This is a genomic window from Snodgrassella alvi, from assembly GCF_002777745.1.
Classification (GTDB): domain Bacteria; phylum Pseudomonadota; class Gammaproteobacteria; order Burkholderiales; family Neisseriaceae; genus Snodgrassella; species Snodgrassella alvi_D.
The window spans coordinates 1-57,671 of record NZ_MEIO01000066.1 but is presented as its reverse complement, the minus strand read 5'-3'; the positions used below and the strand labels follow the sequence as shown (position 1 = coordinate 57,671).

Genomic DNA, 57,671 nt, shown 5'->3' with positions numbered 1-57,671 from the left:
CTGGTCAAATACATTCCAGTTCCCGCGTTTACCTAACTGCTGTAACCAGATATTGCGGATGCTGGTACTCATTGCACTGGTTGGCTGCTGAACAAGAAATTGTGCCGGCAGAACATCGTCTCCATTCTTTGCTGCTTTAAGAGCGTTCTGATATTGCTGGAAACTGTCGATAATTTTATCTGGGGTTTCTGTAGCCTGAGTGCCTGGCAAAATAGTATTGCCTGTATTCTTATTAATTGGCTGTAGGGCTACTTCATGTTGATTACTGCATGCTGTTATCAGCAGTAGGGCACCTGAAATCAGATGATGCTGTTGAATAGATAATTTTGATCTCAACATCGTTAGATGTTTAATTAATTTTTTTCCTTCAATTTTTCTCATAATGTAATTTATTTTTTCCAGTAGGCTGGTGTAAAGAGGATGAAAACAGTAAATATTTCCAGACGTCCAAGTAGCATGATGATGATGCATAACCACTTTTGTATGTCTGAGAGGAAAGCAAAATTATTTGTCGGGCCAACCGTACCTAGCCCAGGGCCTGCATTGGTGATACAGCTAATTGCCGCTGTAAGTGCAGACAGAAAATCCAGCCCGCTTATCATCAGAGCAAAGCTGAATAAAATGATGGTGATCACGTAGACAAATACAAAGGCCATTACAGTGAGCGCACGCCGGTCGGGAATATTGCTGCCGTTGATTTTTACCATGCTCACTGCATTGGGGTGTAACATTAAAAGCATTTCACGCAGGCTGAATTTGAACAGTACAATGGCGCGTACGGTTTTAATACCGCCACCGGCAGACCCCCCATTAGAAAGAATGTTTGATAGAAAAAACATCCATAATGAGGCTATTAAAGGCCATTTGGCAAAATCAGTATTAGAGTAACCGTTTGCCAGACCGATTGAAATCAGATTAAAACTAGCATAGCGAAATGCTTCGGCAAATGAATAAAAGCTGTGCCACCACAAATACAAGCTAATGCCCAGAATACTGAAAAACAGTACACACAGCAATACCCTGACTTCTTCGTCGCGCCAGTAATAGCGCAGTGATCGTTTTTGTAAAGCGTTAAAGTGATTGCTGAAATTTATTGCACCCAGAAGAGTGGCAATACTGAGAATAGTTTCAATCGAAACAGAGTTGAAATAGGAAATGCTATTATCGTGAGTAGAAAAGCCACCAAGTGAGAAAGCCGACATGGCATGACATACCGCATCAAACCAGCTCATTCCAGCTAAACGAAGTGCCAATAATGTTATTGCGGTAAACAGTACATACACACTCCATAAACGTTTGGCTGTTTCTGAAATACGCGGAGCCATTTTGCTGTCTTTATTCACTCCCGGTATTTCTGCCTTGAATAACTGTGTTCCGCCCACCCCCAGCATCGGCATCACCGCCACTGCCAGTACAATAATGCCCATGCCCCCCAACCAGTTGAGCATATGGCGCCAGAAGTTTAATGATGGTGCCAGTGTATCTAAACTGGTGATGATGGTGGCGCCAGTAGTTGTCAGGCCGGATATGGATTCAAAATAGGCATTGGTAAAACCTAGGCCGGGCAAGTAAATGTAAAACGGCAGACAAGCAATCAGAGCAAAGCCAATCCATAACATGAATACCAGTGTATAGCCATCACGCGGACGCAGTTCACGGTTATAACGCATGGTCAGTAACCAAGTAACTGCGCATACACTCATGCTGATGCCTGCGGTAAAGGCGAAAGCAGGAAATACATGATCCATGTACAGTAAAGAGACCACCGTTGGCGCCAGTAGCAGCAAGGAAAACAGAAAACCGGTTTTAGCCACAATATGCGCAGTTGGCGCAATTTTGTTGATAAAACTTGATTCCTTGTGATGTAAAGCAAAACGGTTGGTAAAGTGGCTCATAATGATGCTGCCTTAAGCAAAAAAGCCCAGTTTGACCTGAATCATTTTTTCCAGATCCTGAACAGCTCTGCGCCGAGCCACAAAAAATATAACATGGTCTCCATCTTCAAGAACTGTATCATGGTGATACATAATAATTTTCTCACCTCTCACCACTGCGCCAAAGTAACAGCCACCCGGCAGGCGTAGCTGCGACATAGTACGTCCTATTAGCTTGGAAGTATGGCGATCGCCATGCAGAACTACTTCAATTGCTTCCGCTGAACCACGGCGCAATGGATAAACTGCCATAATATCGCCCAGATGAACATGCGTCAAAATTGAGCCAATGGTAATTAAATGCGGAGATATCACGATATCGATGGCACTTCCCTGTAATAAATCAACGTAACTTGAACGATTGATAATCGCCATTACCCGCTTGGCTCCAAGGTTTTTAGCCAGCATTGCAGACATAATATTATTTTCATCATCATTGGTAAGTGCGCAGAAAACATCAATTTCATCAATATATTCATTTTCCAGCAGGCTTTCATCCGAAGCATTGCCCACCAGTACAAGTGTATTGTTGAGGTTTTCTGCCAGCCATTCAGCACGGTTTTCTCTACGCTCGATAATTTTGATATCCAGACGTGTTTCCAACTGTTTAGCTACGCGATAGCCAATATTCCCGCCGCCGGCAATCATAATTCGGCGGGTGCGTTTATTAATCGGCCGCAGTTCGCGCATGATATCTTCAAGATGTATAGTAGGTGTTAGAACAAAAACTTCATCATCTTCCAGCAATACAGTACTGCCGGTGGGTACTAGCAGGCGATTATTTCGATAAATCGCACAAATTTGACAATCCACGCCTTCTTCCAGATGCTGTTTGAGGGCGCTGATGGGCTGATTAATTAACATGCCTCCATTTTGAGCACGGATTACCAGCAAACGAATTTTATCGTGCGCAAAACGCAGAATTTGCAGGGCGCTGGAATGCAGCAACAGATTGGAAATTTGCTCAGTTACCAACTGCTCGGGGCTGATAGCTTCGGTGATATTGAATAAGTCCAGACTGGTTTTGTAATCATTGTTACCAGTTTCAAACTCAACAAAATCACTGTAACGTACCCGAGCAATGCGGTTTGGGGTATTGAATAAGGCATAGGCAATGCGGCAGGCTGCCATATTGGTTTCATCGCTCTGGGTTAATGCAAGAATCATGTCTGCGTCTTGAGCGCCAGCAGCAGACAGTACAGAAGGCCAGGCGCCATTACCTACAATAGTTTGTACATCTAGACGCTGATTGATTTTCTGTAAGGCACCCTCATTGATATCAATAATGGTGACATCATTATTGGTCATTCTGGCCAAATTGCTGGCGATGGTTGAGCCTACCTGTCCACAGCCGAGAATCAATATTTTCACGTTATTTACATCACCCGAGTGATAATCACCAGCATTGTAGCCTGTGTGCCAGCTGGTGCAAATATTGGTGTAAAACCGCTACACAATTATATATTTACTATTTTATGTATATATTAAATGTTTATATAGTTTAACTAGTGTCATAATATTTAGATAGCTGAATTTCAGTTAACTGAAATATTTCTATTTTGTTAAAATTTGTGTTAATAAATTAAAATAATACAATATAATAAAATAATATTTTACATTTATACTTAAATGTAAAATAATTAAAATTGATCATTTTTTAATTTGTTGCTTAATAATGGATAAATTATGTATTCAATCAGGCGGAAACTAAAATTAATAACTCTTTCAGCACTTTATATCGCGTTGGGCGGTTGTGCTCAGGTGGCTGATGTAATGGGTTATGATACACAAACGCTGAATGCCAGTGCGGCTAAAAGCTATACTAAAATGATGGGGCAGGCTAAGGCTGAAGGTGTAATTGAAACCAATACACCTGTAGCTAAACGGGTGCGCACAGTATTTCAGCGTCTGGTACCGTATGCCAATGCTGCCAATCAGACAGGTGTGCCATTTGACTGGCAGCTTAATGTGATTCGCAGTAATGAACCCAATGCTTTTGCCATGCCGGGTGGCAAAATGGTGGTTTATACTGGTATTGTTGAGCGTCTGAATCTTAGCGATGATGAAATCGCAGCGATTGTGGGCCATGAGATGACTCATGCTCTTCAGGAACACAGTAAAAAAGCCGCAGGACAGCAAATCCTTACCAGTACTGCTCTTGAACTGGGCAGTGCTGCGTTGCAGTCAAAAACAGGTGCCAATCCTAACAATATGGGATTATATAAAGATATATTAAATCAGTATGGTCTGACCTTGCCTTTTTCACGTCATCAGGAAAATAAAGCCGATGCTGGTGGCTTGCAATTAATGGCACAGGCAGGTTATGACCCAAATGCGGCTGTTACAGTATGGCAAAAAATGAATAAGGTTTTTGGCAATAATAGTGGTACAAGCCTAATTTCCACCCATCCGAGTAACGACGCACGCATTGCGGCACTGAAAAAAATGTTACCTGAAGTGTTACCTGTTTATGAGCAAGCCAAACTGAATAATAAAACTCAGGCTGCTAAAGCCAAAAATGTTCAGGGGGCCAATAATGTTCGCAAAGGAACAGATAAAAAGAAAAACCGTTCCTAAAAAACTGAATCAGTATAAATACATGGCATGTGCTGATTAAATGTTTTAAATTCATTTTTTATATTTGTATGGCAGCCTGATACAGGCTGCTTTTATTTTATTATTTTACATTTCCTAATCCTGACTACATCAGACTACAAATTGTTTCAATCGCCCGTGTTTTCGGTTATCATTCATATCATTGCATTAGTAATGCATAACAAATTTACAAGAAAAATTTAAAAAACCATTACATTAAGGACGTTCAAGATGTTAGAAGCCTATCGCGCAGCCGCCGCTGAACGTGAAGCACTGGGTATTCCACCTTTGCCGTTGACAGCGAAGCAAACAGAAGAGTTGGTTGAATTACTGAAAAATCCTCCTAAGGGGGAAGAAGCGTTTCTGGTTGATTTACTGTCACATCGTGTTCCACCTGGCGTGGATGATGCTTCTAAGGTCAAGGCTTCTTTTCTAGGTGCCATTGCTGAAAAAACAGTTAGCAGTCCTTTAATTACACCCACATTTGCAGTAGAACTGCTTGGCACAATGTTGGGAGGCTACAACGTACAGCCGCTAATAGAGTTTCTGGACAATGAAGAGCTGGCTGCTACGGCCGCCAATGCTTTAAAACATACTTTGCTGATGTTTGATGCGTTCCATGATGTGGAAGAAAAAATGCGTGCCGGTAATAAGTATGCGCGTGAAGTGATTGAATCCTGGGCAAATGCTGAGTGGTTCACAACCCGCGAAAAAGTACCGGAAAAAATTACTGTCACTGTATTCAAAGTAACTGGTGAAACCAATACCGATGATTTATCTCCGGCACCAGATGCATGGAGTCGCCCGGATATTCCTTTACATGCTCTGGCTATGCTGAAAAATCCGCGTGAAGGTATTCATCCGGATAAATCAGGTGAAGTTGGACCAATTAAACAACTGGCTGAACTGAAAGCCAAGGGTAATCTGGTTGCGTATGTTGGTGATGTGGTTGGTACTGGTTCTTCACGTAAATCAGCTACCAATTCGGTAATCTGGCATACTGGGCAGGATATTCCTTATGTACCAAATAAACGCTTTGGTGGTGTGTGTCTTGGTGGCAAAATTGCGCCAATCTTTTTCAATACTCAGGAAGATTCAGGGGCGTTACCTATTGAAGTTGATGTATCAAAACTGGAAATGGGTGATGTGGTTGATATTTTGCCGTATGAGGGCAAAATTATTAAAAACGGCGAAACCGTTGCCGAATTTGAACTGAAATCTCAGGTCATTCTTGACGAAGTTCAGGCTGGTGGTCGTATTAATCTGATTATAGGTCGCAGCTTAACTGCGAAAGCTCGTGATGCCTTGAGTCTGGAACACTCAAAAGTCTTCCGTTTGCCACAATCTCCGGCACCGAGTACAGCAGGTTTTACTCTGGCACAGAAAATGGTTGGCCGCGCCTGTGGTTTGCCAGAAGGACAAGGTATCAGGCCGGGCACTTATTGTGAACCACGCATGACTACGGTTGGTTCACAAGACACGACAGGCCCGATGACTCGGGACGAACTTAAAGATCTTGCCTGTCTGGGTTTCAGTGCTGATCTAGTGATGCAGTCCTTCTGTCATACGGCAGCCTATCCAAAGCCTGTGGACGTAAAAACCCATAAGGAATTACCGGTATTTATGTCCTCACGCGGGGGAGTTGCCCTGCGTCCGGGTGACGGTATTATTCACTCATGGTTAAACCGTATGTTATTGCCGGATATGGTAGGTACCGGCGGTGATTCACATACCCGTTTCCCGCTGGGTATTTCATTCCCGGCTGGTTCTGGTTTGGTAGCCTTTGCAGCGGCCACTGGTGTCATGCCGCTGGATATGCCTGAATCTGTACTGGTACGCTTCTCTGGCACTATGCAACCGGGTATCACCTTGCGTGATTTAGTTAATGCTATTCCCTTGCAAGCCATTAAAGAGGGCTTGCTGACCGTAGCCAAGGCCGGTAAAAAGAATATTTTCTCCGGCCGTATTCTCGAAATCGAGGGTTTGCCGGATTTAAAAGTAGAGCAGGCATTCGAGCTTACTGATGCTTCTGCTGAGCGTTCTGCCGCTGGTTGTACTGTAAAACTGCACAAAGAACCCATTGCAGAATATTTGAAATCCAATATTGTGTTGCTGAAAAATATGATTGCTGATGGTTATGAGGATGCCCGTACCCTGCAGCGACGTATCCAGAAAATGGAGCAATGGCTTGCAGAACCGAAATTACTTGAGGCAGATGCTGATGCTGAATACGCTGCCATTATTGACATCAATATGGACGAAATCAAAGAACCTATTTTAGCTTGTCCTAACGATCCAGATGATGTGAAAACCTTGTCTGATGTTGCCGGTACGCATATTGATGAAGTATTCATTGGTTCTTGTATGACTAATATTGGCCATTACCGTGCAGCGTCTGCTTTGCTTGATGGCAAAACCGACTTACCAGTACGCCTGTGGGTAGCTCCACCTACCAAAATGGATGCCAAAGAACTTTCGGATGAAGGCTATTATGGTATTCTTGGGCGAGTGGGTGCGCGGATGGAGATGCCCGGCTGTTCTTTGTGTATGGGTAATCAGGCTCAGGCACGAGAAGGTTCAACTGTGGTTTCCACTTCCACCCGTAATTTCCCCAATCGTTTGGGAAAAAATACCAATGTATATCTAAGTTCGGCTGAACTGGCGGCAATCTGTTCTAAATTGGGACATATTCCAAACATTGATGAATATCGTGAAAATATTGCTATTATTAATGATAAAGGCATTGAAATTTATCGCTATATGAACTTCAATGAAATACAAGACTATGTAGATGTAGCGGCTAAAGTTGACGCTTAAGACAATGTATTTATAGTATTGTTGTAGAAAGACTACCGAAAGGTAGTCTTTCTTATGGGTACTTAATCTCAAAAATGATGTAATCACAGAGTTAATAAAATGATAATTGCATTAACTATCAATTGCAGCGTGAGGTTATGTGAATAAATCTTTGTATTACTGCTATAATAAGTTACTCCATTCTGGAGCAATAATCTTAATAAAATTAGGGTTTTAATACGAAGCTAAAAATCTGCTCAAAGCCTATATAAATATTAATTGTATCAACTCGCTGATAAATTATTTTGGCTGGTTCTGGTTTTAATCTATGATGATAAAAACAGTTTCTCATGACGAAGGATAAAAAATGAATATCGCCTCTAGCATTACTGACCTGATTGGTAACACTCCGCTGGTGAAACTTAATCGTTTAAGTGCTGGTTTGCCCGGCAAACTGGTGGTCAAATTGGAATTTTTTAATCCGGGCAACAGTGTTAAGGATAGAATTGCTGCCAGTATGATTGATGCGGCGGAGAAGGCGGGTAAAATTCATTCTGGTACTGTAGTTGTGGAGCCCACTAGCGGTAATACTGGTATTGGGTTGGCTATGGTGTGTGCAGCTCGGGGCTATAAGCTGATAATCACTATGCCGGAAACGATGAGTAAAGAACGGCGCATGTTATTGCGTGCATTCGGAGCCGAACTGGTTTTAACGCCTGGTGCAGAAGGAATGTCTGGTGCTATTGCCCGTGCACAAGCTTTTGTGGATTCTGACCCAGAAAAATATTTCATGCCGCAGCAGTTTGAAAATCCTGCCAATCCTAAAATTCACCGTGAGACTACTGCACAGGAAATATGGCATGATACCGATGGCAAGGTTGATATCTTTGTCGCCGGGGTAGGTACCGGTGGCACCATTACCGGCGTTGGTGAAGTTCTGAAGGAAAAGAAACCTGATGTGGAGGTTTATGCAGTAGAACCGGAAGCTTCGGCAATATTGTCTGGTGGTTGCAAGGGGCCTCATCCGATACAGGGAATCGGCGCGGGTTTCGTACCTAAAATTCTGAATACCCATATTTATGATGGAATCATTCAAGTGCCCAATGATGTATGTTTTGATACAGCACGTGCTATGGCATCGAAAGAAGGGATTTTGGTCGGTATTTCTTCTGGTGCAGCAGTGTGGGCAGGCTTGCAGTTGGCGGCAAAGCCGGAAAACCAGAACAAACTGATTGTGGTTTTGATTCCTTCCTATGGTGAACGTTATCTGTCAACACCATTATTTGCCGATTTGGCTTAGGCTTAAATTTCATTTTATGGGACAAAACCGAATCAGATAACTGGTTCGGTTTTTTCTTGGAGTCATGGTTATGGTACAATTATTACGAATATATGTACAGCCACACGCTCAAGCTAGCTGGCTTTTATTTTTGTTTTAAGCAATATACGTTGAGTAAACAAATGATGAAAAAAACATTAGCATTATGTGTCGTAGCAGCCTTTTTAGGTGGTTGTTCATCTATGAATATGCCTAAACATGGCAAGAAAGAAATAAAACCGGTACAAGTAGTGGATGGAACTGCGGTAACTGCTGAATACCATTTGGCCAGCAGTCACTGGTCTGACGTGGCCAGAATCCGTGATGAAGCTACCCGTTTAAGCTTTCAGGTTTCGCAGGGAAGTATTACTAAGGTTCAGGCTGCGCAGCTGCTGGATCAGTTTCGTGTAGCTCAGGTTGGACATAACATGGTAGACGATGATATGTATGCCATTTATTTGCGTAGTGCTGTAGAAAGCCAGCAAGGTACAATTGATACAGCCCAGTCCAAGGCTTATATTCAGAATGCGCTGGCTGGCTGGCAGCAGCGCTGGCCGGTAATGCGTAAGAAACCGGCTAATCCGGCATTTACCAACTTCCTGATGGAAGTGATGAATATGAAGCCGCTGCAATAACTATGTAGGTATAAAAATACCCTGCCTGTTAAAGTTGGCAGGGTATTTTTTGCTCAAATTCTTTCACGTCCAGAATAAGTCGCAGTATTTGCACAAAAAAACAGGCAGCCTGTAGGGCTGCCTGCTGCAAAATACCGGTTAAACGATTTCGGCTTTTTCAATAATGACATTTTCAACCGGAACGTCCTGATGGCCGCCATGATTGCCGGTTTTAACACCTTTGATTTGATCAACCACATCCTGTCCTTCGACTACTTTGCCGAATACAGCATAGCCCCAGCCGTGTAAGTCCGGTTTGGTGTGATTAAGGAAATCATTGTCTTTCACATTGATAAAAAACTGCGCACTGGCAGAATGGGGCTGCATGGTACGAGCCATGGCAATGGTATAGCGATCATTTTTCAAGCCATTGTTTGCTTCGTTTTCAATCGGTTCATGCGTTGGTTTCTGTTGCATGTCTTTGTCAAAGCCACCGCCCTGAATCATAAAATTATCAATCACGCGATGAAAAATTGTGCCATCGTAGAAGCCTTCACGCACGTAACGTTCGAAGTTTGCAGAGGTTTTAGGCGCTTTGTCATGATCAAGTTCGATGCCGATAACGCCAAAATTGGTAGTTAATTTAATCATTGGTATCTCCTGATGGGAGTGAAACAAAAAAAGTTTGCAGTGTTATCTGCAATGGTTAGCTTGCATTGTGCATGGCGGTAACGTAGTCGACTTCTTCTTTACTGCCTAGTACAACGGCCACACGCTGGTGCAATCCTTCTGGTTGAATATCCAGAATATTCTGTCGGGCATTGGTAGCTGCACCCTGTGCCTGCTCAATCAGCAGACTCATTGGATTGGCTTCATACATTAAACGCAGCTTGCCCGGCTTGTCGGGATTACGCTGATCCTGCGGATAAGTAAAAATACCACCACGAATGAGAATACGATGCACCTCGGCTACCATGGAAGCTACCCAGCGCATATTATAGTCTTTACCACGACAGCCGGTTTTGCCAGCCAGTAATTGTGCAATATAGTTTTGCATTGCTGGTTGCCAGTGGCGCTGGTTGGACATGTTGATGGCAAATTCAGCAGTGGCAGCAGGTATATGTGAATCTTCCTGTGTTAGCTGAAACTGGTTTTGCTCATTAAGGGTAAACATGGCCACGCCATGTTTCAATGTCAGTACCAGAATAGTTTGTGGTCCATACAGTACATAGCCACTGGCCAGCTGCTGCCGGCCGGGCTGTAAAAAGCTTTCAGTAGTGAGAGTGCCGTCTGGTTTGGCCAATACTGAAAAAATGGTGCCGATGGATATATTAACATCTATATTGGAGCTACCGTCCAGCGGGTCGAATAACACCAGAAACCGGCCATCATTATTGGCTGTAACAAATGAATCTTCTTCTTCACTGGCGAGGCCGGCAATAGCCGGATTGGCTGACAGGATGTCAATCATGATCTGATTGGATAGTACATCCAGTTTTTTCTGCTCTTCTCCCTGAATGTTACCTGTATGTGCACTGCCCAGAATGTTATCCAGCGCACCCAAGCGGATTTCGCGGTTGATGTGCAGACATGCCTGACTGATGCTGGTGATGACTTCAGGTAAAAACGGGGTAACAGCATATTTTTGTTGTTGCTGTTGCAGATAATCAGACAGTAAAACGGACATGCAAATACTCCCTTTTAAAATTCGGTACCATTATACAATAGCCTTGTCAGCCAGACTGAAAAGCCATTGCGGTCAATGAGGCTGATGTGTTTTGCCTGTGTGAATTCAGGCAATTTTTGATTGCAGGACAAAATGTGCGCTGTCATCCTGAGCCAGTAGCTGTGTCATTGGCGGTAATACTTCAGCCAGTAGCTGCGGTAAAGAGTAGGGCGGATTGATAATGAACATACCACTGCCGTGCATACCAAAGCCATCTGGGCGCGGTGCATGAACATGGAGTTCTGCCTGCACGAAATTATCTGGAACCAGTTTTTGCAGGTTTTGTGGCAGTTTCTGGCTTTCTGCGCGACTCAGGCATGGATACCAGACCATATAGCAGCCACTGGAAAATTTTTTCAGTGCAGCTTTAAGCGTATCCACTACTTGCTGATAATCCTGTTTTAATTCATAGGGTGGATCTATTAATACCACAGCGCGTCGGCTGGGAGGCGGGAGCATTGATAACAGGCCTTTGAATCCATCATCACAGAATACCTGTGTACGGTTGGGTTGTTTGATACTGCGCATGTTACTGCGTAAAAGTTCGGCGTCGGCTGGATGTAATTCAAACAACCGCAGACGATCCTGCTCGCGTGCCAGTGCCTGAGCCAGCCACGGGGAACCACAATAATGGTTTTCAGCATCAGGCAGGCAGGCGGTTACTGCCTGACGAAACGGTATCAGTCTGGCGTCCAGACTGGTTGCGGCCAGAATGCGGCTAATCCCTTCACGGTATTCACCTACTTTCTGGGCTTCATCGCTAATTAGATTATATAGACCTGCTCCTGCATGGGTATCTATATAACAATACGGTTTGTCTTTCAGTTTGAAATATTCCAGTACTGCCATCAGACAGTAGTGTTTAAGGATGTCGGCGTGATTACCGGCGTGAAATGCATGACGATAGCTGAGCATGTGTGAGTGGCTGCTGTAAATACGGGTGAACTTAAACTGTTATTGTACCGAATTTATGTGTATGGGCAAAAAAATCAGCATAAGCAGCATTGATTAAATGCTGTTTTCAGATTTATTCAGAGAGCAAGGAATAAATCAGTTATGATGTACTTTTATTAATACAATAGTTCTACAAAGAAAGATAAAGATCATGAGTTACACTCTTTATATTGGTAATAAAAATTATTCCACCTGGTCTATGCGGCCGTGGGTGTTGATGAAGCATTTTCAAATTGGTTTTACCGAACAACTGGTGCGTTTTGACAGCTTTGCAGCTGATTCAGTTTTTAAGCAAACTATATTGCCACTGAATCCATATGGTACTGTGCCGGTTTTAACTGATGATGATTTGGTGGTGAGTGATTCTCTGGCCATTTGTGAATATCTGGCTGAACGGCATCCGCAATTACCATTATGGCCACAAAATTATAAAGCGCGTGCCAGAGCCAGAAGTGTGGTAGCGAAAATGCATAATGGGTTTAATCATATACGCCGGCATTTTCCAATGAATATTGAGGCGGTGCTACCAGAAATTGGCCAGATTGTACTGCGTGATTTTCCTGCCGTAAAACAGGAAATCGATTTTCTTGATCAGCATTTGTCGTCACTGCTTGCAGCGTCGGCGGGAAAATATCTGTTTGGAGAGTTCAGTATTGCTGATGCTTTTTATGCCCCGATGTGTTTAAGGTTAAAAGGCTTCCAGATTCACACTTCAGAAGTACTGGCCAATTATATTAATACTCTATGTGCTACTGAGGCTGTAGCAGCTTGGATGGTTCAGGCACTCGAAGAAAAAGATTTCATTGCTATGGATGAGCCTTATCGTATTATGCGCTGAAACATCATGTTCTGATAATAGTGAAGAGTGGGGATGGTAGCCTGATTCTCAGGTCAGGCCACCAACAGGAAGTTTATCCATTCAGGTTGCTTTTAATTTCCAAAGCCAGTTGCGGATTCCACATGGCACCGGTGGCACTCATTACTACATCGGCTCCGGCTGAGCGGTAAGCCTGATAATGTGCTGTACTGCTTACTCCACCAACACCAATAATCGCAAAATGATTATTCAGGCGAGTTCTTAATCTGGCCAGACGATCCACCATTTCCAGCCCCGCCCAGCGAATGGCTTCGCCACAGACACCACCAGTAGGACGATCCAGCCCCAGTGCAGGTTCACCATTTGCTGTAACTGGTCTGGCTGATAAGGTGTTAATGGTACTGTAACCATCAACAATGCCATCCAGCTTGCTCAATAACGGGAAAATAGCATTATCGTCGGCAAAGTAGGATAATTTCAGGAACAGTGGCTTATCGGGTACGGCGTTTTTAATTTCTTTGGCTATCCGTTCTACCTTGTTAAAATCAAAACACAACAATTTGTTAACGCCTTCATTTGGACAGCTTAAATTGGCTTCCAGAATCGGTACAGTAGTTTCGTCTACCAGACGCGCAGCACGGGCATAATCTTTTTCTATACAGGATTCATTGCCAGCAGTGCCCTGAAAGCTGCCGATAACATATTGTCCTGTTTGCGCAGCATTAACAGCATCAGCCAAATCAGGTTGCCAGATATCAGGATTATAGGAGGGCACACCGAAGGAGTTGGTGATAGATAAAGGCATTGTGTAGTTGGTATCGGCCAGTACCGTATCAACGTTGGCTGACAATTGACCAGCAGGATGAATGGAAAGCACATTAGGTAAGGGATGGCTGGCCTGCGCGCGGGTGCGCACGGTTTTATACACACATAAATCGAAACCATGGTTGAAGGCAGCTTTGATAAAGTTGGCATTCAATAATGGCCCGGCAGGGATGCCAAAGGGCAGGTTAACTTCCAGATTGAGAAAGCGTTCAGTTTCTTTATTCTGTTCTATGGATGGTGCTGCATTGCTGAAATCACCAAATGGGCCATGCTGATAGTTTTCTTCGTAGCTTAATAAAGGATTATAAAATGGGGTAGGGTTATTTTGCATTGTTGTTCCTGTCAGTCTGGTTTAGTTTTCGTTTGTTGTTTGTGTCTGGTGGGTTGGAAGGTTCTACAACTGTTATTGATATGTTTAAGACAAACCATCAGTACATGATCTATATCAGAATACACAGTTTGCTTTGGCACAAAAAAAGCTACAAGCAGTTTGTAGCTCTTAAATATCTTGGGGCAAGCCAGATTTTTCTGGTGTGCGGGATATACTGCGCCTTACAGTAAAATAATATCTTGAATTAATTTAATTCTGAGGTGCAATTCGGGCAGCGCTTGGCTTCTAGCGGAATGTCGGTGCAACATTGCGGGCACTGTTTGGTAGTAGTCTTGGGTGGAGGATTCTTATGCAGTTTATTAATTGCTTTAACAATCATAAAAATGGCGAAGCCAATAATAATTAAGCTAATAACTGTATTAATAAATAAACCGATATTCAAAGTTACAGCGCCGGCAGCCTGTGCGGCTCCTAATGTTTCATAAGGTCCGGGAGATTTAGAACCGTTGCGCAATGTAATAAATAAATTGGAAAAATCCACACCGCCAATCAGTAATCCTATCGGCGGCATAATCACATTGTCTACCAGTGATTTTACCATGTTGGTAAAAGCAGTACCCACTACCATACCGACAGCCAGATCAATTACGTTACCACGTAATAAAAAAGCTTTGAACTGTTCAAAAAATTTCATATCTGTCTCCATGGCTGGCTTAAAAATGAAATACTTAGCTTTCTCATGGTAGCGCGATTAAGCAGACTGGCAAACATGAGCTGAGTTATACAATGTAAAAATACTAAAAGCTGCCTGAGAGGGTATTCAGGCAGCTTGAATAAGCTATGGTAAGTTAGCTGTTATGTGTGCTAACCAAATCTTCTGGCACACCCAGAGCATTAATGCTGTAGCCACCATCAACATAGGTGATTTCACCTGTAATGCCTGAGGCCATATCAGATAACAGAAAAGCAGCGGTATTACCAACTTCCTCAATGGTGATATTGCGGCGAATTGGATTCTGTGCTGATACATGTGCCAGTAGACGGCTGAAGTTGGCGATGCCAGAAGCAGCCAAAGTTCTGATCGGACCGGCTGAAATGCCATTGCAGCGAATACCTTCCTGCCCCAAACAGGCCGCAGTAAAGCGAATACCTGCTTCCAGTGAAGCCTTGGCCATACCCATTACATTGTAATTAGGAATAGCGCGTACTGCCCCCAGATAAGTGAGGGCCAGAATAGAGCTGTTATGGCCACTCATTAACGGCCGCGCAGCTTTAGCCAGTGCAGGAAGACTATAAGCAGATACTTCGTGTGCAGTCATAAATGCTTCGCGGGTCATGCTGTCCAGAAAATCCCCGTTTAAAGCTTCTTTAGGTGCAAAAGCAATGGCGTGTACCAGTCCATCCAATTGTGACCAGCTTTGGCCTAAATCAGCAAATAACTGGTTGATTTCTTCATCACTCTGTACATCGCAACGATATACCAGTTCGGAGCCGAGCTCTGCCGCCATTTTGCGCACTCGGTCTTCCAGTTTGTCTACCACATAGGTAAAGGCCAGTTCTGCACCCTGTTCATAACAGGATTTGGCAATACCATAGGCAATAGAGCGTTCAGAAATCATACCAGTGATGAGGATTTTTTTGCCTTGCAAAAAGCCCATAATTATTATCCTTGAACGTGATTTGTGTTTAGCTTAAAGGCCGCATTATAACTAATAATTACTTTTACACGAAATGCTTGTATAGAGTAGAAACTTTAAAACTGACCCGTTTTCCGTATCTTCAGCTATTTGACATTCTGATAAATAAAACAATCAGCTACTCAATCCAGACAGATAATGATCGGCATCCAGTGCCGCCTGACAACCGGATGCAGCACTGGTAATGGCCTGACGATATACGTGGTCTTTAACATCGCCGGCGGCAAATACCCCCGGGATATTGGTGGCACTTACATTGCCTTCATTACCACCTTTGGTAATGAGATAGCCCGTATCATCCATAATGAGCTGTCCTTTGAAAATCTGGGTATTGGGCTGATGGCCGATGGCAATGAATATGCCGGTTACAGCCAGAAGTTCACTTTCATTTTCAACATAGTTGATCCGCACGGCATTAACACCACTATCATCACCGAGAATTTCATCTACTGTAGCGTTAAGCTTAAGAATGATTTTGCCTTCTTTTACCCGTTCCAGTAATTTATCAATCAGGATTTTTTCGGCGCGGAAGCTTTCACGTCGGTGAATTACGGTCACTGTACGCGCGATATTAGCCAGATACAGTGCTTCTTCAATTGCAGTATTGCCCCCGCCAACTACGGCTACATCTTGATCTTTATAGAAGAAGCCATCGCAGGTGGCGCAGGCTGAAACTCCGCGGCCTGCAAAAGTTTCTTCGCTGGGTAAACCCAGATATTTGGCTGATGCACCTGTGGCAATAATTAATGCATCGCAAGTGTAACTGCCCATGTCGCCAGTGAGGGTAAACGGCCGATGCTGTAAATCCACTTGATTGATATGATCAAAAATCATATTTGTGCCAAAACGTTCAGCATGGCCCTGAAATCGTTGCATTAGTTCAGGACCCTGTACGCCATTTACATCAGCCGGCCAGTTGTCTACTTCAGTTGTTGTCATTAATTGCCCACCCTGTGCCATACCGGTAATCAGAGTAGGCTTTAAGCCGGCACGGGCTGCATAAACAGCAGCGGTATATCCTGCTGGCCCGGAACCGAGAATAATTAAGCGGCTGTGTGTGTGTTCAGTCATGACAATTCCTTATTATTGTAACCATGTTTGGATGAATAAATGGCAGTAACTGTACCACAATACGCGCGATGATTAAATTTTCAGGCACTGATGCGACAGGGAAATAGGCTGCCGGCCATGCAGTAGGGAAGTAATCTTTAATGGTGATTTTCAGCAAGGCCATCCAGATGGTATTGCTTGCCACAATAAGGACATTCAATGCTGCTATTGGATTGAATTGGTAAAAATACCCGAGGATGGCCGTTCCATGTTTCGTTTTCTGGACCAGTGCAGATCAGGGGTAAATCATGTGAGGTAATGGTAGTAACAGGCTGGGCAGTATTACTCATCATATTTTCCTTAGTTCAGCTAAAAAGCGATCATATAAAGCAGGCCTGATTACAATAAATACTCTGTTAATCAGGTCTGCTACCTGTTGATTAGTCAATATAGGTTAACCAAGATTCATATTTGGCATTTTTGCCATGAACAATTTCAAAATAACGTTGCTGAATTTCTGTGGTTAAAGAACCGCGGCTTCCACAGCCGATAACGCGACCATCCACTTCTCGGATTGGTGTCACTTCCGCTGCTGTGCCGGTGAAGAATACTTCATCAGCACAATAAACTTCGTCACGAGTAATGCGTTTTTCAGTGATGGTTAATTGCATATCGGCGGCAATTGCCATGACAGTACGCCGGGTAATTCCATCCAGAGCTGCATCCAGAGCAGGAGTATAGAGTTTTCCATCATTAATAATAAAGATATTTTCACCTGAACCTTCGGCAACAAAGCCATTTGAATCCAGCATGATGGCCTCATCATAACCATTGCGTGTTGCCTCAGTATTAGCCATGATGGAGTTCATGTAATTACCATTGGCTTTGGCTTTAATCATGGTGATATTCGGGTGATGGCGGGTAAAAGAGCTAATTTGCACGCGAATACCACGTTGCATTCCTTCTTCTCCCAAATAGGCACCCCAAGGCCAGGCCGCAACAATTACCTGTACATCATCCTGATCTGGAGCTACGCCCAGTTTGTTCGAACCATAAAAGGCCATTGGGCGGAAATAGCATGAAGCCAGTTTGTTGGCTTTAACGACTTCAATATGTGCCTGATTAATTTGTTCCTGTGTATAAGGCAGGTGCATTCCTGTGATTTTAGCTGAATTAAACAGTCGTCTGGTGTGATCCTGCAAACGAAAAATGGCTGTTCCATTTTGAGCTTCGTAGGCACGTACGCCTTCAAAAACCCCCATGCCATAATGTAATGTGTGGGTTAATACGTGGGTTTGGGCATTACGCCAGTCAACAAGATTACCATTAAACCAGATAAAACCATCGCGGTCGGCCATAGACATTGTAAAACCTCTCCGAAATAAGACGTTAAGCTGCTTGGCCGGAACCCTGACTTGCAATGGATAAGGCAAGGCAGGGTGATGACTTAGGCAGTACAGAAAAATAATGGTAAAAGTAGCCTTTGGTCTTAGTTTTAGCCGTTGGCTACTGTTACTTTATGTAAACATAAATATTATACACTGCCTATTTTACTTGCCAATGCTGAAAGTACGGGCAGATTTTGCTAAAAAGCAGCGAAATCGTTTAAACTGTGTTGCTTCTTGGATAAATTGGCTGGTGTCTGGCATATAATTGTTTTTTCATAAAACAGTATATTATGGGGTGGATAGGCATGAATATTATTTATACATTAATAAAAATAGTGGTGTTGCTGGCGTTGTTATTACTGGCTGTTAGTAACACCCAATTGATTGCATTTAATTATCTGCCTGGGCAGATGATAAATTTACCGTTAATTGTGCTCTTGCTGATATTTTTTATTATCGGTGCTGTTTTTGGCATTTTTGCTATGTTTGGTCGTCTATTACGACTGCGCAGTCAAGTTAATCAGTTGCAGAGCAAACTTGATAAACAGGCTAAAGCGGCTAGCGAGTCTGTACGTACCGACAATATTGCTATAACAGCCAGACCGGTGGAATCCAGCAATACTGCACAAAGGAAAGTAAGCAATTAGTATGGATAGTAATGATTTCTGGATGTGGCTGGCACCGGTTATTCTGTTACTGGTATTTTTTGCCATGGGCTGGTTTGCTGCACGAGTGGATATGCGTACGGTACTGAAGCAGGCGAAAGCCATCCCTGAAGGATTTTATAAAAGTCTGGATGCGCTGGTTGAACGTAAAAGTGTAGTAGCAGTACGAGAGCTGGCAGAAGTGGTGGACCAGCAAAATGATGCTCGTCAAAGCACTTATGAGCTGCATTTAACTTTGGGCAAGCTGTATCGCCAGCGTGGTGAAAACGATAAGGCTATCGCCTTGCACCAGAGTTTGTTGGAATTGCCGGACACCATTGCAGAACGCCGTGATACGGTAGCCTTTGAGCTTGGTCAGGATTATCAGGCAGCCGGTCTGGTTGACCGTGCGGAACAGATACTGGTCGGTTTACTTGATAGCAGTAAGGCCAGACAGGCACGACAGATTCTGCTGAACATTTACCAGCAGGATCGCGATTGGGAGAAAGCCATTAAGCTGGCAGAGGAACTCAGTACCGGAGATCAGACTTACCAGTTTGAGATTGCCCAGTTTTACTGTGAACTAGCCCAATTGGCGTTGTATCAATCAGAGTACAACAAAGCACGAGAATATATTTTTCAGGCACTGGCCGTAAACCGCAAATGCAGCCGTGCCAATATGATTCTGGGTGATGTGGAACTGAAACAGCAGAATTATCAGGCTGCAATAGATGCTTATAGTGCTATAGAAAAGCAGAATTACGAATACCTGAGTCTGGTAGGTGAGCGTTTGTATGATGCTTATGATGGTTTGCAGAAAGCCGCTGACGGAATTGAAGTATTGATTGGTTTTGCACAGACTTTCCCTCAGCTGGATTTGTCTGGTGTGATATATGAAAAAGCTTTGCCTGTTTATGGCGAAGACAAGGCTATAGAAATTGTTATTGATCTGGTACGGCGCAGACCCACTCTTACGGGAACTTACCGTTTACTCGGGGTATTGCAGAACAATATTCACCCGAAGTGGAAAGCTGATGTTGATATGATGCGCTCGGTAGTGGGTATGCAGATGCAGAAATCGGTGATGTATCGTTGTCGCCATTGTCATTTCAAATCACAGGTTTATTTCTGGCACTGCCCAGCCTGTAATAAGTGGGAAACATTTACTCCTAACCGTATTGATGTTTAGCCTCCTGAGAAGCTTTTAAACAAATAAGCAGCCTCAGCTGTGCACAGTCATCAATCAGTGAAATTAACTACTCAAATTGAAATTAGAATTTTGGATAATTTGAGCAGTAGCATTTTATATTTAATTGTTAACCCTGAAGAATATGAATCCATTAATGCTTGATAACACCTTGATTAATCAGCCAGCAAAACCTGTGATTGTTGCGCTGGATTTTGCCAGTGCAGAACCAACACTGGATTTTGTGCGCCAGCTGAACCCTAATTTGTGTCAGCTTAAAATCGGCAAGGAGCTGTTTACCGCCACCGGACGCTATCTGGTTGAACAACTGGTATTACAGGGCTATCGCGTTTTTCTGGATTTAAAATACCATGACATTCCAAATACCGTTGCTTCTGCCTGTAAGGTGGCTGCTGATATGGGGGTATGGATGGTAGACATGCATGCTTCGGGAGGGCGAAGAATGATGGAGGCTGCCGCAGAAGCCATCAGTAATTGCAGTCAGCCACCATTACTGATTGCGGTAACCGTTTTAACCAGCATGACTCAAGCAGAATTGGCTGAAACCGGTGTAAACACACCTATAGCCGAAGCCGTATCACGTCTGGCAAAGCTGACTCAGCAGTCAGGACTGGATGGTGTGGTTTGTTCTGCGCAGGAAGCCGCTTTATTGCGTCAGCAACTGGGAGACGAATTTTTACTTGTTACGCCTGGTATCCGCCTGAACAATGCAATTGAGGATGACCAACGCCGTATTATGACACCTAAAGCAGCTCTGGCTGCTGGCAGTAGTTATCTTGTAATGGGTCGACCAATTACCAAAAGCGAGAATCCAGCCGAGCTATTGCAGCAAATTAATAATGGTCTGATATAAGCCAGAATACATTTAATGTATATTTAAAAATGCCTGCTAGAAGATATTCTGATAGCAGGCATTTTGTATGGTAACTCAGGCTGATTAGCCAGTTAGCTGTTTACTAATCAGTTTCTTCACCGGTGGCAAGTTATTGCTGATGCGCAATACCAATGAACGCATCAGACGAGCCGGCGGGCTATCGTTTGTAAACAAAGATACCATCGCATTTGTTCCGTGATACAACACGCGGGTATGCGGCATGTGCTGTCTTTGGTACTGTGCCAGTAACGTCTGACTGCCGATATCTTTGCCTTTGCGTACAGCTTCATTTATCAGCTTAGCTAATATACCCACACCACTCAATCCCAGATTAAAGCCATGTGCTGTAACTGGATGCATGCCTACTGCAACGTCTCCTAGCAAGGCACTGCGCTGGGCGTAAAATGCGTTGGCATGAACGCCGACAAGTGGATAATGGTGAATAGTACTAACCAGATGCATCTCACCAAGTTTGCCCTTTAGCTGTTTGGTAATGTCTGCTGCCAGTTGAACAGGAGACATGGCCAGAATCGAACCTGCATGTTCATTATTAATCGTTATTACACAGTTGGTGAGATTTTCTTCCAGAGGAAGCAGAGCGAGGGTGCGGCCGTAATGAAAACATTCCAGAGCAGTATGTTGATTGCTTAGGGTATGGCGCATACGGAAAACAATAACAGTACGCCCGAAATCATTTATCTGGGCAGAAATACCTAACTGGCGGCGTGTATTGGAAAAACGGCTGTCAGCGGCAATGAGCAGCTTTCCGCTGATAGTTTGACTATTATCGAGAGTGGCTTCAATCTGACTTGCTGCCTCATTTTGCACATTAACAATGCTATGTCCGGTAATGAAACGGACATTGTTAAAGGGCTGTACTGCTTCATACGCCGCGCGCCGGATATTATGATTACTGATCAGAAAACCCAGTGAGTTGGCGGGTTTGCCACGTGCCATGGTGGGCTGCTCGAAATGTAGTTGATAATTGGAGTAGCCGTTGATTACTTTTGCATCGCGCAAGGGATAAATCTCATCAGACGGAACTTTGTTCCACATATCCAGCTCTTGCATCAATTCCTTTGAGTAATGTGTCAGAGCAATTTCCCTGCCATCAAAAGGAGGCTGTGCCAGCGTAGACAGTTCCTGTTTTTCTACCACGGTAATTGACAATCCTGAGGGTGCCAGTGCGCGTGCCAGACTTAATCCAGCAGGACCGGCGCCAACAATAATCACATCAGTGTTTTTGCCTAAGGATGGAGTCATATTATTTGCCGTCATAAAGTCTATCTCTGAACGAATATATTCAATACTGTGTTAGGATAACTGAAAATCAGCACGAATCCTATCTCAATCAGTCAGAAAATTAATAAAGGTCAAGCTTAGCACACAGTCTGCGGCTCTGTTAAAATCATAGAGATGGTATTTATATGTGAATGGTTATACACATGGCTAAAAACTCATTTCAGGATCAATTACAGCAACTGGGTAAACAGGCCAAAGCTAGACGTCTGGCCGAAGAACAGCAGCAGGCAAAAGCAATACAAAAGCGCCAGAAAGATATTAGTTTTTCAGAAGCAATGGGTAAGGATGTCATTCCATTAAAGGCAAGAAATCAGTTTCAGCACCCGCGCGATAATACCCCGATTAAGCCTCGACAGCGGCAAGAAGATGTACTGGATAGTACCAGCTACTTTTATATTGGAGAAAATCAGCAAGATGCAGCGCCGACGGTATTCAGTAAAAATGGCCGAGGTAAGGCTGACATCCAGCGTTTGCAGACCAAACATTGGCCGATTGTGGCGTATGTTGATTTACATGGCTACCGTCAAGAAGAAGCACAGCAGGTATTGAATGAATTTATTGATTATATCCAGCAGTATGGTGTGGTTGGAGAGATTGTCCACGGCAGTGGACTAGGTTCCAGAGACTATCAGCCGGTATTAAAAACACTCGTACGACGCTGGCTGATGGCTCATCCAGAGGTTTTGGCCTATGCACAGCCAAATGAACGCAACGATGGTGCCGTATATGTACTGGTGAAAAAGAAACACCGGACAAAGGAGTGGGAATAATTTATTTTCAAATTAACAGTATTAAAATATTAAAGCTTAAGGCAAAATAAACAAAATATCAGGTTGAGTAAAACAGACGCCCATGTGCAAAAATTGATAAAGCACAAGCTGTAATAGCTAATTCTGACAATCAACCAAACAGGTTATTTTGAATCAGTATGAAATCTGTATTAGCTTTTCTTTAAACCAGTCAGAGCAATATTATGCATAGTCGTGTGGCCAAATGGTTGCAGCATATAAGGCAAAAAATGCCAACTCAGGCATCGTTATTTGCTTCACCATGGTTTAAACCCTTTGCGCGCTGGTTTGATCGTCCGTACTTCTGGCAGCTGAATCGTGAGCGTGCAGCTTCGGCTGTAGCAGTAGGGATGTTTTGCGGGCTGATGCCCGGACCAACGCAAATGCTTACAGCTTTAATTGTTGCCTATGTTGTGCGCACACATCTACCACTGGCACTGTTGACTACGTTGTACACCAACCCACTAACATATGTACCTTTATATTATTGTGCCTATCAGCTTGGTGCCGGATTAATGTACGGACAGTGGGGGCAGGAAATACCAGTTTTGCCTGATTTTACTATGGATCATCTGGGAGCAGAGTTGTGGCAGTGGCTGACTCGGTTTGGTAAACCTTTACTGTTGGGAGTACCGGTGCTGGGCATGATACTTGCTATACTGGGTTATATTCTGGTTTGGAGTGGCTGGCAATGGTTTGTATGTAGGCATACAAACACCAGCAGTCAGAAATAATATAATGCAACGTCCATTAACATATAGCGAACTATTTCTAGTAAAAAAAATTTTTGGTAATGCCGCAAACTGGTCGCAAGTACAAATTGTAAGTGGTGCTTGGTGGCTGGTGCATCCGCATGCAGCCATTACCTGTGGTAACCGTATTATTTTTCCACCAGCCTATTATATTGATGATTTTACGCAGGATAATTTGAGTCGGCAGGCGTGGCTTATCCACGAGTTAATGCATGTGTGGCAAAGCCAACATGGTTTTCCAATTATATTAGCTGGTGTCTGTCTGGCACTGAAAGCGGGCTATTATCAGGCACGTGCTTACCATTATCCACCTATTGGTACAATTAAGAGTCTTGGACAGTTGAATATGGAGCAGCAGGCACAGCTGGCACAGGATTATTTTCTAGCACTGGCCGGAGATAAGCGTCATCAGCCTTTTCTGGTACATTTCCGTCGTTTGTTTAAGCCGTTAATCTGCCATCCAGATGATCGTTATTTACTGCCTCATTACTAAATATTCGGCTGTACAGAGCAACTATCTTGGGTTATTCAGTTTAGCTGTTATAATCAGCGCTTGATTTTTTTGCCGGAGTTATTCATGTCTGTATTTGAGGCGGCAGTGCAGCAATTGCATACTGTACGTGATTTTTTACGCTTTACTGTGAGCCAATTTGAAGAAGCCGGATTGTTTTTTGGTCATGGTAATGATAGTGCTTATGATGAAGCTGCCTATCTGATTCTGCATACTTTGCACTTACCGCTAGACACATTAGAACCATTTTTCGATGCGCGCCTGCTGGAAACAGAGAAATCAGCCTTATTGCAACTGGTGCAGCGTCGTATCAGTGAACGGATACCGGTTGCCTATCTGACTAATCAGGCATGGCAAGGAGAATACGAATTTTATGTGGATGAACGAGTGATTGTGCCGCGTTCGTTCATTTATGAACTTTTGGGTGAACCCCTTCAGCCATGGATTGAATATGATGAGTTGGTACACACAGCGCTGGATTTATGTACAGGCAGTGGTGCACTGGCTATCCAGATGGCACTTTGTTATCCAGATGCAAAAATTGATGCAGTAGATATCAGCTTGGATGCACTGGAAGTGGCTGGAATCAATGTTGAGTCCTACGGTTTGCAGGAGCGGATTAATCTGATTCACACCGATTTGTTTACTGGTATCGATACAACCTATGATTTAATCGTCTCTAATCCTCCTTATGTAGATGCTGAATCTGTTGCACAATTACCGGATGAGTATCTGCATGAACCGGAACTGGCACTAGGCAGCGGCGTTGATGGGCTAGATGCTACCAGACAGATTATCCAGCAGGCTGCCAAATATCTGAATCCGCATGGTGTATTACTGGTTGAAATCGGTCATAACCGCGAGGTGCTAGAACAAGCCTTTCCCGAGCTACCATTTACTTGGATGCCTACCAGTGGCGGTGATGGTTTTGTTTTCCTGCTAACTCGGGAACAGTTATTGGGCGAAGAATAAATCGTTGCTTGTCTGGTCAGTTTGCATAACAGTGCTGAAATCCGGGTATTTACCATAAGGTAAACGGCAGACTGACCAAGTTGCTATTGTAATAGCGTGGATCATCCGATACTTCCTGTCCAATCCAGTCTGGTAAAACAATCTGCTGATTAGCGTCATTCAATTCAATTTCGGCCACAATCAGCCCCTGATTAGCACCTAAAAATTCATCAATTTCCCACACCAGACCATTTAATGGTATACGATAACGGTATTTCTCAATTATTGGCTGTTCGGCCATATGATTCAGCATATGCTGCGCGTCTTCAACGGGTATTGGGTATTCAAATTCGGTGCGCGTAATGCCCCGATTAGTACTTTTGATGGTTAGCCAAGCTTCTGTACCGCAAATACGAATACGTACTGTGCGCTCCTTGATGGTGGACAAATAGCCTTGGCAAAAATGTATCGCAGGCGCTAAGCCCCGCCAGCCATTGCCCTTTACCAGAAATTTGCGTTCAATCTCTTCTGCCATAATCTGTATTACCAGTAAATGTGTTGTGAGTAAAAAGCACCAGATACTGTCTTGCAGGTATCTGGTGCAGATATATATTAAACTGAATGATAGCAGTTATAAGCCAGTTTGTTGGCAATTGGATTAAACATCAGTGATGCTTCAAGTGGCTGCTTCAACATAGATGGTTCAGCTTTAGGCCAGATTAACCATATTTGCCTGCCATTTGGTAATACCCCGTTATTCATAATAAACAGGCCAAATTTAGCCCAGTCTTCTAGAGTGGCATTAAAACCATGCGCACCTACATCGTGTTTACCAACTGCATAACTGTGCCATACACCGTCACAGCTCATGCCATATGGCTGCCAGATTTTATCTTGCAGATATTTGGCTATATTTTCTCCAGTGGCTTTCCCAATGTATCACCCAGCAACCAAGCACCACCGGAAGAATATGACCATGCTTTACCCGGTTTGGCATAGACTTTGCATTTCGGACTTTTTACTAAACTGTTAACACATACATAAGTGTTCGAATGTGCCTCGCACTGAGTAAGTTGGGCGAAATCAGATTGTGGATTGGTGTAATCTTCATTCCAGTTCACACCTGAAGTATGCAGAAGCAGTTGACGCATCGTGATATATTCCCATGCAGTACCACGCAGCACATCAGGATTGTATTTCACCACCTTATCATCCAGTGATTTGATTCTACCTTCTTTCAATGCTATGCCCATAAGAGTCGAAACAACTGATTTGCTAACAGATCATGATGTCCATAGGGAGTAGGGTTATTGCTATTGGCATAGTAATCCCATACTACCTTGCCATCCTTAAGCACCTTCATTCTGGTGACATTATTGCGCTTCAAATAATCTTTTAACTGATATGACCGACCCTGTAACTGATAACTCACTTTAGAGAGATTCTGTGGGGCATGCGATAATGGCTATCCATCGGCTGCATAAAATACATCGCCATCATAAAAGCAGTAATCATTACGGAAACCAATAGCACGTTGTTAATGGCTCCATGTAAGCAGGTTTTTTACATCGGGTAGTTTAGTATTGATTGGAGTTGGGCAGTTGTTCAAATGTAATGTTTTATAGTTATTCAGTGCTAGACTGGCTTGAATATTAAAGGCTACAGTCAGGCATAAAGTTAATCAAACTCTTTGTTTTTTCATGTATATCGAGGACATAAATATATTTGATAATCGTAAGTTTAATCCTGTTAGCGCAGACTAACCTTCAAGACCTAGTTCAATTAAAAAGAAACCTGCATAATGCAGGTTTCTTTATTCTTTATCAGGCGAAAGTTAGGATACCATCCTGAGCCGTTAGCATAATAGTGCTATTTGGTGCATAATCACCAGCCAGTAACTCTTTAGCCAACGGGTTTTCAATTTCCGTCTGAATGGCACGTTTTAACGGGCGGGCGCCATACACTGGGTCAAAGCCAACTTTAGCCAGAACATCCAGAGCAGCATCATCAACCTGTAAATGCAAATCCATTTTTTCCAGACGTTGGCGTAAGCCAGCTAACTGGATATTGGCAATAGCACGTATATTTGATTGATTGAGACTATGGAAAACTACTACCTCGTCAATACGGTTAATAAGTTCTGGGCGGAAGTATTGTTTTACTTCTTCCATCACCACCGCCTTGATGGCTTCATAATCATCACTCACCATTTTCTGGATTTCCTGACTACCAATATTGGATGTCATCACAATAACCGTATTTTTGAAATCCACCGTCCGTCCCTGACCGTCAGTCAGACGACCATCATCCAGTACCTGTAACAAAATATTGAAAACGTCCGGATGAGCCTTTTCCACTTCATCCAGTAATACCACACTATATGGATTGCGTCGTACCTGTTCAGTCAGAAAACCACCTTCCTCATAACCAACATAGCCCGGAGGGGCACCAATCAGACGTGCTACGGAATGTTTTTCCATATATTCAGACATATCTACCCGAATAAGATGGGTTTCGCTATCAAACAGAAAGCTCGCCAAAGTTTTGCAAAGTTCTGTTTTGCCGACACCTGTAGGACCTAGAAACAGAAAGCTACCATAGGGTTTGTTTGGATCAGCCAGACCGGAGCGTGAACGACGAATGGCATCTGCCACCGCACGAACTGCTTCATCCTGTCCAACTACGCGTTCATGCAGCACTTCTTCGATTTTCAGCAGCTTTTCCCGTTCGCCAGCCATCATTTTTGATACTGGAATACCCGTCATACGCGAAACGATTTCAGCAATTTCTTCCGAACCCACTTTAGTACGTAACAGTTTATTAGGCTGATTATCCTGCTGTCCACTATCTGCTGCCTGCAACTGAGTTTCCAGTCGTGGCAGTTCTTCATACTGAAGTTTGGCCACTTCTTCCCATTTACCATTACGTTTGAGCGCATCCATTCTGATTTTAAGCTGGTCAATCTGCTCTTTAATAGTTACACTGCCCTGAGCTTTGGCGCGCTCCGCTTTCCAGATTTCATCCAGATTAGCAAATTCGCGTTTAACATTATCAAGCTCTTCATCCAGTAAAGCCAGACGCTTTTTACTGGCTTCATCATTTTCTTTAACTAATGAAGCGCGTTCAATTTCAAGTTGGATTTCACGACGTTTAAGCTTATCCATGCTTTCCGGCATAGACTGGCTTTCAACTTTAATCAGCGAGGCTGCCTCGTCAATTAAATCGATAGCCTTATCCGGCAGAAAGCGGTCGGTAATATAGCGATTAGATAATTCTGCTGCGGCCACAATTGCCGGGTCAGTAATTTCCACACCATGATAAATTTCATAGCGTTCCTGCAAGCCGCGCAAAATCGCAATAGTATCTTCTACAGTAGGTTCTTTTACCAATACCTTCTGGAAACGACGTTCCAGAGCCGGGTCTTTTTCTATGTATTGACGATATTCATCCAGTGTAGTGGCACCAATACAGTGCAGTTCACCACGTGCCAGTGCCGGTTTGAGCATATTACCTGCATCCATGGCACCATCTGCCTTTCCTGCGCCCACCAATGTATGAATCTCATCAATAAAAATGATGGTATTGCCTTCATCTTTAGCAAGATCATTTAGCACAGCTTTCAAGCGTTCTTCAAATTCACCACGAAATTTGGCACCAGCAATCAGGCTGGCCAGATCAAGCATCAGCAAACGTTTATTGCGCAGAGAATCGGGAACTTCATTATTAATTATCCGTTGCGCCAAGCCTTCTACAATGGCAGTTTTACCCACTCCGGGTTCGCCAATCAGAACCGGATTGTTTTTGGTACGCCGTTCCAATACCAGAATAGTGCGCCGGATTTCATCATCACGTCCAATTACTGGATCCAGCTTGCCGGCACGAGCTTTTTCAGTCAGGTCTGTTGTGTATTTTTTCAGTGCTTCACGTTGGTCTTCTGCGTTTGGATTGTCCACACTTGCTCCTCCACGAACGGCATTAATAGCTATATTCAACTTATCTTCAGTTGCACCTGCCTGTTTCAGAATGCGGCTACACTGGCCGTTTTCCTGAACAGCAGCCAGCAAAAATAATTCGCTGGCAATATATGCATCATTGCGTTTAATAGCAGCCTTGTCCATGAGATTTAAAATATGCTGTAGCTCTGTACTAGGCAGAAGCTCTCCGCCCTGACCAGACACTTTGGGCAAGCCATCAATCGTTGCTTCAATCTGCTGTTTAACTTGAGCAACATTAATACCAGCCTGTGCTAAGAGGGCAGAACTACCACTATCAGTATCATCAAGTAAGGCTTTCAATACGAAAACTGCCTCAAGATAGCCAGCATCCCGTCCCAGAGCAAGACTTTGTGCATCCTGTAATGCTTGCTGAAATTTTGCTGTAAGCTTATCGAATCGCATCTAATTTCCTTTATTTAAATTTTCATTAGCAGATATATTGGTATTAGGAAATTAATGTCAAGGGCTAATATTGCTAAAAATTCATTCCGTATATAAGATATTGTTTTAATATAAAATATTTGAATTTAGGCAGTTGTATATTATTTCTTCAAGCAGTATATAAATATTTAGAATCACTTTATATAATTTATTTAATTATTCATAAACAGAATGCAAAAGGTAGCATAATAGTTGTTCAAAGTATAAAAATAATTTCCTTACTCTGCTAAATTACCAATTCAATTCTGCTGGAAAACAATGCAAAAATTCCTCACAGTAAAAGACACAGAATCAATCACGGTAATTTTATTAACTCTTCAAATTTGGCTGATTTTGCGTCATATCGTGTTTTTACAGAAAAGTAATAAAATTATAGATATAAATGGCAGGCAGTATCGAATTAATAGTGAAATATCAGCTAAGAATGGTTGGCAGAATTTCACAAATTTTGTGAGTATATCTGTGGATAACTATAAAAAAACAAGGTGAATCAAACCAATCTTATAGTGATTAAAATTTGGGCAATTTTTCCACTTAATTTCAGATAAAAGCTTGCCGTAAAAAATTCTTTAAAAAAATCATTCTTTATTTTTAGAACAAAATTTCTAAAAACGGATTTTTGTCTATGCTGGCTGCTGCGGATTTACGCTTCAAGAATTCAACCAAGTCGCCTTGGCGTTGAAGTAGCATGACGAACTCATGTAATGAACACAGAAACATCGTTTTCTTATTAAGGATATTTCGACATTCAGTCATTACTGCGTCAGTATATCCGTTAGTAGCGATAAAAATACCGTGTGCATCGGTACGAGAAAAAAGGCGGTATAGATGTGGTGTAAACTCAGCCATGCCTACAGGTGAATTTAGCCATTTCATTTCGACAAGATGTATTTGTCCATTCAATTCGATAACGCCATCAATCTGCTCAAGTACCACGGCTGTATCAGGATCTTGGCGGCGGAAGTCTTAGCGCATAAGTATTCCGTATGTCTGGAATAGGTCATTTAGCACAGGCTCCAGTAGAGCTTGCCACGTTGATGTGGCTTGTCATCTATTGTGAAAAGTGCTGATAGCCGGTTTTTAATGTCATCCAGCCTTATTCGCTTTTCAATGCTTGCGTTGCGTTCAGCAGACTGCTTTGCTAGCCGCTCATTTCGTTCAGTATCTCGCTCTTGCTTCATTCGAGTAAACGAGTCTTTTTTATGAACAACTTCGCGAATGCTGGCAACCAATCCTTTGGCTTTAAATTGGTCATTTTCCCAGCAAATTTCGAAATTTCCAAATTCTACCACTCGTTTCACATCCTAAAACTGATAGTTCCAAAACTGTATTGCTATGTTTTAATTTCTGTAATTGAAAAATAACGTTTAAATGCGAATGGACGTTGAACTACAAAAAGTGCTTTAAATGAAATCGGGAAAATTTTGGCAGGTTGTTTAAATAGGGTAAGTAACCATCCATTTGCAGTAATAAATTTAAAGAAAATAGTGTTATCTGCTTTTATTTGAATACTGGACACATCACCATAGGCATAACCATATAAATTACCGATAATGGCATAATCAATTACTTTATCACGATATGGGTCCAGCAAATATATATGTAGTAATTCTTCAAAGCAACCGCCCTCTAATGTTACAAATATGAGGATATATTTATCCTGATAACTAAACGCTGCTTCCAGAAAAGCACCAGACACAGAAATATTATGATGAATACCATTTATTTCAATATGGGAAAAGATATTGCCATTTTTATCGGGTGGTAATGGTTTTAATGTAACGTTTGAAATAGGCTTTATCATGATTTATTGCCTTCTTAAAGTATATAAATCGCTACATATGTAATATGTGATTATATTAAATGTATGTTGGATTCAAAAATAAATTATGGGCTGTTCTCATTCTTTGCATACTGTGCAGGTAAATGATATTTAGCAAATAATATATGTAGAAACAATCAATAATGGTTGAAATAACCATTTTTTCTAAAAATCATTAGCAATATATTACTTCCTCCTCGAGGGCAATAAATATATTAGATACTTTCACCAGAGCGTTTATATAGTTTATTTGTGGCGCTGATTTTGCTTGGAATGCCTTGGCAGAAGTGGTGAAGTTCGAACTCACGGTAGCCTGTCAGTTCACGACAGTTTTCAAGACTGTTGCATTAAACCGTTTTACCATACCTCTATCTTTGAAGATGCGTGGTTTTATTTGCAGTAATTGAGAAATAACGTTTAAATGAAAATGGACGTTGAACTACAAAAAGTGTTTTAAATGAAATCGGGAAAGTTTTGGCTGGTTGTTTGAATAGGGTAAGTAACCATCCATCTGCAGTAATAAATTTAAAAAAAATAGTGTTATCTGCTCTTATTTGAATACTGGACACATCGCCATAGGTAAAACTATATAAATTACCGATAATGGCATAATCAAGTACTTTATCACGATATAGGTCCAGCAAATATATATGTAGTAATTCTTCAAAGCAACCGCCCTCTAATGTTACAAATATGAGGATATATTTATCCTGATAACTAAACGCTGCTTCCAGAAAAGCATCAGACACAGAAATATTATGATGAATACCATCTATTTCGATATGGGAAAAGATATTGCCATTTTTATCGGGCGGTAATGGTTTTAATGTAACGTTTGAAATAGGCTTTATCATGATTTATTGCCTTCTTAAAGTATATAAATCACTACATATGTAATATGTGGTTATATTAAATGTATGTCAAATTCAAAGATAAATGATAATTATTATTCATAAATATTAAAACTTTTATTTGAATATATTTTACACGTAGGTATAGCGGAAAAGCCTGATCGGTTTAAATTTTATAATTTTTTAAGGACATGTACTAAGATATAACTTAATTTTGAAATACCTAAAATACCACACAGACTTAAATAAAAAATCACCTGAATAATGGTTATTCAGGTGATTTTTTAGATTTTAAACACTAAAATAAGTGTCTAAATAATAATGTCTTGGCGGAAGCGGTGAGATTCGAACTCACGGTGGGCTATCAACCCACGACGGTTTTCAAGACCGTTGCATTAAACCGCTCTGCCACGCTTCCGTCTTTGAAGATGCGCATAATAGACTAGAAATGCGCATTTGCCAAGTGTTTTATTCAGGCAAAATGGGAGTTTCTGGCTAAATCATTAATTTTATTTTTAATTAATTTTTAATGATGAGTATTTTCATCACGCAGGAATATCCACTGTTTATCGCTGGAGGAAGCTTTATCGTAATAGTAGCCTTCATAATCGAAATCTTTTAGCTCTTCTGGTTCTGTTAATTGCTTTTCAGCTGCATAGCGCATGAACAAACCACGTGCACGCTTAGCATAAAAGCTAATAATTTTATATTCACCATTTTTCTGATCCTTGAAAACAGGAGTAATTATTGAAGCAGATAGCTTTGAGGGCTTTATCACTTTGAAATATTCCTGTGAGGCCAGATTGATTAATACCTGATCTTGTACTGCCTGCATATTTTGCTCAATGGTATTGGTAATAATATCTCCCCAGAATGCATATAAATCTTTGCCGCGAGGGTTAGCAAGTTTGATACCCATCTCCAGACGGTAAGGTTGAATCAAATCCAGCGGTTTGAGTACACCATATAAACCGGAAAGTATGGCCAGATGTTGTTGCATATAGTTGAGTTCCGGTTCTGATAAATGGCTTGCATCCAATCCTTCATAAACATCTCCATTAAAGAGGTAGACAGCCTGCTTGGCATTATCTGGGGTGAATGGTGGCAGCCAGTGATGATAGCGTTCAGCATTTTGCAGAGCGAGCTTGTCGGAAATACTCATCAAGGTGGCAATTTCATGCGGAGCCAGTTGTTGTAATAGTGGCATTAGCTGCTGTGCTTGTTGCAGTAATTGTGGCTGTGTGTAGTGTTTGGTCGTTATTCCTACTGTTTCATTGAGTTTTTTAGCAGGTGATATCACAAAATACATTTTTTTTCCTTGATGTCTAATTATGGCTCTTCTGTGTATATAGTTTAGGACTGATTAAGGCCGTGGCAAAACAATATGCTATGAATTGCCAGTTATCTGTATATGTAAAAAGGGGATATTAAAGAATACTATATTCTTGATTTTAGATAAGTTGGTTATTTGCATATTCATAAAAAAAGCGGCACAATTCTTTACTCATATTTATAGATAAATTAATCAATCATGTCTACTTTAAAATTGCATCCGGAAACCATCGCTATCCGGGGTGCTAAGGAACAAACTACTTACAATGAACATAATTCTGCACTGTTTTTAACCAGTAGCTTTATGTTTGAAAGTGCTGAAGCCGGTGCTTCTCTATTTGCAGGTTCAACTCAGGGATATACTTATACACGCACAAACAATCCTACCGTAGCGGCTTTTCAGGCACGAGTGGCACAGCTAGAGCAAGGAGAGGCCGGCTTGGCTACTTCCACAGGTATGGCCGCCATCAACGCTGTTTTTCTGGCTTTATTAAAAGCCGGTGATCATCTAGTAGCCAGTAAAAGCCTGTTTGGGACTACTATTGGTTTACTGAATAATATATTACCGCGATTCGGAATTGAGGTAACGCTGGTTAGCCAGACTGATGTGGCTGAATGGCAGGCCGCCATTCGACCCAATACCAGAATGCTGTTTGTGGAAACGCCATCCAATCCGTTGAATGAATTGGCTGACATTGCCCAGTTGGCAGAAGTTGCACATGAACATCAGGCTTTGCTGGTAGTGGATAACAGCTTTTTATCACCAGCACTACAGCAGCCATTATCTCTGGGTGCCGATTTATCGGTACAATCTGCAACCAAGGCAATTGATGGCCATGGGCGGGTGATGGGAGGTGTTATCTGTGGCAGTGCAGCCTTAATTAATGAAATTTTTCTACATGTACGCACCACAGGAGAGGTATTATCTCCATTTAATGCTTGGGTATTGCTGAGTGGTCTAGAAACCTTATATATTCGCATGGAAAAGCAGTGTGCCAATGCACTGGAAGTGGCGCAGTTTCTTTCTACCCAGCCACAGGTTATTACAGTGCACTATACTGGAATAGCTAATCACCCACAGAAGGAGTTGGTACACAAGCAGCAGCAGGGTGGAGGTATTGTAGTAGCCTTTGAGGTTAAAGGGGGACAACAAGCTGCATGGCAGGTAATCGATACCTTAACACTCTTTAGTAAAACGGGTAATCTTGGCGATGTAAAATCAACCGTTACACATCCCTGGACAACCACGCATGGGCGAATGGCACCAGAAGCTAAGCTTGATGCTGGCATTCAGCCAGGGCTAATTCGTTTATCAATTGGGCTAGAACATGCTGCTGATTTAAAAGCAGATTTATCCAGTGCATTAAGTCAGCTAAACGTTTAATATAGTGTAATGAGTATTTTTCTGGATCATTTATCCAGCCGGTTACAATTAATTTTTATGAGTCTGAGCATTGTATTGTAGATCATGTTACGGCTTTTTTATTGCATTGATGGCTATTTGGCTATATTTTATATATACAGACCCGATAATAAAAGGAAACCATAATGAGTAGTGATTTAATTGTTCATGTAGGCGACGGTAACTTCGAGCAGGAAGTTTTACAGGCAGATATACCAGTGTTGCTGGATTTCTGGGCACCTTGGTGTGGTCCTTGTAAAATGATTGCGCCCATTCTGGATGATTTGGCCTCGGTTTATCAGGGTAAACTGAAAATTGTTAAGCTTAATGTAGATGAAAATCAGGAAACTCCAGCTAAATTTAATGTTCGTGGCATTCCGACGCTCATGATTTTTAAAGATGGTACTAGTATCGCTACGAAAGTTGGAGCTTTGAATAAAGGACAGCTGGAAGCGTTTATTAATGCTTCAATATAATTATTAGTTTTCGATTTTGTTTATGTCCTCAGGCTGACAGCTATAAATGCAAGTTTAATAAAAAAGCTTACGGTTTATTCTGTCTTTTATGGGGGCATAATTTATATTTTGCTAGCGGTATTTGTTCTATTATTTGAATATTCTTTCTGGTATGTATAGATAGATATCTTATATCAATGTTAAATAATTGATCTGTACCAGATTACCTGTATTTTTCCATTCTTTTAAACAAATTTTGTTGTCTAAGTTGAAATAATCTGAAAATTTTTATCTGCTGCTTTTGTAAGCATTCATATATATATATCCAGATTTCAGCATAGCTACTATCAAGTTACAATCACAACTATTCGCGCTTTTCTGATTGAATGTTCAAGAATAAATCCGAAGTTGAAATGGAATCGGTATTGTTCATAATAAATTAGAACTCAGCGGTTCCTGCAGATTTATTATAATTTATTTACAATTGTAAATATTTATAATATTATATTAAATATGATGTTCACTGAAGATTTTTTGTTAAATTATTTCAATAATTTTATTGTTTTAGTATTTTAAAGGCATTATATATTTTAAATTATACTAAAATTGAATTAATATTTAATTTTGTTGTTTAAAATAATGTAATTTGTGTGTATTGTATTTAATTTTGAGTCAGGCTTAACTTTATTGTGTACGTATCACGGGTTTTGTTAGAATGATTTTGTGAAATCTCATTCGGAATTAAACGAAAGCGAGTCGCTATGAATCATAAATCCAAGATGTCTGTATCCTCTCCCAGTGGCGATCAATCCAGCATGTTAAATAAAAAGTTTGTAATTGCTTGGCTTATTTGCGCCATTTTCTATTTTGTCCAATATGCATTGCGTTCTGCGCCAAGTATTATGCAGACTGAAATTATAGATACTTTAGATATTACTAAAGTTGAAATGGCTGGAATTATTGGTCTGTATTTCTATTCTTATGCTTTCTTTGCTCTGGTTTCTGGTGTTCTGCTGGATCGTATCGGACCTCGTTTCACAGCATCATTAGGTATTATTCTGGTGGTCATTGGCTGTATCCTGTTTTGCTCTGGTACTGTAATTACAGCTCAGTCTGGCCGTTTCTTGCAGGGAGCTGGTTCTGGATTGGCCTTTACCAGTGCCGTGTTTCTGGCTACACGTGGTTTCCCAAAAAAATGGCTGGCTACTGCGGTTGGCATGACACAATGTTTCGGTATGCTCGGTGGTTTCATGGGACAGGCTGTTGTATCACCGATTATTAAAAATCAGGTGATGACCTGGCAAATGTTCTGGATGGTTGCTGCCGGTGTTCTGGGCGTGGTGTTTTTTGCTTCTGTAATCATTACGCCCCGTACGCGCGAAGGTAAAATCGACTGGACCGGTTTGAGCCATCCTTACATTGTGGTACTGAAAAATCCCCAATCCTATATCTGCGCTTTCATTGGCGCGATGATGTTTATGCCTACTAATGTGGGTAATATTGCCTGGGGTAATCAGTTTTTACAGGAAGGCTTAGGTGTTACTGAAGATGCTGCTTTGCGTCTGGCTATGGTTCCACTGGGTTGGGTGATTGGCTGTCCCATTCTGGGCTATTTATCAGATGTGATTGGCCGTCGTAAACCTGTTGTTATGGGTAGTATTATTGCTATGGGTATTACCGGTGGTATTATTGTCTATCTGCCTAATACCATGCCACCTTATATAATGGGTTTACTATTAGGTATTGCTTCTGGCGCGGCAATGATTCCTTACACCATGATTAAAGAAGTTAATTCTGATGAGGTTAAAGGTACGGCTACAGGTGTGATTAACTTTTTCGTTTTTGTGATCAGTGCGATAATGACAAATTTGTTCAGTATGCTGATTGCTCACTTAACCAGCGCAGAAGGTGGCCAGTTAAGTCTGAAGGTTTTCCAGACTGCTGATCTTATTTTTGTTGGCGGTTTGATTCTGGCTTTTATCATGACAATATTTGTACGCGAAACCGGCAGTAAAGCTAAAGCTTAAATTGTATGAACTGGTTTTAATGCTGAGTTCGAAATTAATTAAACGGCTGCTTAGAAGTAGCCGTTTTTTATTTTGGAGCAAATCAGACAGAGTTATTTAATCAGTATGTTTACTCCCAGTTTAAATCAGGGTTTTGAGAAATCACTGTTTTGAATTGAGCAATGATATTATCTAAAGCCTGTTGATTGTCTGCTTCAAAGCGTAATACCAGTACCGGAGTGGTATTGGACGCGCGCATTAGCCCGAATCCGTCTTTAAATTCTACTCTTAAACCATCAATGGTAATGCGTTCAACTTCATTATTAAACTGAGCAGTTTGTGCCAGATTAGCGATAATTTCGTGTCCTGACTGCCCTGTTGGAACAGCAATATTTAATTCAGGTGTGGATATGCCTTCAGGCAAATCATTTAACACAGCAGTAGGATCAACACTTTTAGACAAAATCTCCAGCAAACGTGCACCGGCATATATACCATCATCAAAGCCTAGCCAGCGTTCTTTAAAAAATACGTGACCACTCATTTCACCAGCCAGCAATGCGCCATGTTCTTTGATTGCGGCTTTAATAAAGCTATGACCAGTTTTACTCATGATGGCTTCGCCGCCATGCTGTTCAATCCATGGTTTTAGTAATCGGGTGGATTTTACATCATAGATAACTTTTGCTTTTGGATTGCGTACCAGTACATCGGCTGCAAACAGCATTAACTGACGGTCGGGATAGATAATCTGACCATCTCTGGTTACTACACCAAGGCGATCACCATCGCCATCGAAAGCCATACCAATTTCTGCATCACTGTTACGTAATGTTTTGATCAAATCCTGTAGATTGGCCGGTTTTGCCGGATCTGGATGATGATTGGGAAAGTTGCCATCTACTTCACAAAATAATTCTGTTACTTCACAGCCCAGGGCACGATATAAATCCCCAGCATAAGCACCGGCTACTCCGTTTCCAGCATCAATCACTATCTTCATCGGCCGTTGGAGCTGAACATGATTAGCTATATAGTTGATGTATTCAGATGCAATGGGTAAGGGAGCCACGTTGCCGCTATGCTCAGCAGAGGCGGCCAACTGCCTGGATTCAATAATTTTGCGTAATGCCTGAATATCGTCACCTGCCAGTGTGGTGCCAGCCAGCATCATTTTGAAGCCATTGTAATCAGGGGGATTATGGCTGCCGGTAATCATGATACCGCTACCCTGACAATGCTCGATAGCGGCAAAATATAACATTGGTGTTGCAACCATGCCAACGTCAATTACATTAATTCCGCAGGCTGTAATTCCCTGAATCAAGCTGGCAGCCAGTATTGGGCCAGAAAGACGGCCATCACGACCAATAGCAATCTGGTTAACTCCTTTACTAATGGCTACGGTGGCAATGGCACGGCCAATCAGTTCCGCTGTATCTTTGTTTAGAGAAACATCAACAATACCGCGTATATCATATGCTTTGAATATGCTGGCATCTATCTGTGTTGATATCATGAGTATTTTCCTTTTTTATTTATATAACCAATTAATCTGTAGAATATTTTAATATTGAAATGATGAAGAAGTAGTCTTATTTGTAGCGGATTGATTAAGCTTTATTGCTGGGCGCAGGTAAACCAAAATGGCTGTAACTCAGTTCTGTAGCCATTCGTCCTCGTGGTGTACGCTGCAAAAAACCCTGCTGAATTAAATAAGGTTCAATAACATCTTCTATAGTATCGGTTGATTCACCAATCGCCGCTGCAATATTATCCAGACCAACAGGTCCGCCGGAAAATTTATATAAAATTGCTTCCAGATATTTGCAGTCCATGACATCTAGCCCAGATTGGTCGATATCAAGCATTTTTAATGCTGCATCTGCTATTTCGGCATTTATCTGGCCTTGGTGTTTTACTTCGGCATAATCGCGCACGCGCCGTAGTAGGCGATTAGCAATGCGTGGTGTACCCCGGCTGCGTCTGGCAACTTCAGCAGCACCAGTGTTATCAATTTGTAGATGCAGGAGTTGAGCAGAGCGGGCTACAATGGTGGTTAAGTCGGCATTGTTGTAGAACTCCAGACGCGAAACTATGCCAAAGCGGTCTCGTAAAGGATTGGTTAGCATCCCTGCACGTGTGGTAGCACCTACCAGAGTAAAAGGTGGCAGATCAATTTTAACCGAGCGTGCTGCCGGACCTTCGCCAATCATAATATCTAGTTGGTAATCCTCCAGCGCTGGGTATAGTATTTCTTCTACTACTGGGTTGAGGCGATGAATTTCATCTATGAAAAGTACATCATGGGGCTCGAGATTAGTAAGGAGTGCTGCCAGATCTCCAGCTCGTTCCAGTACAGGCCCAGATGTCTGGCGCAGATTTACACCAAGCTCATGAGCAATAATATGAGCCAGTGTCGTTTTACCCAGACCGGGCGGTCCGAATAATAGTGTATGATCCAGAGCTTCACGCCGTATTTTTGCTGCCTCAATAAAGATAGAAAGCTGTTCCTTGGCCTTATGCTGGCCAATATAATCTGTTAGCGCCCGAGGACGCAAAGCACGTTCCAGTTGTTCTTCTTGAGTGGAAGCGGTTTGAGGGCTGATGACGCGTTGTGGCTGTGCACCAGAGAGTTGGTCTGTTTGTAACATGGCTAAATAAAAAAATAAATTATATCAATAATGGCTTTAGGCCAGAGTAAATAGAAAACAGACTGAGTAAAATTCTGATTTTAAACAGGTGTGCATATGCTGGCAAAAACCTTGAAATATTCAGGAAAGGTTTTATTGACGCATTGTGGATCATCTATATAGACAGAGGTACCAAGCAGGCTGACAAGTGAGAAGCACATGGCCATTCTATGATCATCATAAGTATTGATATGAATGTCGGCCTGCAATTTGGCTGGAGGGGTAATGCTGATACTGTCTTCTGTGGCAATAACCTGAGCACCGAGTTTGCGTAATTCGGCAGTCATGGCACTGATGCGATCAGTTTCTTTAACGCGCCAGCTGGCAATATTACGAATACGGCAAGTACTTTTGCAGGCCAGAGCCACAATAGCTAGAGTCATGGCCGCATCTGGAATATTATTGGCATCAATATCAAAGGGCAGTATGTCCTGAGTTGAAGAGCGTGATATTTCAATAAACTGTTCCCCCCAAAATACTTGTGCACCAATTTTTTCCAGTTCGTACACAAAGGCAATATCACCCTGAATGCTATTTGCGTCAATGCCATTAACACGAACACGTTTACCGGATATTAATCCTGCGGCAAGGAAGTATGAAGCACTGGACGCATCACCTTCTACATGAATTTGTGCTGGAGCATGGTAATGTTGTCCGGCTGCAAGCTGAAATGTTTGAAAATCTTTGTGATTAATCTGGATACCAAATTGTTCCAGTAGTTTTAAAGTAATAGCAATGTAAGGTTTGGATATTAATTCGCCGATTACATTAATAGTGCAATGTTTTCCGGTTAATGGTAGAGCCATCAGTAAGGAAGTTAAAAACTGGCTGGATACGTTACCTTTAACGTTAATATGATAATCTGGTTTTTGTCGCGCATGATGAATTTGTAAAGGTGGGAAACCGTTCTGTTCTTTATACTCAATTGTTGCACCAGCTATTTGCAGTGCATCAACAAGATCACCAATGGGGCGCTCATGCATACGTGCCACGCCGTGTAAATAATATTTACCTCCCAAGATCGCCAGTACGGCTGCCAGAGGTCTGAATGCAGTGCCGGCATTACCAAGAAATAAATCTGCTTGTTGCTGTGGAAATTTACCTTTACATCCGTATACCTTGATATGTAAACCAGAATTTTTACTATCAGCTGGCAATTGTTCAATTTTTATACCAAGCGTTTTTAACGCCTCCAGCATGTATCGAGTATCATCTGAATCAAGTAAATTATGGACTTCACAAATGTTTTCTGCCAGAGCAGCCAGAAGTAGGATGCGATTACTGATGCTTTTGGAACCAGGCAGATTTATGCTGGTTGGATGGCAGGTGCAGGCTTTTAAATGCAGAGTGTTCATGCTGATATTTGGTAATTTTGGAGAGTCTGGCTGGAAGTTTAGCAGCTAATTGAGTTACAGGATATGGATATATACATGGATTTGGGCAAGAATAAAGTGGAAAATGTGTCAGTAAAGCTGATATATAAATCAGGTAATTGTTGGTAATGCTAGGTATAATATTAAGTATATTAATATTTTAATGTAATGAGTATGAAAATGAAACTTGACTGGCACTGGTCTAAACTCAGTACAGTATGGTTATTAATGATATTGTTTATACCTTTGGTACAGAATTTGCATATTAATCCGGATTGGGTATCATTTATAGAACAAGGGCAAACTGTTTTTTTACTATTTTGTTTTTTGTTTACTCTGCTATCAACTTCGTGCACTGGATTAAACGGGAAAGAAAGAGCCTTTTGGCTATGGGCATCATTATGGTGGTTAGTATTGCTGGGCCGTGATCAAAACTGGGGCAGGCAGGTTTTTTCTGGTTATTCGCATGCTGTGTATCATGGTATTGCAGCAGTGCTGATTCTTGGGTTGATATTAATGTTGCTGTGGTCACGTTTGCGTGCCGGAATTAAATATTACTATCATCAATCTTTTCCTGTGTGGAATTTCCTGCTGGCTGCTGCGGGCTTTTTATTAGCCGATGCAGTAGAGCGTGGTCGCTGGATTTCTCATTTTATTCTGTACAATCCTGCATATGATGATATGCTGGAAGAGTTATATGAATGTCCATTTATGTTTGCTTTGTTTACGGTATCAGTTATGTTGCAATGGCGGACAATTAACCAGATGAAGAAAACATTAAAATAGATTGGGTTAATATAATTTATAGTATCTAGTAAAAATGGGAATTTAGCCATCAGGTGTTAAATGAGACCTGATGGCTTGTTAATTTTTTACTGAAAAAATGTCTGTTGATAGTTAGGACTGTTGTTTTTTGAAAAAAATAGTGGATTCAAGCTGTTATTTTTGGGAGATGAAATTTAGTACAATGTGTAAGAAAACATTTATGAAAAAGGTATGGATATGGTGGCAACGCAATTCGAGCCGCGGTTGAAAGTAATTGCTATTGATGGTCCCAGTGCCTCTGGCAAAGGAACTGTGGCGGCACAGGTTGCAGCTATTTTAGCCAGAGATTATCTGGATTCCGGTGCACTTTATCGATTAACAGCATTGTATGCCTGTCAACAGAATATTGGTTGGAAAAATGAACATGAAATTGCTGCACTTGCGTATAGATTGCCAGTGGTTTTCAGGGCCGATTCCATTTTATTGAATAACGTAGATGTAACGACAGCAATTCGTACTGAAAATATTGGTATGGGTGCATCGGCTATTGCTGCTTTACCAGCAGTGCGTGCTGCATTATTACAACGTCAGCGGGATTTCTTAACTTCCAGAGGATTGGTGGCTGACGGACGAGATATGGCTTCTGTAGTTTTTCCGCAGGCAGAGCTTAAGATCTTCCTTACTGCCAGTGCACAAATACGGGCACAACGGCGCGCCTTACAGTTAGGAATGGCGCCGGATGGGTCTGATTATCAAAAGATACTTGCTGATATTGAAAAACGGGACCAGGCCGATCGCTCCCGTATTGTTGCCCCTCTCAAACCGGCTAATGATGCAAAGATTCTCGATACTTCTTCACTTAGTATTCAAGAAAGTGTAGAAAAAGTACTTGATTGGTATCGAAAAATCTAAAAATGGGTTACAATTCTGGACTTTTAAGTACGTGGGTTCAATGTGTTTGCACATTTGTTATGTATGAACCTTGTATTAAATAATTGTTTTACAAGTTTTTTGCTGGTGTGGTGATGATCTGCATCAGTGGTAGTACGTAGTAGTGCTGGCACAGTCAGGGTGTGCCGGTTTTGATTAACTAACTTCCGTATCCCCTGACGATACTTGTTTGAGAACATAAATATATGACTATGGAAAATTTTGCCCAGTTGCTGGAAGAAAGTTTCACCTTGCAAGAGATGAATCCCGGCGAAGTCATCACCGCAGAAGTTGTTGCCATAGACAATAATTTCGTCACTGTGAATGCCGGTCTGAAATCAGAATCTCTGATTGATGTGAGCGAATTCAAAAATGCAGCGGGCGAGATTGAAGTTAAAGTTGGCGATTTTGTCACTGTAACTATTGAATCTGTGGAAAATGGTTTTGGTGAAACCAAACTGTCACGTGAAAAGGCCAAACGTGCGGCTGACTGGATCAAGCTGGAAGAAGCCATGGAAAATGGTGAAATTCTGTCTGGCGTGATCAATGGTAAAGTTAAAGGCGGCCTGACCGTAATGATTAACAGCATCCGTGCATTCCTGCCTGGTTCGCTGGTAGATGTACGTCCGGTTAAAGATACTTCTCACTTTGAAGGCAAGGAAATTGAATTCAAGGTAATTAAACTGGACAAACGTCGTAATAATGTTGTGGTTTCACGCCGTGCAGTACTGGAAGAAACTCTGGGCGAAGAACGTAAAGCATTGCTGGAAAACCTGAAAGAAGGTTCAGTAGTGAAAGGTATTGTGAAAAACATTACCGATTACGGTGCTTTCGTTGATTTGGGCGGTATTGATGGCTTGCTGCACATTACTGATTTGGCATGGCGCCGTGTTAAACATCCAAGTGAAGTACTGGAAGTTGGTCAGGAAGTAGAAGCTAAAGTATTGAAATTTGATCAGGAACGCAGCCGCGTTTCTCTGGGTCTGAAACAGCTGGGCGAAGATCCATGGAATGGTCTGGCTCGTCGTTATCCGCAAGGTACCCGTCTGTTTGGTAAAGTTACCAATCTGACTGACTACGGTGCATTTGTAGAAATCGAACAGGGCATTGAAGGTCTGGTACACGTTTCTGAAATGGACTGGACTAACAAGAATGTTCATCCAAGCAAAGTAGTTCAGATGGGTGATGAAGTAGAAGTGATGATTCTGGAAATTGATGAGGATCGTCGTCGCATCTCTCTGGGCATGAAACAGTGTCAGGCTAATCCATGGCAGGAATTCGAATCTAACCATGAAAAAGGCGACAAAATCAAAGGTGTGGTTAAGTCCATTACTGATTTTGGTGTGTTTGTAGGATTGCCTGGCGGTATTGATGGTTTGGTTCACCTGTCTGACCTGTCGTGGACTGATGGTGGCGAAGAAGCTGTACGTCAGTTTAAGAAAGGTGAAGAAGTTGAAGCCGTAGTTCTGGCCATCGATGTTGACAAAGAACGTATTTCTCTTGGTGTGAAACAGTTGGCTGGTGATCCGTTCAGCAACTATGTCAGCGTAAATGACAAGGGCAGCATTGTAACCGGTAAAGTGAAATCACTGGATGCTAAAGGTGCCGTTATTGCACTGGCTGATGATGTTGAAGGCTATCTGCGTGCATCTGAAGTTTCAAATGATCGTGTTGAGGACATTCGCAATGCCCTGAAAGAAGGCGATGATGTTGAAGCTGTGATTACTACCGTAGATCGCAAGAATCGCAATATCAATCTGTCTATTAAAGCTAAAGATGCACAAGAAAACAGTGTTGCTCTGCGTTCATTATCTGCAAACAATACCTCTGCCGGTACTACCAGCTTGGGTGATTTGTTAAAAGCAAAATTATCTGGTGAAAGCGAATAAGCGGTTATGACGAAGTCGGAGTTAATGATTCGTTTGGCGGAATTATATACTGCTAACAATGATAGTACTGTGTTAAGCGTTAAAGATGTTGAGCAAAGTGTCAAAATTCTCGTTGATACTATGACTCGTGCTTTAGCTAAAGGACAGCGAATCGAAATTCGTGGATTTGGCAGCTTTGATCTGAATCACCGTCCAGCTCGTATTGGTCGTAATCCTAAAACTGGTGAAAAAGTGTCGGTACCAGAAAAATATGTACCACACTTCAAACCTGGTAAAGAGTTACGTGAACGCGTTGACAATGCGCTACCATCTGCGAATAAATAATACTGTTTTTATTTGAGATAGACGTTAACGCCGCAGTTTCTGCGGCGTATTTTTATTTTAGGGTGGTCGAATATCCAGTGGTTATGCTAAGGTTACGTCTTTTAACTTTTGCTATATATAACCCTAATTCCCAAAAGAAATTCTATAATATGACCACACCTGTCTTTGTTGCTCCTGAATTTAATAATCAAAGTCCCCTGATCTGGTATCAGACTGCAGAACAGCAACCCGGATTTATTCATGATACAGCCCAGTTGCGTGCAATCAAACAATTAGACAGGTTATGGACTGAGTTGATGATGTTCAAGCGTAAACGTAACCGCTTTTTAGGGAGAAGTTTACGTTCTCCACGCGCGCCCAAAGGTTTGTATATGTACGGAGGAGTAGGACGCGGAAAAAGTTTTTTAATGGATGTATTTTTTGGCTGCTTACCTTATCGGCGCAAACGTAGAGTACATTTTCATGCGTTTATGGCGGAAGTACAACAACGCTTGAAAGATCATCGTAGTCAGGCCAACCCATTAAATGCAGTGGCACAGGACATTGCACGTGAAGTCAGAGTGTTGTGTTTTGATGAATTCCACGTTAGCGATATCGCTGATGCCATGATACTGGGGCGTTTACTGGAAGGTTTATTCGAGCAGGGAGTGGTTATGATAGCCACATCTAATTACGCTCCAGCCGAACTTTATCCTCAAGGCCAGAATCGCTCCAGTTTTTTACCTACGATTGCGTTAATTGAAAGAGAATTGACTATTCTGAATGTGGATGGTGGAGAAGATTATCGCATGCGTACACTCAAGCCTGCTGATATATTCTATATTCCGGCAGATGCAGCCACCGAAATGAAACTTGAGCAATTATTTCATAAGATTAATGGCCAGCAGGAGCTTGTTGCGGGAGAAATTGAAATATTGGGACGGAAGCTGGTATATAAAGCTATTTCTGAAACAACAATCTGGTTTGACTTTAATGCACTATGTTGCGGACCGCGCTCACAGAATGATTATCTAGAACTGGCAAAACGGTTTCGCGTATTAATCCTGTCTGATATACCTAAGATGGGTGCCGGTCAAATGGCTGAAGCGCGTCGCCTTACATGGTTAATTGATGTACTGTATGATTATCGTATCAAGCTTTGTGCTAGTAGCGAAGTAGGCATAAATGATATTTATACCGATGGTGATTTTGCTAATGAGTTTACCCGTACTGCCAGCCGTCTTACCGAAATGAGTTCGGAAGAATATTTAACTTTGCCACATCTAACGTTGGATAAAGAAACTGCGGAGATAGGAAAAGATATTAAATAAAGCTGAATTTTGTTAAAATGACACAATATGTTTTGCAGCACTTTTTTGTATCTGTGGGCAAAAGTTAATATATTTAACATAATGGAAAAAATATGACTATCGAACGCACATTATCTATTGTTAAACCTGATGCCGTTGCTAAAAATGTTATCGGACAGATTTATAGCCGTTTTGAAGGCAATGGCCTGAAAATTATTGCTGCCAAAATGAAGCATCTTTCCAAAGCTGAAGCAGAAGGCTTTTATGCTGTACATAAAGAGCGGCCATTTTTTGCTGATCTGGTTAATTTTATGATCAGTGGTCCTGTGATGATTCAGGTACTGGAGGGTGAAGGTGCAGTTGCAAAAAATCGTGAATTGATGGGTGCCACCAATCCTAAAGAAGCTGCTGCCGGTACAATACGCGCCGATTTTGCCGATTCAATTGATGCCAATGCAGTACATGGTTCAGACAGTCTTGAAAATGCAGCTATTGAAATTGCATATTTTTTTGCTGCTGATGAGTTATGCGCACGCTAAGACTGCAGGTAAATTTATAATATTAGTCCACCTGTTGTCAGGTGGACTAATTTATAATTAATCTACAAACAGGAGAAATGATATGTCAGAATTTTTTAATCTACCTATTCTGGAATCGTTTTCAGCTCAGGGGTTTAATAAAACCAAACCATTTCCAAATCATTTATTTAAGGAAATACTTTTACCTGAAGCATTCAATGAGTTATATAACCATTTCCCCTGTTTAGATTTATTTGAAAAACATGTAAACAGACCTCGTGGAAAAAGCGGACAGCGACCACATAATCGCTATTATCTGGCATTTGAAAAATCTATATATCATAAGAATGATCAGTCTGGATCTGGTGTAGCAAAAATCGAGCAATTGCCAAAAGTATGGCAGGATTTTGTGCGAGAAGTGCAAACTTTCGAGCCCTATCAAGAGTTTTTGCGTCGTAGTTTAAATCTTGACGAATATGTTATTCGCTATGCATGGCATGTTGGAGAAACCGGTTCTGAAGTTTCACCACATTGTGACAGTTTTGATAAAATCGGTACACACATTTTCTACTTTAATACTTCAGCTGATTGGGAAGTTGAATGGGGTGGTTCTATTTTAGCTTTAGGCGGTAAAAGAACGGCGAAAACCAATCCTGATATTAGTGACTTTGAAACCGTAGAAAGTTTTGATATACGTGATAACAGTAGTTTTTTATTTAAAAATACAGCCGATGGCTGGCATGCTACCGAGGTTTTAACTTGCCCGCCTAATCATTACCGACGCCTGTTTAACGTCATTGTGCAAAAGAGAAAAACGGAGAAAACACTTAAAAAGTTATGGCATTACTTGTCTGGTAAAAATTAAATAATTGTATAAATTGTTGAATAAATTTCAATTATCAGCATAATGACATGACTGAATACTAATTGTTACCGCCATTTCCTAATTTTATTGTATTACCTTGATGAAAACCAATTTGCTAAATTTTGATTTACCCGGTTTAACTGCCCACTTTGCCCAGATGGGAGAAAAGCCTTTTCGTGCCAGACAAGTTATGCGCTGGATACATCCTGGCGGTGTAGCTGATTTTACTGACATGACTGATCTGGCCAAATCTTTGCGGACCAAATTGCTGGACAATGCCGAAATAAAAGTGCCGGATTTACTGTTTGAACAGAAATCTGTTGATGGTACATGTAAATGGTTACTTGATGTTGGTACAGGTAATGGTGTGGAGACTGTTTTCATTCCGGAAGATACACGCGGAACTTTATGCATTTCTTCACAAATAGGTTGTGCATTGGAATGTCTATTCTGTTCTACAGGAAGACAGGGATTCAATCGTAATCTGACTACTGCCGAAATTATCGGGCAGTTATGGTGGGCTAATAAAGCACTTGGTGTAACTCCTAAAGATGAGAGAGTCATTTCTAATGTGGTTATGATGGGAATGGGTGAGCCTTTAGCCAATTTTGATAATGTGGTAACTGCGTTAAGTATCATGTTAGATGATCATGGCTATGGTCTCTCGCGGCGGCGTGTAACTGTATCCACTTCAGGTATGGTTCCACAAATGGATCGTTTAAAAGAAGTAATGCCGGTAGCTTTGGCAATTTCGTTACATGCATCAAATGATCAGATACGTGACAAGCTTATTCCATTAAATAAAAAATATCCGCTTAACCAGCTGATGGCTGCCTGTCAGCGTTATCTGGCTAAAGCACCACGGGATTTTATTACTTTTGAGTATATTATGCTTAAGGATGTCAATGACACTCCAGAACATGCCCGCGAATTAGTAGAGTTGGTTAAGGACGTACCGTGTAAATTTAATCTGATACCATTTAATCCATTTACCAATTCAGGTTTCGAACGTTCGACAAATGATCGTATCCGTGTATTTCGTGAAATATTGCAGGAAGCCGGTTTTATTGTTACGGTTAGAAAAACTCGTGGTGATGATATTGATGCTGCATGTGGTCAACTGGCCGGGAAAGTGAAAGACAAAACACAACGTCAACAAAAATGGCAACTTGTACAGGGATGATTTGATGAAAAAAATAGGGTTAACTTTACTGTTTGCACTGATATTATCTGCTTGTGCAAATCAAGGTATGAATAAAAAACCAACTGCTGCTCAGCGCGCCCGTGAAATTTCACAAATTAAAACACAGCTGGCGATTGAGTATATGAAAACTCAAAACTACCGACAGGCTGTAGAGGCTATTGATGAAGCATTAAAAAACAACAGCAGTTCATTTGATGCCTGGTTGATACGGGCGCAGATATGGCAATATTTAAAGGAACCGTCTAAAGCTGAAGAAAGCTTTCAACGCGCACTTTCGATAGCTCCGAATAGTGCTGAAGTAAATAATAACTATGGCTGGTTTGTATGTGATGTCTTGAAAAAACCTAACTCCTCGATAGGTTATTTTGATAAGGCTTTGGCAGATCCAACGTATCCTACACCGGAAATTGCCCAGTTTAATAAAGGCATTTGCAGCAGTCGTATGGGGCAGTATCAGCTGGCTAATAGTTATTTTGAGCGTGCTCTGGCTGCCAACCGAAATTTTATTACCGCAAAAAAAGAAATGGCTCGTAATGATCTAGAGTCTGGCAATGTATCAGAAGCAAATTATCTCTTTAAGCAGTATCAAAGTCAGATAAACAAATTATCAGCTGATGATTTATTATTGGGGTGGAGAATCGAAAGATCACTGGGTCATATGCAGGCTGCCTATGAATATGAGGCTCAGTTGCGTAATAATTTCCCTTATTCTGCCGAATTAGAGCAGATTTCTACAGGAAAATTCTGATGAATGAGCAAACCAAAAATCCCGAATCTAGTCCAAATGCCGCAGTAACTCTGGGATCAATACTTTCACAGGCACGAATGGAAAAAGGTATGTCCGTCGGCGAGGTTGCAGAACGCTTGAAATTACCCGCCAGACAGATTGAGGCGATGGAGAGTGGCAGTTATAAAGGTTTGCCCGAGGCAGTATTTATCAAAGGTTTTCTGAGCTCCTATGCCCGTTTGCTGGAATTGAATGAAAAGGAGCTAAATCAGTATTTACAACAGATTTTCCCCTCTGGAAATCGCCCATTAACTTCGGAAAATCATAAAGTACCATCCGCTGAGCTGGATTTTCAGAATAGCCCTCAACGTCGCCATTTTCCACGCTGGTTGATTGTTGTGCTGGTAGTAATTTTAATTGGTGCTGTGGTGTATGCATGGCAAAGCAAATCTACATCAGAAAATGCCAGACTGGCAGCTACAGCCAGTCAGGATGTATCCGCACAGACAGCCTCCATCGGAGATATTGCTGCTAGCAATATTCGTATTGTACCGATGATGGCTAGTGAACATATCAGCCCGCAAGCTGCTGCTTCGGGAGTAAGTGCCAGCCAGACTAATGGTATTAGTGCTGGTATGGAAGCTTCTCGGCCTGTTGTAACTGGTAAAGACACACTGGTCATTAAACTTGCGAACAGAACATGGTTACAGGTAAGTGACAAAAGTGGCAAGGTATTAATCAGCCAGAATGTCGATGCTGGAAGTACACATCAATATAGTAGTGCTGCGCCGTATAAAGTTATTCTGGGTTATACTCCGGGTGCCAGTATCCAGTTTGCCGGCAAAGATGTTGCAATTCCGCAAAATAAAAAAAGAACAGCTGCAATAACTGTAGGTGGAAATTGAAATGGTCTTGGCTGGGGTACGCAGGAAAACACATCAAGTTAAAATTGATCATGTCGTAATTGGTTCTGAGGCACCGGTATTGGTGCAGTCGATGACTAATACCGATACTGCTGAGGCTGAACAGACTGCCAGTCAGGTTAAAGCTTTGGCAGATGCAGGTTCTGAGTTGGTACGGATTACAGTAAATTCACCTCAGGCTGCTGCAAAAGTATCTGAAATTCGTCAACGTCTTGATGATATGGGCTGTAATGTTCCTTTAGTGGGTGATTTTCATTTTAATGGGGATCGTCTGCTAAAAGATTATCCAGATTGTGCGCGTGCGCTGTCCAAATACCGGATTAATCCTGGTAATGTGGGAAAAGGTGTAAAAGGTGATGAAAAATTTGCCTTTATGATTCATACCGCAGCTGAATATAATAAAGCTGTCCGTATTGGTGTAAACTGGGGCTCTCTGGATCAGGCGCTGGCCAAACGAATGATGGACAGTAATCTGGCTTTATCAGCACCACAACCAGCTGAAGCGGTGATGAAGGAAGCGCTAATTGTTTCTGCACTGGAATCTGCACACAAGGCTGAAGAGCTAGGTTTAGCGGCTAACCGGATTGTTTTGTCATGCAAAGTATCAAATGTGCAGGATTTGATTGAGGTATATCGTAATCTGGCTGCGCGTTGTCTGTATCCGCTGCATCTTGGCTTAACTGAGGCCGGTATGGGCAGCAAAGGTATCGTGGCCTCTACTGCGGCTCTGGCTGTTTTATTACAGCAGGGTATTGGTGATACAATCCGAGTATCACTCACACCGGAACCGGGTAGTGCACGGACGCAGGAAGTTGTTGTAGCTCAGGAAATCTTGCAAACCATGGGATTACGCTCCTTTACACCGATGGTAACGGCCTGCCCGGGCTGTGGCCGTACTACCAGCACGGTATTTCAGGAGCTGGCGCGTGATATACAGCAATATTTGCGTACTAAAATGCCAGTTTGGCGACTACAATATCCGGGTGTAGAAAATCTGAATGTAGCCGTTATGGGCTGTGTGGTTAATGGTCCCGGTGAAAGCAAACTTGCTGATATCGGTATTTCTCTGCCGGGTACAGGTGAAACTCCGGTGGCTCCCGTGTATGTAGATGGTGAGCGGAAAACCACTCTAAAAGGGGAACACATGGCCGAAGATTTTCTGGCACTCGTTGAAGAATATATACATATCAATTATGGTGAGCAGGGTAAAAAGCGGAAAACGGCAAAAGTTATTCCGATTACAGCTTTATAATAAATAATACTGTTATGGCTCTTAATCGCTGTACAGTCTCATATGGATAATAAAATTAATTAATATGGCTCAGAAAATCCAGGCCGTTAAAGGCATGAATGATTTATTACCGGTAGAGCAGAAAGATTTCAAACTGACTTCTGCTCTCTGGCAGGCATTTGAAGATGTGGTTGTAGCATGGACACGTAGTTTTGGTTACAACCAGATCCGCACACCGATTGTGGAGCAAACGGGCTTATTTGTACGCTCCATTGGAGAAGAGACTGATGTAGTTGGCAAAGAGATGTATACTTTTGCCGATTCCAACGATAAATTAAGCCTCAGTCTGCGGCCAGAAGGTACGGCATCCTGTCTGCGTGCGGTGGTTGAGCATAATTTACTTTATAATAACCCGCAGAAATTATGGTATATGGGACCAATGTTCCGGCGGGAACGACCACAAAAAGGGCGGTATCGCCAGTTTCATCAGGTAGGTATTGAAGCACTTGGCTTTAATGGGCCGGATGTGGATGCCGAACTGATTGCCATGAGCGCGAATCTCTGGGAACGTCTGGGTATCCGTGACTACCTGACACTGGAATTGAATACGCTGGGTAATCAGCAAGAGCGCGCTGCTCACCGTACGGCGTTGATTGCCTACCTTCAACAGCATGAGTCAATACTGGATGAAGACAGCCGTCGTCGCATGCATACCAATCCACTGCGGGTACTTGATACCAAAAATCCTGATTTGCAGGCAATGGCCAATAGTGCACCTCGCCTGATTGATTATCTGAGTACCGAATCTCTGGCACACTATGATGCTCTTAAAAATCTGCTGGATGGTCTTGGTATCAGGTATGTAGAGAATCCGCGTTTGGTACGTGGACTTGATTACTATAATCTGACAGTATTTGAGTGGACAACAGATAAACTAGGGGCGCAAGCTACAGTGTGTGGCGGTGGGCGTTATAACGGACTGATTGAGGAGTTAGGTGGTAAACCTGCACCTGCTATTGGTTTTGCACTGGGTATTGAACGTTTATTATTACTGGTACAAGAATTTGGGCAGCTGGCTGTTAACAATGCACCTGATGTGTATGTTTTACATCAGGGCGAAGGTAGTAGTCTGGCCGCAATGCAGCATACTGCCTTACTGCGTGCAGAGGGGCTGAATGTTTACCTGCATTGTGGTGAACAGAGCTTGAAAGCGCAATTAAAGAAAGCTGATGCCAGCGGGGCTGCAATTGCTGTTATCGTGGCACAGGAGGAGCAGTTAACTAATACGCTGACTATTAAAAATCTGCGTACTCATGAACAGCAAACTGTTGCTGCCAGTGCAGCTTTACAATTAATCCAACAATGGAAGAATGCATAATGGTTGTACATATTCAGGATGAACAGGAAGTTGCAAATTTCAAATATTTTTGGCATCGCTGGGGTCGGTGGATTTTTGCGGTTCTGCTTGTTGTGGCTTTAGCTTACTTGGGTCACGTACTTTATCAGAGTCATATCCGTAGTAATAATGAAAAAGCAGCGGCAGTGTTTGATACCTTTGTGAATCAAGCCAGAGCCAATAATATAGCTGAAAGTAAAAAAGCCTTAGTGCAATTGCAGCAGGAATATCCTGATACCATTAGAGCGACTCAGGCTACTTTAATGATGGCTGGTTCAGCTTTTGATGATGGCAAGTATGATGAGGCGATCCGTCACTTACAGTGGGTTAAAAACAAACAGCATGATGATCTGCTGCAAACAATCGTTGCACAGCGGCTGGCTACTGTGTATTTACAGCAAGGTAAATATGATGATGCCTTACAGGCGCTGGACGTAAAAGTGACTAGCTCGTTTAAACCAGTTCTACTGGAAACCAAGGGCGATATTTTACAGGCTCAGAAGAAAAGTACCGAGGCAGTTGCTGCCTATCAGCAGGCTTTGAATCTGTTATCAAATGACTCAGTACAACGTGAAATACTTCAGATGAAAATCAGTAGTTTGAATTAATCTGTTTAATCAAATCTGAAATTTCGGCCAGATTAATCCGGCAGAAATTTCAGGTTTATCGTTGTCCTAGCAGAGCTTGCCACTGGCAGGCTATTGCTGTTTTACAGCAAGGCAAAATTATCTGAAAGACTTAATATGAAACCAACGATTGTTCTGGTTGGTCGCCCGAACGTAGGCAAATCAACATTATTTAACCGTTTAACCCGTACCAAGGATGCCTTAGTTGCTGATTTGCCCGGTTTGACCCGTGACCGTCATTATGGTCATGGCCGCGTGGGTAGTAAACCTTATCTGGTAGTGGATACTGGCGGCTTTGAACCGGTAGTGGACAGCGGAATCCTGTATGAAATGGCTCGGCATACCTTACAGGCTATTGATGAGGCTGACGCGGTTATTTTTCTGGTGGATGGCCGTACTGGTTTAACACCACAAGACCAGATTATTGCTAATCGCCTGCGCCAGAGTACCCGTCCAGTGTATTTGGCTGTAAATAAAGGGGAGGGTGGCAACCGCCCGGTTCTGGCTGCTGAATTTTATGAGCTAAGCCTTGGCGAACCGGTAGTTATCTCTGGTGCGCATGGAGACGGCGTGTATGAACTGATCGAAACAGTTCTGGAATCATTTCCTGATGAAGAAGAGGAAACTGAAAGCCAACATCCGGTTTTTGCTATTATCGGACGGCCCAATGTGGGTAAATCAACCCTTGTAAATGCCATTCTGGGCGAAGAGCGGGTAATTGCTTTTGACATGGCCGGCACTACCCGTGATTCTATTCATATAGATTTTGAGCGTGGCGACAAGCCATTTACCATTATTGACACCGCCGGTGTGCGTCGTCGCGGCAAGGTTGATGATGCGATAGAGAAATTTTCTGTAATTAAGGCAATGCAGGCAATTGAAGCAGCTAATGTAGCAGTGCTTGTACTGGATGCACAGCAGGATATAGCCGATCAGGATGCTACCATTGCTGGCTTTGCTTTAGAAGCAGGGCGTGCTTTAGTTGTGGCAGTAAATAAATGGGATGGGCTTAGTGATGAACGTAAGCAGGAGGTAAAGCGGGACATTGCGCGTAAACTGTATTTTCTGGATTTTGCTAAATTCCATTTTATTTCAGCGTTGAAAGAAAAGGGAATTGATGATCTTTTCAGCTCGATTCAGGCAGCTTATGATGCAGCAATGATTAAATTACCTACTCCGAAAATCACCCGTGTACTACAAAGTGCGCTGGAGCGGCAGCAGCCTCCTCGTGCGGGACTGATTCGCCCTAAGATGCGTTATGCTCATCAGGGGGGTATGAATCCGCCAGTCATTGTCATACATGGTAATGCCTTGCAGCATATCAGTGACGCTTATACCCGTTATCTGACACAAACATTTCGCAAAGCATTTCATTTACAGGGTACACCTTTACGTATTCAATATAATGTGAATAAAAATCCCTATGAAGAAAAAGACGGAAAACCAGCACAGCCTTTGCGTCGGGTCAAGTTAAGTAATCGAATTGCCAAGCGTGAGCAAATTAAAAAATCGAAAAAGCAGGTAAAGCGTAAAAATAAAGTCAGTTCGAAGAAAACAAATGCTCAGTAATGTGATAGCATTGACTACGCTTTTCTAATCGCTGTACGCGGGTGCAGCTTAGCGACAACATAATCAAAAAAACGGAGTATCCAAATGAGCGCCAAAGGACAAATGTTACAAGATCCTTTCTTGAATGCACTGCGGAAAGAGTATGTGCCAGTATCCATTTATCTGGTTAACGGAATCAAACTACAAGGTCAAGTTGAGTCATTTGACCAGTATGTTGTGTTATTGCGTAACACCTCAGTAACACAGATGGTATACAAACATGCAATTTCTACGATTGTGCCTGCACGAGCAGTAAGTTTGCAGCATGAACCGAAACCAGCATCAGCAGAATAATTTATAAATTATTCTGTTTTAGCAAAAACCGTGGGTAACCACGGTTTTTTTTATTAATGAGTCATTGATTTTGAAAAAAGATTAATAACAATAACACCTACCAGAATTAGGCCAATGCCGATAATGGCTGGCATATCCAGCTTTTGCCCGAACTTAATCCAGGCTATCACAGATACACAGACAATGCCTACACCAGACCATACTGCATAGGCAATGCCTACCGGCATCGTTTTCAGAGTTTGTGCCAGACAATAGAATGAGATTGTGTAACCAATAATTGAACAGATACTGGGCATCAGTCGGGTAAAGCCATTACTCAGCTTGAGCATACTGGTTGCGAATATTTCCGCTAGTATGGCTACCGATAGAAAAAGCCATTGATTCATGTTTGTCCTTTTGTTGCTGTTTTGGCGCTAAGCATGGCAGAAAATAGCAGGAAAAGCTACTGTTTATTCATATTGTGTATAGTACTAATGTAACTATCCCCTAAAATAGTACAGCATAAAAGTAGAAAATTCTCTTTATTAACCCATTGGGGATTTAAGCATGAAAAAAATGACTGAACATCAAATCGTATCCATTTTAAAAGAAGCCGAAGCCGGTATCCCCGTCAAAGAACTCTGCCGTAAATATGGCATCGGCAATTCAACTTTTTATAAATGGCGTGATAAATACGGTGGTATGGAAACGTCCGATATCAAACGTTTAAAGGAGCTAGAGGCTGAAAACCTTAAGCTTAAGCAGATGTTTGCTGAGCTCAGTTTAAAATCTCAGCTTCAGGAGGAAATCATAAAAAAGCTATAGTGCCTACTCAAGCACGTAAAGCTTGGGCTGTACAACTGCAAGAAAGTCATTCTATTACTATTGCCATGAGCTGCGCTATTGTTGGCTTAAGTCGCTGTGCTTACTATTATCAACCTAAATTACCGGATGATTCAGTGATTATGTCGGTACTAAGTGCTATTACCGATAAGCATTTACGCTGGGGCTTTCCTAAATGTTTTAATCGCATCAGAAAGCTCGGCTATAAATGGAATCATAAACGTGTGTATCGGGTGTATTGTGAATTAAAGCTTAATCTCAGGGTAAAGCGTAAACAACGTATTCCTCCACGAAATCCAGAAAGGCTATCAGTACCCAATAAACAAGGTGAATGCTGGTCAATGGATTTTATGAGTGACAGTAGTCGCAATCAACGGCGTTTTAGAACCTTCAATGTGATAGATGACTTTAATCGTGAGGCATTAGGCATTGATATTGCGGTTAGTTTACCTGCTGGCAGAATTACCCGTTATCTGGATAAACTGGCCGAATATCATGGCTATCCACTAAAAATACGAGTAGATAATGGACCGGAATTTACCGGAAAAACATTCATCGACTGGGCAAAGTCACATGGTATATCCATAGATTATATTCAAGCGGGCAGCCCATATCAAAACGGATATATTGAACGATTTAATCGCACCTATCGCACAGAGGTACTAGATTTATATCTATTTAATAATCTGGAACAAGCAAGAAAGGTAACCGAAGAATGGCTAACCATTTATAACACGGAAAGACCTCATGAAGCATTAAATAATATGACGCCGATTGAATATAAAACCCTAAAACAAGCAGCATAATTTTCTACTT

General features: G+C 42.0%; 58 protein-coding genes and 2 tRNA genes (1 of these 60 running past the window's edge). 31 read left to right on the top strand and 29 right to left on the bottom strand.

Features of this window, described 5'->3' with window-relative positions:
• The 3 genes in view from BHC51_RS12100 to trkA are tightly spaced (at most 50 nt apart) and all read right to left on the bottom strand, a layout consistent with a single transcriptional unit that may run on beyond the window.
• Positions 1 to 339, bottom strand: partial view of a lytic transglycosylase domain-containing protein gene (locus tag BHC51_RS12100; protein ID WP_100154146.1) — the 5' end (the start) only. It extends 1,530 nt beyond the left edge of the window; only the first 339 of its 1,869 coding nucleotides appear in the window; the start codon lies at positions 337 to 339; its stop codon lies beyond the left edge, outside the window.
• Positions 340 to 389: 50 nt separating this feature from the next.
• On the bottom strand, positions 390 to 1,895 hold the full coding sequence (locus BHC51_RS12095; RefSeq protein WP_180296509.1) for a TrkH family potassium uptake protein: 1,506 nt from the start codon (positions 1,893 to 1,895) through the stop codon (positions 390 to 392).
• Positions 1,896 to 1,907: 12 nt separating this feature from the next.
• Positions 1,908 to 3,305 (bottom strand): Trk system potassium transporter TrkA, encoded by a 1,398-nt coding sequence (gene trkA, locus BHC51_RS12090; protein WP_100124415.1) that lies wholly within the window; start codon positions 3,303 to 3,305, stop codon positions 1,908 to 1,910.
• A 315-nt stretch (positions 3,306 to 3,620) separates the two neighbouring features.
• Here trkA and BHC51_RS12085 point away from each other — a divergent pair, with 315 nt between their 5' ends.
• The 4 genes from BHC51_RS12085 (at position 3,621) to BHC51_RS12070 (ending at position 9,278) form a co-directional block, all read left to right on the top strand.
• Entirely contained in the window at positions 3,621 to 4,511 is an 891-nt protein-coding gene (locus tag BHC51_RS12085) for a M48 family metallopeptidase (protein ID WP_100136221.1), read from the top strand.
• Positions 4,512 to 4,760: 249 nt separating this feature from the next.
• Positions 4,761 to 7,346 carry a bifunctional aconitate hydratase 2/2-methylisocitrate dehydratase gene (acnB, locus tag BHC51_RS12080; RefSeq protein WP_100154145.1) on the top strand — a complete coding sequence of 862 codons (2,586 nt, stop codon included), beginning with the start codon at positions 4,761 to 4,763 and terminating at the stop codon, positions 7,344 to 7,346.
• A 346-nt stretch (positions 7,347 to 7,692) separates the two neighbouring features.
• Positions 7,693 to 8,625 (top strand): cysteine synthase A, encoded by a 933-nt coding sequence (gene cysK, locus BHC51_RS12075; protein WP_100099958.1) that lies wholly within the window; start codon positions 7,693 to 7,695, stop codon positions 8,623 to 8,625.
• 164 nt (positions 8,626 to 8,789) lie between these two features.
• Positions 8,790 to 9,278, top strand: a complete 489-nt coding sequence (locus BHC51_RS12070; protein WP_100124418.1) for a prokaryotic membrane lipolipid attachment site family protein — start codon at positions 8,790 to 8,792, stop codon at positions 9,276 to 9,278.
• A gap of 138 nt (positions 9,279 to 9,416) precedes the next feature.
• Here BHC51_RS12070 and BHC51_RS12065 read toward each other — a convergent pair whose 3' ends face one another.
• The 3 genes from BHC51_RS12065 to BHC51_RS12055 form a co-directional block, all read right to left on the bottom strand.
• Positions 9,417 to 9,908, bottom strand: coding sequence for a peptidylprolyl isomerase (locus BHC51_RS12065; protein ID WP_100124419.1), 492 nt, complete (start codon positions 9,906 to 9,908; stop codon positions 9,417 to 9,419).
• Positions 9,909 to 9,963: 55 nt separating this feature from the next.
• The gene (locus BHC51_RS12060) at positions 9,964 to 10,944 is read right to left on the bottom strand and encodes a class 1 fructose-bisphosphatase (RefSeq protein WP_100124420.1); all 981 of its coding nucleotides are present in this window, start codon (positions 10,942 to 10,944) and stop codon (positions 9,964 to 9,966) included.
• 105 nt (positions 10,945 to 11,049) lie between these two features.
• Positions 11,050 to 11,898 carry a 23S rRNA (adenine(2030)-N(6))-methyltransferase RlmJ gene (locus BHC51_RS12055; protein ID WP_100154144.1) on the bottom strand — a complete coding sequence of 283 codons (849 nt, stop codon included), beginning with the start codon at positions 11,896 to 11,898 and terminating at the stop codon, positions 11,050 to 11,052.
• 190 nt (positions 11,899 to 12,088) lie between these two features.
• On the opposite strand from BHC51_RS12055, the gene BHC51_RS12050 reads away from it, so the two are divergent.
• The gene (locus BHC51_RS12050) at positions 12,089 to 12,775 is read left to right on the top strand and encodes a glutathione S-transferase family protein (protein ID WP_100124422.1); all 687 of its coding nucleotides are present in this window, start codon (positions 12,089 to 12,091) and stop codon (positions 12,773 to 12,775) included.
• 73 nt (positions 12,776 to 12,848) lie between these two features.
• On the opposite strand, the gene BHC51_RS12045 is transcribed toward BHC51_RS12050, so the two are convergent.
• The 6 genes from BHC51_RS12045 to BHC51_RS12020 all read right to left on the bottom strand — a co-directional run bounded on the left by BHC51_RS12045 (position 12,849) and on the right by BHC51_RS12020 (position 18,021).
• Positions 12,849 to 13,910, bottom strand: a complete 1,062-nt coding sequence (locus tag BHC51_RS12045; protein WP_100154143.1) for a dihydroorotate oxidase — start codon at positions 13,908 to 13,910, stop codon at positions 12,849 to 12,851.
• A 244-nt stretch (positions 13,911 to 14,154) separates the two neighbouring features.
• A complete protein-coding gene (gene mscL, locus BHC51_RS12040; protein WP_100124424.1) occupies positions 14,155 to 14,604 on the bottom strand; it encodes a large conductance mechanosensitive channel protein MscL in 450 nt (149 codons plus the stop codon).
• Positions 14,605 to 14,758: 154 nt separating this feature from the next.
• Positions 14,759 to 15,568: an enoyl-ACP reductase FabI gene (gene fabI / locus BHC51_RS12035; RefSeq protein WP_100099965.1), complete on the bottom strand. Its 810-nt coding sequence runs from the start codon at positions 15,566 to 15,568 to the stop codon at positions 14,759 to 14,761.
• Positions 15,569 to 15,721: 153 nt separating this feature from the next.
• The gene (gene trxB, locus BHC51_RS12030; protein WP_100124425.1) at positions 15,722 to 16,678 is read right to left on the bottom strand and encodes a thioredoxin-disulfide reductase; all 957 of its coding nucleotides are present in this window, start codon (positions 16,676 to 16,678) and stop codon (positions 15,722 to 15,724) included.
• A 137-nt stretch (positions 16,679 to 16,815) separates the two neighbouring features.
• Entirely contained in the window at positions 16,816 to 17,007 is a 192-nt protein-coding gene (locus BHC51_RS12025; protein WP_373885660.1) for a zinc-finger domain-containing protein, read from the bottom strand.
• Between the two features lie 90 nt (positions 17,008 to 17,097).
• Positions 17,098 to 18,021, bottom strand: coding sequence for a branched-chain amino acid transaminase (locus tag BHC51_RS12020; RefSeq protein ID WP_100136217.1), 924 nt, complete (start codon positions 18,019 to 18,021; stop codon positions 17,098 to 17,100).
• A 329-nt stretch (positions 18,022 to 18,350) separates the two neighbouring features.
• Here BHC51_RS12020 and BHC51_RS12010 point away from each other — a divergent pair, with 329 nt between their 5' ends.
• The 3 genes from BHC51_RS12010 (at position 18,351) to pyrF (ending at position 20,749) form a co-directional block, all read left to right on the top strand.
• Complete coding sequence (locus BHC51_RS12010; protein ID WP_100099969.1) at positions 18,351 to 18,692, top strand: LapA family protein; 342 nt, start codon at positions 18,351 to 18,353, stop codon at positions 18,690 to 18,692.
• 1 nt (position 18,693) lies between these two features.
• A complete protein-coding gene (lapB, locus tag BHC51_RS12005) occupies positions 18,694 to 19,878 on the top strand; it encodes a lipopolysaccharide assembly protein LapB (protein WP_100124428.1) in 1,185 nt (394 codons plus the stop codon).
• 142 nt (positions 19,879 to 20,020) lie between these two features.
• A complete protein-coding gene (pyrF, locus tag BHC51_RS12000) occupies positions 20,021 to 20,749 on the top strand; it encodes an orotidine-5'-phosphate decarboxylase (protein WP_100154142.1) in 729 nt (242 codons plus the stop codon).
• 84 nt (positions 20,750 to 20,833) lie between these two features.
• On the opposite strand, the gene ubiM is transcribed toward pyrF, so the two are convergent.
• Positions 20,834 to 22,033: a 5-demethoxyubiquinol-8 5-hydroxylase UbiM gene (gene ubiM / locus BHC51_RS11995; protein ID WP_143558854.1), complete on the bottom strand. Its 1,200-nt coding sequence runs from the start codon at positions 22,031 to 22,033 to the stop codon at positions 20,834 to 20,836.
• A 182-nt stretch (positions 22,034 to 22,215) separates the two neighbouring features.
• Here ubiM and BHC51_RS11990 point away from each other — a divergent pair, with 182 nt between their 5' ends.
• The 4 genes from BHC51_RS11990 (at position 22,216) to prmB (ending at position 25,095) form a co-directional block, all read left to right on the top strand.
• A complete protein-coding gene (locus tag BHC51_RS11990; RefSeq protein WP_100154140.1) occupies positions 22,216 to 22,842 on the top strand; it encodes a Smr/MutS family protein in 627 nt (208 codons plus the stop codon).
• 203 nt (positions 22,843 to 23,045) lie between these two features.
• On the top strand, positions 23,046 to 23,594 hold the full coding sequence (locus BHC51_RS11985) for a DUF2062 domain-containing protein (RefSeq protein ID WP_100154139.1): 549 nt from the start codon (positions 23,046 to 23,048) through the stop codon (positions 23,592 to 23,594).
• A gap of 4 nt (positions 23,595 to 23,598) precedes the next feature.
• Entirely contained in the window at positions 23,599 to 24,105 is a 507-nt protein-coding gene (locus BHC51_RS11980; protein WP_100154138.1) for a type IV secretion protein Rhs, read from the top strand.
• A gap of 84 nt (positions 24,106 to 24,189) precedes the next feature.
• Complete coding sequence (prmB, locus tag BHC51_RS11975) at positions 24,190 to 25,095, top strand: 50S ribosomal protein L3 N(5)-glutamine methyltransferase (RefSeq protein WP_100099975.1); 906 nt, start codon at positions 24,190 to 24,192, stop codon at positions 25,093 to 25,095.
• A 49-nt stretch (positions 25,096 to 25,144) separates the two neighbouring features.
• On the opposite strand, the gene BHC51_RS11970 is transcribed toward prmB, so the two are convergent.
• The 12 genes from BHC51_RS11970 to yaaA form a co-directional block, all read right to left on the bottom strand.
• Positions 25,145 to 25,609, bottom strand: coding sequence for a CYTH domain-containing protein (locus BHC51_RS11970; protein ID WP_100154137.1), 465 nt, complete (start codon positions 25,607 to 25,609; stop codon positions 25,145 to 25,147).
• A 77-nt stretch (positions 25,610 to 25,686) separates the two neighbouring features.
• Complete coding sequence (locus BHC51_RS12960; RefSeq protein WP_218966130.1) at positions 25,687 to 25,944, bottom strand: hypothetical protein; 258 nt, start codon at positions 25,942 to 25,944, stop codon at positions 25,687 to 25,689.
• A gap of 38 nt (positions 25,945 to 25,982) precedes the next feature.
• On the bottom strand, positions 25,983 to 26,315 hold the full coding sequence (locus BHC51_RS12955; RefSeq protein ID WP_218966416.1) for a serine hydrolase: 333 nt from the start codon (positions 26,313 to 26,315) through the stop codon (positions 25,983 to 25,985).
• Positions 26,316 to 26,317: 2 nt separating this feature from the next.
• Positions 26,318 to 26,506 (bottom strand): DUF4342 domain-containing protein, encoded by a 189-nt coding sequence (locus tag BHC51_RS12950; protein ID WP_218966415.1) that lies wholly within the window; start codon positions 26,504 to 26,506, stop codon positions 26,318 to 26,320.
• Positions 26,507 to 26,897: 391 nt separating this feature from the next.
• Positions 26,898 to 29,471, bottom strand: coding sequence for an ATP-dependent chaperone ClpB (clpB, locus tag BHC51_RS11960; RefSeq protein ID WP_100154136.1), 2,574 nt, complete (start codon positions 29,469 to 29,471; stop codon positions 26,898 to 26,900).
• Between the two features lie 630 nt (positions 29,472 to 30,101).
• Complete coding sequence (locus BHC51_RS12875; protein ID WP_180296508.1) at positions 30,102 to 30,446, bottom strand: hypothetical protein; 345 nt, start codon at positions 30,444 to 30,446, stop codon at positions 30,102 to 30,104.
• A 68-nt stretch (positions 30,447 to 30,514) separates the two neighbouring features.
• On the bottom strand, positions 30,515 to 30,811 hold the full coding sequence (locus BHC51_RS12870; RefSeq protein WP_180296507.1) for a hypothetical protein: 297 nt from the start codon (positions 30,809 to 30,811) through the stop codon (positions 30,515 to 30,517).
• A gap of 32 nt (positions 30,812 to 30,843) precedes the next feature.
• Positions 30,844 to 31,314, bottom strand: coding sequence for a hypothetical protein (locus tag BHC51_RS11945; protein WP_100154135.1), 471 nt, complete (start codon positions 31,312 to 31,314; stop codon positions 30,844 to 30,846).
• A 297-nt stretch (positions 31,315 to 31,611) separates the two neighbouring features.
• Positions 31,612 to 31,702: transfer RNA gene (locus tag BHC51_RS11940), tRNA-Ser, on the bottom strand.
• Complete coding sequence (locus tag BHC51_RS11935; protein ID WP_100154134.1) at positions 31,701 to 32,186, bottom strand: hypothetical protein; 486 nt, start codon at positions 32,184 to 32,186, stop codon at positions 31,701 to 31,703. Before BHC51_RS11935 ends, BHC51_RS11940 begins: the two co-directional genes overlap by 2 nt.
• Positions 32,187 to 32,510: 324 nt before the next feature.
• Positions 32,511 to 32,601: transfer RNA gene (locus BHC51_RS11930), tRNA-Ser, on the bottom strand.
• Positions 32,602 to 32,709: 108 nt separating this feature from the next.
• Entirely contained in the window at positions 32,710 to 33,492 is a 783-nt protein-coding gene (gene yaaA, locus BHC51_RS11925; RefSeq protein WP_100099981.1) for a peroxide stress protein YaaA, read from the bottom strand.
• 222 nt (positions 33,493 to 33,714) lie between these two features.
• Here yaaA and BHC51_RS11920 point away from each other — a divergent pair, with 222 nt between their 5' ends.
• The 3 genes from BHC51_RS11920 (at position 33,715) to BHC51_RS11910 (ending at position 37,399) form a co-directional block, all read left to right on the top strand.
• Entirely contained in the window at positions 33,715 to 34,899 is a 1,185-nt protein-coding gene (locus BHC51_RS11920) for an O-succinylhomoserine sulfhydrylase (RefSeq protein WP_100154133.1), read from the top strand.
• Between the two features lie 164 nt (positions 34,900 to 35,063).
• Positions 35,064 to 35,393 (top strand): thioredoxin TrxA, encoded by a 330-nt coding sequence (trxA, locus tag BHC51_RS11915; RefSeq protein WP_100099983.1) that lies wholly within the window; start codon positions 35,064 to 35,066, stop codon positions 35,391 to 35,393.
• Positions 35,394 to 36,133: 740 nt separating this feature from the next.
• On the top strand, positions 36,134 to 37,399 hold the full coding sequence (locus BHC51_RS11910) for an MFS transporter (RefSeq protein WP_100099984.1): 1,266 nt from the start codon (positions 36,134 to 36,136) through the stop codon (positions 37,397 to 37,399).
• A gap of 109 nt (positions 37,400 to 37,508) precedes the next feature.
• Here BHC51_RS11910 and BHC51_RS11905 read toward each other — a convergent pair whose 3' ends face one another.
• From BHC51_RS11905 to aroA, 3 genes are all read right to left on the bottom strand, one after another.
• Positions 37,509 to 38,897 (bottom strand): phosphomannomutase/phosphoglucomutase, encoded by a 1,389-nt coding sequence (locus BHC51_RS11905; RefSeq protein WP_100154132.1) that lies wholly within the window; start codon positions 38,895 to 38,897, stop codon positions 37,509 to 37,511.
• 94 nt (positions 38,898 to 38,991) lie between these two features.
• Complete coding sequence (gene ruvB / locus BHC51_RS11900) at positions 38,992 to 40,032, bottom strand: Holliday junction branch migration DNA helicase RuvB (protein ID WP_100099986.1); 1,041 nt, start codon at positions 40,030 to 40,032, stop codon at positions 38,992 to 38,994.
• Positions 40,033 to 40,112: 80 nt separating this feature from the next.
• On the bottom strand, positions 40,113 to 41,426 hold the full coding sequence (gene aroA / locus BHC51_RS11895; protein ID WP_100154131.1) for a 3-phosphoshikimate 1-carboxyvinyltransferase: 1,314 nt from the start codon (positions 41,424 to 41,426) through the stop codon (positions 40,113 to 40,115).
• A 192-nt stretch (positions 41,427 to 41,618) separates the two neighbouring features.
• Between aroA and BHC51_RS11890 the strand changes: the two genes are divergently transcribed.
• From BHC51_RS11890 to hfq, 15 genes are all read left to right on the top strand, one after another.
• Positions 41,619 to 42,230: a nitric oxide reductase gene (locus BHC51_RS11890; protein ID WP_143558135.1), complete on the top strand. Its 612-nt coding sequence runs from the start codon at positions 41,619 to 41,621 to the stop codon at positions 42,228 to 42,230.
• 216 nt (positions 42,231 to 42,446) lie between these two features.
• Positions 42,447 to 43,121 (top strand): (d)CMP kinase, encoded by a 675-nt coding sequence (gene cmk, locus BHC51_RS11885; protein ID WP_100154162.1) that lies wholly within the window; start codon positions 42,447 to 42,449, stop codon positions 43,119 to 43,121.
• A gap of 224 nt (positions 43,122 to 43,345) precedes the next feature.
• Positions 43,346 to 45,028 (top strand): 30S ribosomal protein S1, encoded by a 1,683-nt coding sequence (gene rpsA / locus BHC51_RS11880; RefSeq protein ID WP_100099990.1) that lies wholly within the window; start codon positions 43,346 to 43,348, stop codon positions 45,026 to 45,028.
• A gap of 6 nt (positions 45,029 to 45,034) precedes the next feature.
• Positions 45,035 to 45,352 carry an integration host factor subunit beta gene (locus tag BHC51_RS11875; protein WP_100099991.1) on the top strand — a complete coding sequence of 106 codons (318 nt, stop codon included), beginning with the start codon at positions 45,035 to 45,037 and terminating at the stop codon, positions 45,350 to 45,352.
• 149 nt (positions 45,353 to 45,501) lie between these two features.
• Positions 45,502 to 46,662 carry a cell division protein ZapE gene (gene zapE, locus BHC51_RS11870; protein WP_100154129.1) on the top strand — a complete coding sequence of 387 codons (1,161 nt, stop codon included), beginning with the start codon at positions 45,502 to 45,504 and terminating at the stop codon, positions 46,660 to 46,662.
• A 92-nt stretch (positions 46,663 to 46,754) separates the two neighbouring features.
• The gene (ndk, locus tag BHC51_RS11865; protein ID WP_100154128.1) at positions 46,755 to 47,180 is read left to right on the top strand and encodes a nucleoside-diphosphate kinase; all 426 of its coding nucleotides are present in this window, start codon (positions 46,755 to 46,757) and stop codon (positions 47,178 to 47,180) included.
• A gap of 82 nt (positions 47,181 to 47,262) precedes the next feature.
• On the top strand, positions 47,263 to 48,024 hold the full coding sequence (locus BHC51_RS11860; protein WP_180296506.1) for a 2OG-Fe(II) oxygenase: 762 nt from the start codon (positions 47,263 to 47,265) through the stop codon (positions 48,022 to 48,024).
• Positions 48,025 to 48,124: 100 nt separating this feature from the next.
• Positions 48,125 to 49,207, top strand: coding sequence for a 23S rRNA (adenine(2503)-C(2))-methyltransferase RlmN (gene rlmN, locus BHC51_RS11855; RefSeq protein WP_100099994.1), 1,083 nt, complete (start codon positions 48,125 to 48,127; stop codon positions 49,205 to 49,207).
• Between the two features lie 4 nt (positions 49,208 to 49,211).
• Positions 49,212 to 49,976, top strand: coding sequence for a type IV pilus biogenesis/stability protein PilW (gene pilW / locus BHC51_RS11850; RefSeq protein ID WP_100099995.1), 765 nt, complete (start codon positions 49,212 to 49,214; stop codon positions 49,974 to 49,976).
• Complete coding sequence (locus BHC51_RS11845; RefSeq protein WP_100154127.1) at positions 49,976 to 50,860, top strand: helix-turn-helix domain-containing protein; 885 nt, start codon at positions 49,976 to 49,978, stop codon at positions 50,858 to 50,860. Before pilW ends, BHC51_RS11845 begins: the two co-directional genes overlap by 1 nt.
• Position 50,861: 1 nt before the next feature.
• Positions 50,862 to 52,130, top strand: coding sequence for a flavodoxin-dependent (E)-4-hydroxy-3-methylbut-2-enyl-diphosphate synthase (gene ispG / locus BHC51_RS11840; protein ID WP_100099997.1), 1,269 nt, complete (start codon positions 50,862 to 50,864; stop codon positions 52,128 to 52,130).
• Positions 52,131 to 52,194: 64 nt separating this feature from the next.
• Positions 52,195 to 53,487, top strand: a complete 1,293-nt coding sequence (gene hisS, locus BHC51_RS11835) for a histidine--tRNA ligase (RefSeq protein ID WP_100154126.1) — start codon at positions 52,195 to 52,197, stop codon at positions 53,485 to 53,487.
• Complete coding sequence (locus BHC51_RS11830) at positions 53,487 to 54,113, top strand: YfgM family protein (RefSeq protein ID WP_100154125.1); 627 nt, start codon at positions 53,487 to 53,489, stop codon at positions 54,111 to 54,113. The genes hisS and BHC51_RS11830 overlap by 1 nt, the downstream gene beginning before the upstream one ends.
• A 135-nt stretch (positions 54,114 to 54,248) precedes the next feature.
• Complete coding sequence (gene der / locus BHC51_RS11825; protein ID WP_100100000.1) at positions 54,249 to 55,700, top strand: ribosome biogenesis GTPase Der; 1,452 nt, start codon at positions 54,249 to 54,251, stop codon at positions 55,698 to 55,700.
• 84 nt (positions 55,701 to 55,784) lie between these two features.
• Positions 55,785 to 56,033: an RNA chaperone Hfq gene (hfq, locus tag BHC51_RS11820; RefSeq protein WP_025330801.1), complete on the top strand. Its 249-nt coding sequence runs from the start codon at positions 55,785 to 55,787 to the stop codon at positions 56,031 to 56,033.
• Positions 56,034 to 56,086: 53 nt separating this feature from the next.
• Here hfq and BHC51_RS11815 read toward each other — a convergent pair whose 3' ends face one another.
• Positions 56,087 to 56,419, bottom strand: coding sequence for a DMT family transporter (locus BHC51_RS11815; RefSeq protein WP_100100001.1), 333 nt, complete (start codon positions 56,417 to 56,419; stop codon positions 56,087 to 56,089).
• 160 nt (positions 56,420 to 56,579) lie between these two features.
• Here BHC51_RS11815 and BHC51_RS11810 point away from each other — a divergent pair.
• Positions 56,580 to 57,661 (top strand): IS3 family transposase gene (locus BHC51_RS11810; RefSeq protein WP_373885695.1). Its coding sequence is split into 2 segments (ribosomal slippage): positions 56,580 to 56,823 and positions 56,823 to 57,661, totalling 1,083 coding nucleotides; the frame shifts between segments, so codons are not numbered across the junction.
• Positions 57,662 to 57,671 lie beyond the last annotated feature (10 nt).

What these genes read in the sequence shown, in the direction of transcription:
- der (WP_100100000.1), top strand. Translation starts at nt 54,249, where the DNA reads ATGAAACCAACGATTGTTCTGGTTGGTCGCCCGAACGTAGGCAAATCA.
- BHC51_RS11890 (WP_143558135.1), top strand. Translation starts at nt 41,619, where the DNA reads ATGAAAATGAAACTTGACTGGCACTGGTCTAAACTCAGTACAGTATGG.
- pyrF (WP_100154142.1), top strand. Translation starts at nt 20,021, where the DNA reads ATGAATCCATTAATGCTTGATAACACCTTGATTAATCAGCCAGCAAAA.
- trxB (WP_100124425.1), bottom strand. Translation starts at nt 16,678, where the DNA reads ATGACTGAACACACACACAGCCGCTTAATTATTCTCGGTTCCGGGCCA.
- BHC51_RS12050 (WP_100124422.1), top strand. Translation starts at nt 12,089, where the DNA reads ATGAGTTACACTCTTTATATTGGTAATAAAAATTATTCCACCTGGTCT.
- BHC51_RS11845 (WP_100154127.1), top strand. Translation starts at nt 49,976, where the DNA reads ATGAATGAGCAAACCAAAAATCCCGAATCTAGTCCAAATGCCGCAGTA.
- BHC51_RS12065 (WP_100124419.1), bottom strand. Translation starts at nt 9,908, where the DNA reads ATGATTAAATTAACTACCAATTTTGGCGTTATCGGCATCGAACTTGAT.
- yaaA (WP_100099981.1), bottom strand. Translation starts at nt 33,492, where the DNA reads ATGTATTTTGTGATATCACCTGCTAAAAAACTCAATGAAACAGTAGGA.
- acnB (WP_100154145.1), top strand. Translation starts at nt 4,761, where the DNA reads ATGTTAGAAGCCTATCGCGCAGCCGCCGCTGAACGTGAAGCACTGGGT.
- BHC51_RS11985 (WP_100154139.1), top strand. Translation starts at nt 23,046, where the DNA reads ATGCATAGTCGTGTGGCCAAATGGTTGCAGCATATAAGGCAAAAAATG.
- BHC51_RS12060 (WP_100124420.1), bottom strand. Translation starts at nt 10,944, where the DNA reads ATGTCCGTTTTACTGTCTGATTATCTGCAACAGCAACAACAAAAATAT.
- BHC51_RS11990 (WP_100154140.1), top strand. Translation starts at nt 22,216, where the DNA reads ATGGCTAAAAACTCATTTCAGGATCAATTACAGCAACTGGGTAAACAG.
- BHC51_RS11920 (WP_100154133.1), top strand. Translation starts at nt 33,715, where the DNA reads ATGTCTACTTTAAAATTGCATCCGGAAACCATCGCTATCCGGGGTGCT.
- BHC51_RS12010 (WP_100099969.1), top strand. Translation starts at nt 18,351, where the DNA reads ATGAATATTATTTATACATTAATAAAAATAGTGGTGTTGCTGGCGTTG.
- fabI (WP_100099965.1), bottom strand. Translation starts at nt 15,568, where the DNA reads ATGGGCTTTTTGCAAGGCAAAAAAATCCTCATCACTGGTATGATTTCT.
- zapE (WP_100154129.1), top strand. Translation starts at nt 45,502, where the DNA reads ATGACCACACCTGTCTTTGTTGCTCCTGAATTTAATAATCAAAGTCCC.
- trxA (WP_100099983.1), top strand. Translation starts at nt 35,064, where the DNA reads ATGAGTAGTGATTTAATTGTTCATGTAGGCGACGGTAACTTCGAGCAG.
- BHC51_RS11875 (WP_100099991.1), top strand. Translation starts at nt 45,035, where the DNA reads ATGACGAAGTCGGAGTTAATGATTCGTTTGGCGGAATTATATACTGCT.
- BHC51_RS12055 (WP_100154144.1), bottom strand. Translation starts at nt 11,898, where the DNA reads ATGCTCAGCTATCGTCATGCATTTCACGCCGGTAATCACGCCGACATC.
- BHC51_RS11905 (WP_100154132.1), bottom strand. Translation starts at nt 38,897, where the DNA reads ATGATATCAACACAGATAGATGCCAGCATATTCAAAGCATATGATATA.
- ndk (WP_100154128.1), top strand. Translation starts at nt 46,755, where the DNA reads ATGACTATCGAACGCACATTATCTATTGTTAAACCTGATGCCGTTGCT.
- rlmN (WP_100099994.1), top strand. Translation starts at nt 48,125, where the DNA reads ATGAAAACCAATTTGCTAAATTTTGATTTACCCGGTTTAACTGCCCAC.
- BHC51_RS12085 (WP_100136221.1), top strand. Translation starts at nt 3,621, where the DNA reads ATGTATTCAATCAGGCGGAAACTAAAATTAATAACTCTTTCAGCACTT.
- BHC51_RS11830 (WP_100154125.1), top strand. Translation starts at nt 53,487, where the DNA reads ATGGTTGTACATATTCAGGATGAACAGGAAGTTGCAAATTTCAAATAT.
- hfq (WP_025330801.1), top strand. Translation starts at nt 55,785, where the DNA reads ATGAGCGCCAAAGGACAAATGTTACAAGATCCTTTCTTGAATGCACTG.
- aroA (WP_100154131.1), bottom strand. Translation starts at nt 41,426, where the DNA reads ATGAACACTCTGCATTTAAAAGCCTGCACCTGCCATCCAACCAGCATA.
- lapB (WP_100124428.1), top strand. Translation starts at nt 18,694, where the DNA reads ATGGATAGTAATGATTTCTGGATGTGGCTGGCACCGGTTATTCTGTTA.
- BHC51_RS11980 (WP_100154138.1), top strand. Translation starts at nt 23,599, where the DNA reads ATGCAACGTCCATTAACATATAGCGAACTATTTCTAGTAAAAAAAATT.
- cysK (WP_100099958.1), top strand. Translation starts at nt 7,693, where the DNA reads ATGAATATCGCCTCTAGCATTACTGACCTGATTGGTAACACTCCGCTG.
- ispG (WP_100099997.1), top strand. Translation starts at nt 50,862, where the DNA reads ATGGTCTTGGCTGGGGTACGCAGGAAAACACATCAAGTTAAAATTGAT.
- BHC51_RS12045 (WP_100154143.1), bottom strand. Translation starts at nt 13,910, where the DNA reads ATGCAAAATAACCCTACCCCATTTTATAATCCTTTATTAAGCTACGAA.
- BHC51_RS12070 (WP_100124418.1), top strand. Translation starts at nt 8,790, where the DNA reads ATGAAAAAAACATTAGCATTATGTGTCGTAGCAGCCTTTTTAGGTGGT.
- BHC51_RS12960 (WP_218966130.1), bottom strand. Translation starts at nt 25,944, where the DNA reads ATGAGCTGTGACGGTGTATGGCACAGTTATGCAGTTGGTAAACACGAT.
- BHC51_RS12095 (WP_180296509.1), bottom strand. Translation starts at nt 1,895, where the DNA reads ATGAGCCACTTTACCAACCGTTTTGCTTTACATCACAAGGAATCAAGT.
- BHC51_RS12020 (WP_100136217.1), bottom strand. Translation starts at nt 18,021, where the DNA reads ATGTCTATGGCCGACCGCGATGGTTTTATCTGGTTTAATGGTAATCTT.
- BHC51_RS11935 (WP_100154134.1), bottom strand. Translation starts at nt 32,186, where the DNA reads ATGATAAAGCCTATTTCAAACGTTACATTAAAACCATTACCGCCCGAT.
- BHC51_RS12025 (WP_373885660.1), bottom strand. Translation starts at nt 17,007, where the DNA reads ATGAGTAATACTGCCCAGCCTGTTACTACCATTACCTCACATGATTTA.
- rpsA (WP_100099990.1), top strand. Translation starts at nt 43,346, where the DNA reads ATGACTATGGAAAATTTTGCCCAGTTGCTGGAAGAAAGTTTCACCTTG.
- cmk (WP_100154162.1), top strand. Translation starts at nt 42,447, where the DNA reads ATGGTGGCAACGCAATTCGAGCCGCGGTTGAAAGTAATTGCTATTGAT.
- ubiM (WP_143558854.1), bottom strand. Translation starts at nt 22,033, where the DNA reads ATGACTCCATCCTTAGGCAAAAACACTGATGTGATTATTGTTGGCGCC.
- BHC51_RS11815 (WP_100100001.1), bottom strand. Translation starts at nt 56,419, where the DNA reads ATGAATCAATGGCTTTTTCTATCGGTAGCCATACTAGCGGAAATATTC.
- BHC51_RS11970 (WP_100154137.1), bottom strand. Translation starts at nt 25,609, where the DNA reads ATGGCAGAAGAGATTGAACGCAAATTTCTGGTAAAGGGCAATGGCTGG.
- BHC51_RS11945 (WP_100154135.1), bottom strand. Translation starts at nt 31,314, where the DNA reads ATGATAAAGCCTATTTCAAACGTTACATTAAAACCATTACCACCCGAT.
- clpB (WP_100154136.1), bottom strand. Translation starts at nt 29,471, where the DNA reads ATGCGATTCGATAAGCTTACAGCAAAATTTCAGCAAGCATTACAGGAT.
- BHC51_RS11910 (WP_100099984.1), top strand. Translation starts at nt 36,134, where the DNA reads ATGAATCATAAATCCAAGATGTCTGTATCCTCTCCCAGTGGCGATCAA.
- BHC51_RS11860 (WP_180296506.1), top strand. Translation starts at nt 47,263, where the DNA reads ATGTCAGAATTTTTTAATCTACCTATTCTGGAATCGTTTTCAGCTCAG.
- pilW (WP_100099995.1), top strand. Translation starts at nt 49,212, where the DNA reads ATGAAAAAAATAGGGTTAACTTTACTGTTTGCACTGATATTATCTGCT.
- prmB (WP_100099975.1), top strand. Translation starts at nt 24,190, where the DNA reads ATGTCTGTATTTGAGGCGGCAGTGCAGCAATTGCATACTGTACGTGAT.
- mscL (WP_100124424.1), bottom strand. Translation starts at nt 14,604, where the DNA reads ATGAAATTTTTTGAACAGTTCAAAGCTTTTTTATTACGTGGTAACGTA.
- hisS (WP_100154126.1), top strand. Translation starts at nt 52,195, where the DNA reads ATGGCTCAGAAAATCCAGGCCGTTAAAGGCATGAATGATTTATTACCG.
- ruvB (WP_100099986.1), bottom strand. Translation starts at nt 40,032, where the DNA reads ATGTTACAAACAGACCAACTCTCTGGTGCACAGCCACAACGCGTCATC.